A 54651-nucleotide genomic window follows, 5' to 3' on the forward strand; every position below is an offset into this window, starting at 1 on the left:
CGCGCTGTTCCGCGCGGAGCGAGAGCCGCACTGCCTGCACTGGTTCTGACGGTGGGGGCGGATCGGGCCGTTCGACGGGCGTCGGGTAGAAGCGAGGTAGGAGCCGACGAGCCGGTCGGCCATGTCGGCGGGGTAGCCGTTGAGCGTCTCCCACCGCAGCTCCGACGCGGGGGCGAGCCGGCGAATGGCCTGGCCCAGGTCGACGGTGATGTCCTGACCCAGCCCCGTGCGCATGCGCCACAGCTTCGCGGCGAGCACCGACTGCTGGGTCAGCGCGACAGCCGCCGCCCCGCCGATGCGGATCGAGCTGGGCAGCAGCGGGTCGCGTTTGAGGAAGGTGACGGCGCCGCCGCTGTCCTCGGACGTGAAACCCAGTGGCGCCAGCACTTCGCACAGCTCGGCGTGCGGGTCGAACGCGTCGTCGGACGCACGATTGCGCACCGCCCGGAGCATGGCGTCGCGCATCGCCGGCGGATCGGTCGTTTCCACAGTGGACGCTCCAGGGTCGGGACCGCGACGTCCGCGACACGGGCCACGAGCTCGCCTGCGCCAGGGCACCGCGGTGCGGCGGGCAGCGAAGCGCGTCGATCGTGGCGACGGCAGCGGGCCCGCCGGGCCGACTTCGGAGGATCCGTTATTCGTCCTGCGACGCCGGACGGTTCCCGCGCACGACCAGAACGGGGCACAGCGCGTAGGAGATGAGGCTCTGGCTGGTGGACCCGAGCGCCAGGCCGGCGAGCCCGCCGCGCCCGCGGCTGCCGACGACCAGCAGCTGCGCGCGATCGGCCCAGTCGAGCAGGCCGTCGGCCGGCTTCTCCTTCACGGCCAAGCGCTCGACCTGCACATCGGGGTACTTCGCCTGCCACCCGGCGAGCCGCTGCGCGAGCAGTTCCCGCTCGTGGGCCTCGATCGCGTCGGCGTCGGCGGACGAGCCGGACTCCTCGAACACCGACGCGAGGAAGCCTTCCTTCCAGCAGTGCACGGCGACGAGCGGAGTCCGGCGCCACGACGCCTCCTCGAAGGCGACGCCGATCGCGTCCTCCCCGATCGGCGTCGCGTCCACACCGACCACGACCGGGCCGTCCACCGGCGGCGCGTCCTCGGCGACGTGGGGACGCACGAACGCGACCGGGCACTCCGCGTGCGAAGCGAGCGAGACCGACACCGAGCCCAGCACGAACCGGCCGAGCCGGTGCAGCCCCGTCGACCCGAGGATCAGCATCCCGGCCGACGCGGACTCGGCGCGCAGGGCCGACGCCGGCTGTTCCGGCCGCAGCACAGCCTCGGCGGCCAGCTCCGGCGCCACCTCCGCGACGGCGGCCTGCGCCCGGCTGAGCACCCGCTCGCCGCGTTCGCCGACGACCCGTTGCGCGTCCTCGTAGGTCGGCGCGGCGTGCGGGTACGTCACGGGGATCTCGTCCACGGCGTGCACGAGCCGCAGGCCCACGCGGCGCTCGCGGGCCATCCTCGCGGCCCAGCGCGCCGCCATCAGCGACGACTCGCTCCCGTCGACCCCGACGACCAGATCGGTGGACGCGCTTGCCATGGGTTCCCCGCCTTCGTCGGTCTGCCGGCACCTCGGACTGTAATCGCAGCGGACCTGCACGCGAGACGGCCAACAGACCCCCGACCGGGTGACTTTCGTCCAGCGGTGCCCACCCCTTCGAGCCGGTATCCAGTTGATCTGCATACGGACGACCATGCGGTCCGGATGAGCACTCCCCCGGCACGTCCGCTCAGTCCTGTGCTTGACAACGGGCCTCGGCGGGTGCGATTTTCATCCGCATACTGCTGATTGTCGCCGCAGCAGCGAGATGCGTTGGCAGCACTCGATCTTCCGCAGCACCCGATCTCCGGCGAAGGACTTTCGACAACAACGGCGACAGCCGTGCGACGGCCGTGCGACGTTCATACCGGCCCAGCAGACAATCAACCCGGACGCCTGCGGGGCCGGATTCGTGCGCGCGGCCGTGATGAGTTGCGGCGATCAGTCCGGGCAGCCGTCGAGGGTGGGTACCGGGTACTTCGGGTCGTAGTAGCCGGGCGCGTCCTGATCGCCCGCGGGCGCCGGGCCGACGGGCGGGTTGGCGTAGCCGGGTGCAAGAAAGCCTGTCTTCGCAGCGGCGCAGCCGACGGAGGAGAACGCGCTGTGCTCGCCGTCGATCCAGAGCCCCTGACTGGTTTCGCTGAAGCTCGTGCCGCTGCGGAACACGTAGTTCTCGTCCACGCGCACGAAGCTGACGATCTGCGCCGGCCCGGTCAAGCCGCCGGGGTGGGGATCGTCGAAGGCGTAGGCGACCACGTATTTGGCGTCCACGGCCAGCTCCCCCGGCTTCGTCCCGGGGTGCGCGGTCAAGGTGCCGAACATCCGCGGGCCCGCGTCGAGCAGGCGGTATCCGTCGGCGATCTCGGTCACGTACGGCAGCAGGCCCTTGTCGTGCTCTGCCACCTTCGATGCGATCCACGGCCGCGCGTCCGGCGCCAGCTGCGCCAGGAAGGCCCTGGGGTCGCGCCCCGCCACGACGGCGGGTTCGAGCCGCGCGGCGAAGATCGCCCGCTTGACCTGCGCGTAGGCGTCCGCGGCCACTTCGGCCTTGACCGCCGCGGTCGCGGTGGTGGCGATCCCGCCGAACCCCTTGGCCCACTTCTCGGCGGGCGTCCGGTCGTACGGCCGCGCCAGATCGACGCGCGCGAGAACCGGCACCGCCGTCGGGTTGGGCGCCGCCTCCTCGGCCTCGGGCCGGCTCCCGACGAGCACGATCGCCGCCGCCGTCACTCCGAGGATGAGGAGGACGAGCGTCGCGCCCCACCACCGCCCCCGCGGCCGCCGCAGTGGTGCGCGCCGCTGCTTGCGCACCTTCCGGCGGTCCTTCCTCGCCCCCGCCCGCGCGCCGGCCTCCGCCCGCTTGCGCCACTCCGGATCCACCAGATCCGGGTGGGAGTCGAGCAGGTCTTCCTCTTCCACGTGCTTGCCCCCAGAAAACGTCGTCGCCTCCTCATCGACGATCCGCGGACATCGTTACGGCGCCCGGGGGCTTGCCGTGCGGTTCACCCGAGCGGCTCGCTCGGATCCCCCAGCACCACGAGGATCCGGGACGGCTCGTCGCCGTCGTCCCCGTAAATGGACACCCGCTCCACCGGCAACTGCAGCCGAAGCTGCCCGTTCGGCTCGTAGATCGCGAGCTACCGCCGAGCCGGCTCGATTTCGCCGCGGTGCAGGAACCCTGGCCCGTCGACCGCGAACGCCTCCTCGACACACCGCCGAGGAGGCGGCACCGGGTCAATGGCCGTCGCGGGCGGGTGGGGCGACGGTGGTGATCGTGGTGGCGCGGGTCAGGGCGTAGGCGGCGAAGAGCGCGGGCAGGCCGAGTACGGCTAGCAGGAGCCAGGTGCTGGTGGCGTTGGCGATGACGGCCCACTGGACCGTGACGAGGAGGCCGGCGTTGAGCAGGACGCGGCCGGTCAGGGAGACCAGGCGGGTGCGGGTCCAGGAGGCCTCGGCGGCGGCCCTGGCACGGCGGGCGCCGGACCACCAAGCCCAGGAGAGTACGAACAGAAGGGCGCCGGCAACGAGGATTTGGGTGGGCGTGAGGGTGTTCATGGTTCACCCCGATCGGATTCGCGTGGTGGGCGAAGAATGGTCGACAGAAGGGGCTGAAACGCGTCGGTGGTGCCGATGCGGTGGCCCGTTCCGGCTTGCCTGATCAGGATGGCCTTGAACGCACCGGGGTCGCAAAGTTTCCGACCAAGTCCGATCAGCGCTGCTCAGCGGCACGATCTCGGCTTGGACCCGGGTGTCGGGCATCATGGCACAACGGCGGGCGCCGCGCCCGGGGTGAGGAGGGGCCGGCTGTGACGAGTGCGCCGTTCGGGGAGCCGCCTGCGCCCGGGAAGCCCGGGTCGCTGCCTGAGTTCGCGGTCCGCTTGCAGGCTTTGCGGGAGTGGTCGAGTGTGCGGCTGCGCGCGTTGCCGGCTCTGGTCGAAAAGGAAATGGCGGCGCGTGGGGTGCCGGCCGAAGCGGTCAGATGTGCGTACGGGACCGCGCGGGAGATTTTCCGCGACGAGCCCAAGCGGTACAACGAGGCGTTGCTCATCGACGTCATCCGGGCGTTGCTCAGGAAGGCGCATCCGTCGGCGGAGGCGCTCGAACGGCAGGTGGTGCTGTGGCGCGAGAGTTATCACCACGCCCGGCGGCGATCGCGGGAGAAGGCGGTGTTTCCCGGGTTCTCGATCGGGCCGCTCAGCACGGGTGTTCAGCTGCTGGAAGGCAACGGGGAACGGGAGATCGCGGAAAGTGATGTCCACGTTCTCGTCACGCCCCGAGCGGTGTCGGTTCCGCCGATTGTCGAACACATGAGAATCAAGCTCGCCAAAGAATACGAAGGCCGCAACGAAACCTGGCGCCAGTACAACTCGCCCTCACCACGCTACGCAGTCCACGATTTCGTGGTGAACCGCCGCGGCCACGAAGAACTCCCCGAGGTCACGATCCACTTCACTTACTCCGACTACCTCACTTTCCTTGCCACCCAGCAACTCGACGAACCCCTCCCCGGCGGCGACACCCTCCGCAGCCTCTACCTCGACGGCCGCGACCCCCAGGACACCCCGGACTTCATGCGCTCCAGCTTCGGCCTCAACGTCGCCGTCGTCACGGCCGACGGGTGGCTCGTCGTCGCGCGGCGCAGCGGGCGGGTCGGCGTGGGGAAAGGCGAGTGGAACTCCTCGGCCAACGAAGGGCTGCAACGGGAACTCGACGGGCGACACGGGCCGCCCAATCTCTTTCGCGCCGCCGAGCGCGGGCTCAAGGAAGAGCTGCGCCTCAGGCCCGATCACTACGACCTCAAGCTCCTCGCGTTCGCCGTCGTCACCTCGAACTCCCAGTGGCGCTGCCTGTTCCTGGCGAACCTCCGCACGATGACCCGGCGGCAGTTCGAGAACAACCTCGGCCGAGGCGTCCAGGACGCCTGGGAGCACCGGGGATTCGAGTACGTGGAGTTCGAGCCGCAGACGACGATCGAGTACCTGCTCCGACCCGACCGCCGCGACTCGTGGGCTCCCGCGGCACCGGTGTTGTTCTACCTGTCGCTGGTGCACGTCCACGGCGAGGAAGCCACGGACCGCGTCGTGGAAACGCTCGAAGCACAACAAGAAACGGGCGAGGACCACTAGCAGGGGCCCTCACGCCGGCGTGAGCGAAGGCGGCAACGCGGCCGCACCCCAGGACTGGTTCGGCGTCGCGCTCATGTGGAGTACCAGTTCGCCGCCCCGAATCACCTCGTCGTGGGTGATCCAGGCGCGGTGCAACGGCTTTCCGTTCAGCGTCGCCGACGTGATGTAGACGTTCGACGGCGAGTTGCCGATCGCGCGCACGGTGAACGTCCGGCCGCGGCCTGTCGTGAAGCGCGCGCGGTCGAAGACGGGGCTGCCGAGGATGTACACGCAATGTGGAGTACCAGTTCGCCGCCCCGAATCACCTCGTCGTGGCGCGATTACGTCGCACCGGTCGCCCGCTCTCTCGCGGAGACCGACATCCAGCCCGACGTCGCGTGGCCGGGGGGCGACGGTGCTCTGGCGACCAGCCCCGAACCTTTCCACCGTCGGCTGGGCTTCCGGCCGACCGGGCAACTGCACGAGGGCGAGGTGGTCGGCCGGATCGAGCTCGAAGCCTGACCTTCGGCGCCGAACTCCCGGTGCTACCGGGCTTTCGTTGCGCCGCAGCCGAAGCGGGCTTCAGCTCTTCGCCGCGGCCGTCGAGCCACGGCGAACCAAGTCGACCGGCAGCACCACGCGTTTGGCCGGCGCCGTCGGAGAAGCGATGTGTTCCAGCAGCAAGCGGGCGGCTTCGCGGCCGATGTCGTAGTGCGGGATGCGCACGGTGGTCAGCGACGGGCGCTGGCGGTCGACGAACGGCATGTCGTTGAAGCCCGTCACCGACACGTCGCCGGGGACGGTGCGGCCGAGCTCGTCGAGGGCGGAGTAGCAGCCGAGGGCGATGAGGTCGTTGCCGGCCAGCACCGCCGTCAGCGAGGGGTGCGCGGCGAGCAGGCGCAGGGTCGCGGCGTGGCCCGCGGTTTCGGTGAACGCGTCGGCGAACTCGACCGCCTCGGCTGCCGCGGCGAGGCCGGCGGACGTGGCGGCGTCGAGGTAGCCGCGGTAGCGCTCCCAGCCCGTGGACAGGTCGCGCGGACCGGCGACGTGGCCGATGCGCGTGTGGCCGAGGCCGGCGAGGTGCCGCACGAGCAGGTGGATGCCCGCGGCGTTGTCGGCGGTGACCGAAGGGATGCCGCCGTTGTCGGTGCGGCGGTTGACCAGCACCGTGGGCACCGAGGACTTCAGCTCGTCGGAGCGGCGGCTGGTGGCCAGGATGAACCCGTCGATCTGGCGGCCGCGCATGGCGGAGACCAATTCGCGTTCGCGGTCCGGGTCGCCGTCGGTGTTGCCGACGAGCGCCATGTACCCGGCGTCCCGCAGACCGTCCTCGATGCCGCGGACGATCGGCGGGAACACCGGGTTGCGCAGGTCCGGGATGATGACCCCGGCGACCGACGACGTGCGGGTGCGCAGACTGCGCGCGGCGGAGTTGGGCGCGTAGCCCAGTGCCCGGGCGGCCTCGGCGACCCGGTTCGCCGTCCGCGCGTTGACCATCCCGCGCGTGGCGGGGTTGAGCGCCCGGCTCGCGGTCGCGGCGTGCACCCCCGCCCGCTCGGCGACGTCCTTGATCGTCGGCGGCCTGTTCATCGTGCCAGCATAGAGTGACCGGGCGTCACCAAGAGACCGCGACGTACTTGGACTCGGTGTACTCCAGCAGCCCTTCGTGCCCGCCCTCGCGGCCGAGCCCGCTCTGCTTCACGCCGCCGAACGGAGCGGCCGGCTCGGAGACCAGGCCGCGGTTGAGCCCGACCATGCCCGACTCCAGTGCCTCCGAAAGCCGCAGGCCGCGGGCGAGATCACCGGTGTACACGTAGGACACCAGGCCGTGCTCGGTGTCGTTGGCCAGCCGGACGACCTCGTCCTCGCTGTCGAACGTGACGATCGGCGCCACCGGGCCGAAGATCTCCTCCGCGAGCACGGGCGCGCCCGCCGGGACGTCGGCCAGGACGGTCGCCGGGTAGTAGAACCCCGTGCCCTCCGGCCGTTTCCCGCCGACCAGCACGCGGGCGCCGGCGCCGACCGTGCCGTCGACCAGTTCGGTCACCTTGTCCACGGCGGCCTCGTTCACGAGCGGGCCGAGCTCGACCCCGGTGTCAGTGCCGGCCCCGACGCGCAGCGCGCCCATCCGCTCGGCCAGCCGCCGGCCGAACTCGGCGGCCACGCCGCGCTGCACGAAGAACCGGTTGGCGGCCGTGCAGGCCTGGCCGCCGTTGCGCATCTTGGCGACCATCGCGCCGTCCACCGCCGCGTCGAGGTCGGCGTCGTCGAAGACCAGGAACGGCGCGTTGCCGCCCAGCTCCATCGACGTGCTCACCACGGTGTCGGCCGCCTCGTGCAGCAGCGCGCGGCCGACCTCCGTCGACCCGGTGAACGACAGCTTCCGCACGCGCGCGTCGTGGACCATGGCCCCGACGACCTTGCCGGACCGCGTGGACGGCACCACGTTCACCGTGCCCGCCGGCGCGCCGGCCTCTTCGAGGATCGCGGCGATCGCGAGCGCGGTGAGCGGGGTCTCCGACGCCGGCTTCAGGATCACGGTGCAGCCGGCGCCGAGCGCGGGCGCGATCTTGCGCGTGGCCATCGCGGCCGGGAAGTTCCATGGCGTCACCAGCACGCTCACGCCGATCGGCTGCCGCAACACCAGGATGCGGTTGGCGCCGCCCGGCGCGGTCTGCACGGTGCCCGCCACGCGCACGGTTTCCTCGGCGTACCACCGAAAGAACTCGGCGGCGTAGTTCACCTCGCCGCGCGCGTCGGGCAGCGCCTTGCCGTTCTCACGCACAATCAGCTCGGCGAGCTCCTCGGCGCGGTCGTGCATGAGCGTGAACGCGCGGTGCAGCACGTCGGCCCGGGCTCGGGGCGCGGTCGCGCCCCACGCGGGCAACGCCGCGGCGGCGGCCGCGACGGCGGCCAGGCCGTCCTCGACGCTGCCGTTCGCGACCGTGGTGATGGGCTCGGCCGTGGCCGGGTCGATCACGGTGATGCGGGACCCGTCGGACGAGGGCCGCCACTCACCGCCGATGAACAACTCTTCGGGGACCTTCACGGTGACTCCTCAGTACGGGTTGGCGACGAACAGGTCCTGCGCCGGGAACTTCGTCAGCACCTCGACGCCGGTCTCGGTGACCACGACTTCCTCTTCGATGCGCGCGGCGGAGAACCCGTCGGTGGCCGGGCAGTAGGTCTCGAGCGCGAACACCATCCCGGGGCGGATCTCGACCGGGTTGCCGAGGCTGTTGAGCCGGGAGATGATCGGCCGTTCGTGCAGGCCAAGCCCGAGGCCGTGGCCGAACTGCAGGCCGAACGCGGCCATCTCGCTCGCGAAGCCGAACTCGGTCGCGGCGGGCCACACGCGGGCGACGTCGTCGGTCCCGATCCCCGGCTTCACGGCTTCGATCGCCGCGTCCATCCATTCGCGCGCCTGCCGGTAGGCGCCGCGCTGCACATCGGTGGCACTGCCGACGCTGAACGTGCGGTAGTAACACGTCCGATAGCCGTTGTAGGACTGGATGATGTCGAGGAACGCCTGATCGCCGGGCCGGATGAGCCGGTCGGAGAAGTTGTGCGGGTGCGGGTTGCACCGCTCCCCCGACACCGCGTTGATCGCCTCGACCGGGTCGGAACCCATTTCGTAGAGCCGTTTGTTGGCCAGCGCGACGATTTCGTTCTCGCGCGCGCCGGGCTTGAGCGCCTCGACGATGTCCTGGTACACGCCGTCGACCATCGCCGCCGCCTGCGAGAGCAACGTGATCTCGTCGGACGACTTGATCTCCCGCGCGTCGAGCATCGCCTGCTGCGCGTCGACCACCGTGAGGCCTTGGCGCTGCATCTCGAACAGGAACGGCGGCTCCACGATGTCCACGCCCACCGGCGAATCCGCGACGCCGGCCTGCGTGAGCAGGTCCTTGATCTGCGTGACGGCGTCACGCATCAGGCCCGCCTCGGGCGAGATCGCGCCGCGCAGGCCGAGCATGCCGGCGCGGCAGTTCTCCGGCTCGAGCCACGGCGAGTACAGCTGGTGGTGCTTCGCGGCGGAACCGAAGTCCCACAGCATCGGCTCGCCGTCGCGGGTCAGCAGCGCGTAGCGGGTCATCTTGTCGCCGAGCGCGCCGCCGATCCACGTCTGCGTGGTGTAGCGGATGTTGTAGAAGTCGAACAGCAGGAACGCACCGCACTCGCCCGCGTCGAGCGAGGCCCGTGCCCGGGCGAGGCGGTAGTCGCGCAGCCGCGCGAAATCCACGCGCTCCTCGAAGTCGACGGCGTTGTGGCCCGGGGCCGGGATCGGCCGCCCGTCAGACATCGGTGGGCTCCAGACCGTCGGAGACCTCGGCGTTCTCGGACACCAGCGTGATACCGGACCGGCGCGCCTGCTCCTCGATCAGCACGGCGAAGTCCTGCTCCACCAGTCCGGCGCCGATCGCACCGGCCACGATCTGCGCGGTCGCCGAAGCCACCGGCATCGGCGCGTCCAGCTCGCGCGCGGCGGCGAGGCCGAGGTCAAAGTCCTTGCGCAGCAACGGCATCGTGAACGTCGGCGTGAAGTCCAGGTTGACCAGCGCCGGCGTCTTGTAGCGGGAGAAGACCGAACCCATGACGGAGTCGTTGAGGAAGGTCATGAACGCCTCGCGCGTCACGCCGCCCTTCTCCGCCAGCACCGTGATCTCGGCCAGCGACTGGATCACCACGCCGAGGAAGACGTTGTGGCAGATCTTCACCAGCCGCGCCACCTCGTCCTCGCCGACGTAGGTCACGCCGCGGCCGAGGGTGTCGAGCATCGGGCGCACCTCGTCGAACACCGCGCGCGGCCCCGAGACGGCGAGCGTCAGCTTGCCCGAGCTCACGACCTTCGGGTTGCCGCTCACGGGCGCCGCCAGCAGCTCGGTGCCGCGCTTGGCCGCCTCCACGCGCACGGTGGCCGAGGCCTCGGCGGAGACCGTGGAGGAGTCGATCACGACCTTCGGCGCCTTCGCCGGGTCCGTGAACAGGCCGCCCTCACCCGAGGTCACGGTCTGCAGGTCGGCCGAGGCAGAGACCATGGTGAACACCACGTCCCGCCCGGCGAGGTCCACCGGCTGGTCCGCGACGGTCGCGCCGGCAGCGACCAGCTCTTCGGCCTTGGCCCGCGTGCGGTTGTAGACGGCGACGTCGTAGCCGGCCGCGAGCAGCCGGCGCACGAGCGCCGCACCCATGCGGCCGGCACCGATCCAGCCGATCGTGGGTCGGTCGGTCAGGGTCACCATGGTAGATACCTCCGAGTGTTTGCAATCGTTTGCAATCATCATGCGACGCCAGTTAGAATCCGTCAAGTAGTGAAAAGAAAGCCGAGCTGCGAACGTCCGCAGCCGGCAGCGCCGAAACGGCTGTGAGACTACGAAAGGCGGCACCGGGGTGCGTTCGATCCAGCTGGGCACGTTCAGCCCGTCGGTCCTCCTGTCGGTCGCCGCCGCCACCGGCGCGCTCTCCGAGGCCGGGCTCGAGGTCACGGAGGTGCCGGCGAAGACGTCGGCCCACCAGTTCGAGGACCTGTTCGAAGGCCGCCTCGACGCCGCGTTCACCAACCCGGACAACGTGCTGGCCTACCGCTGCGCCCCCGGCAACCCGCTCGGCCGGACCGGCGACGTGCGCGTCCTCGGAGCGGTCGACCGCGGCCTCGGGCTGGGCCTGTTCACCGCAACCGGCCTCGCCGTACCCGAGCGTGGCAGCCGGCTCGGCGTCGACGTGCCCGGTTCGGGCTTCGCGTTCATCGCGTTCGAGCTCCTGGCGCGCGCCGGCCTGGTCCGCGACACCGACTACGAGGTCGTCAGCCTCGGCTCCACCCCGAAACGCGCGCGGGCCCTGGTCGAGGGCGCCGTGGACACCACCGTGCTCAACGCCGGCAACGACCTCGTCGCCGAAGCCCAGGGTGCCCGGCGCGTCGCGTCGGTCACCGAGATCGGCCCGTACGCCGGGACTGTCCTGTGCGCCACCGCCGACGGGATCGCCGCGCACCGCGACGCACTCGCCGCCCTGCTCACGGTCACCTCGGCCGTGGCACGGGAGCTCGCGGCGGGCCGGCACCAGGAAGTCGCACTGGCCGCGGTGACCGACCGCCTCGGCCTCACCGGCACGAGCGCCGAGCGCCACCTGGCGATCCTCATCGATCCCGCGGTGGGCCTGGTCCCCGACGCCCGCCTGACCCGCGCCGAGCTCGACACCGTCGTCTCCCTGCGCAACCGGCACTCCCGCGCCGGGACGCCGGTCACCGCGGAGGAGGCACTGCGGAGCGGCCTCGTCGACTCCTCACTGCTTCCCCGATCCGGCGAATGACTGCGATCGCGGTCGAGGACGAACTTCATCACGCCGCGCGTCTCGCCGACGATCTTCGACCGCGGCATGGCGGCGATGTCGACCACGGCCTTCTCCACGACCTTCACCGGCAGCCCGCGCTCCACGGCCTCGCGTTCGGTGAGGCCCACGCGCGAGAGCGCCGGGCTCATGAACACCGTGTACGGAATGTACTTCCGGTCCTTTGTGGACCGCTTGCCGCCACCGAGGAGCTGGTCGGCCACGATGCGGTAGTCGTCGAGCCAGATGTAGGTGAACTGCGGGCCGCCGTTGACGTCGCCGATCGCGAAGATGTGCGGCTGGCTGGTGCGCAGGTGCTCGTCGACCTCGACGGCACCGGTCGCGGTGGTGCGCACGCCGGCGCGGGCGAGGCTCAGGCCCTCGGTGGCGGGCGTGCGCCCGGTCGCGGCCAGCACGTCGTCGGCCGCGAGCGTGTGCGGCTCGCCGTCGATCTCGTAGGTGATCTCCACCCCGTTGTCGATGTCGCGTACGCCGGTCACGTGGGCGTCGGAGACGAACTCGACCCCGGCCCCGCGCAGGATGCCGGTGGCCGCCGCGGCGATGTCCTCGTCCTCGCGGGGCATGATCCGCGGCGCGGCGTCGAGCACCGTGACAGCGCTGCCGAACTGGGCGTAGGTCGAGGCGAACTCCACGCCCACGTACCCGCCGCCGAGGATCGCGAGGCGCTGGGGCAGGTGGTCGAGGTCGATCAGGTCGGTGCTGGTCAGCAGCCGGGTGCTCTCGCGCAGGCCCGGGATGGCCGGGACCGTCGGCACGGCGCCGGTGTTGATCACGATCGTCTCCGCCGTCACGCGCAGGACGTCCTCCCCCGCGGCGACCCGCATGGTCTTGGGGTCGAGAAACGTCGGCTTGCCGGTGATCACGGTGACGGTGTCGATCGTGTCGAGCATGGCGAAGTTCTTGCCCCGCATCGCAGTGGTGAGCGCGCGCGTGGCCTCGACCGCCCTGCGGTGGCGCTCGGGCGGGGTGCCGGTGCCGGGGTGCTCGGCGTGGTGGACGAGCGACTTGGTGGGCACGCAGCCGATGTTGATGCAGGTGCCGCCGTACATCGGCGCGGACTGCTCGATCATCGCGACGCGCTTGCCGAGGTTCCCCAGCGCCGCGGCCAGCGTCTTGCCGCCCTTGCCGAAGCCGATGACCACCAGGTCGAAGTGCATGTCGTCCATACGGTCCAGCATTCGCCTCCCGAAGAGGCTCGACTACGCATGAAAAGATCAATTTTCGCCGTGCCCCAGTCCTTGTAGAAGATCTCGGTGCCGTCGGCGGTGGTGATCGTCGGCATGGGTGGTCTCCGTTCGTTCGGCGGCCCGGCTTCCGGGCCCGCCCTGGTTGACGGGGACCATCGTCGCCGGACCGGGACCGGCACAGCGCCAGACAGATGACTGTGCCGGTGACGGTGACCGTCCGCTGAGGGCCGCGCCGGCGTACCGGCCCGGGAGCGAACGCGGGAGCCCGAACGCCGGGAACACGCTGTTCTCGAAGCGGCTCATCGCGCAGATCCGGTCACCTCTCAGAGTCAGGACGTAGAGGCCGGTGCCGTGGCGGACGCCGTCCGGGGTGCGCAGGTACGCGCCGAACGCGGGCTGGCCGTTGGCGCGCGTCGGCACAAGGTCGAAGCGGCGGCCCGCGCCGAACAGGCTCGCACAGAAGTGTGCCACGACGTCGCGGGCTTCGTACTCGAAAGGCAGCGGCGGCATCGACATGAACGCGTCGTCGGTCAGCAGCGTCACCAGCGCGTCGATGTCGGCGGCCTCGTACGCGCTGACGAACCTCGCCACGAGCGCGTCCTCGGCGGGCGAGCCGGCGGCGGGAGCGGGTTCGGTGACGGCCGGCCGCCGGCGAGGCAGGCCGGCGCGCGCTCGTTTCAGGGCGCTCTTGACCGAGTCGACGGTCGTGTCCAGCATGCCGGCCACCTCGGCGGCGGGGAACCCGAGCACGTCACGCAGGATCAGGACGGCCAGCTGGCGCGGCGGCAATGCCTGCAGGGCGGTCACGAAGGCCAGGGAGATCGACTCGGTCTGGTCGTAGCGGGCTTCCGGGCCGAGCGGCACGGCGATCGCGCCTTCGAGGAGGGCGTCGGGGTACGGCTCGAGCCACACGACCTCGCCGAGCCGCGTGGGTTCCGGCGGTTCGACGCCGGGGATGTCCCATTCCTTGGCCGGGCGGCGCTTGGCCGCGCGCAGGGCGCTGAGGCACCGGTTGGTGGCGATCCGGTAGAGCCAGGTGCGGATCGAGGCGCGGCCGTCGAACCCGCTCAGGCCCCGCCAGGCGGACAGCAGCGTGTCCTGCAGCGCGTCCTCGGCGTCCTGGAACGAGCCGAGCATCCGGTAACAGTGCACCTGCAGCTCGCGGCGGTGCGGTTCGGTCAGCGCCCGGAAAGCCTCGCCGTCGCCGCCCCGCGCCCGGCTGATCAGGTCGGTCCTCGCCCGTTCCATGGCCACCTCTCTCCGGTCGGCGTTCTCATCCTGTCTCGACGCCGGCCGGGGCGTGAAGGGGGCGGTGCGCCTCTTTTCCGGATCCCGCGGCGTCGGTATCCCCGACAGCCGAGAACAAGGGAGAACGGCCATGGGAAAGATCGTCATCAGTGAGAACGTCTCGCTCGACGGAGTCATCCAGGATCCGACCGGCGAAGACGGCCTCGGGCGCGGCAGCTGGTTCAAGTGCGTCGGGGACGCGGACCGGGAAGCGTGGGCGAAGGTCGAGTTCGAAGAGGCGGTGAGCGCCGCCGCCCTGCTGATGGGGCGACGCACCTACGCGTGGTTCGTCGCGCGGGGCTGGGGGTCCCGCGACGGCGCCTGGGCCGACCGGTTGCGCGAGCTGCCGAAGTACGTCGTCTCCTCCTCGGCCCTCGACGGTCCGGAGTGGACCAACTCCACGGTCCTGAAGGCCGAGGAAGTCCCGAATCTCAAACAGGAGGTGGACGGAGACGTCGTCGTCTACGGCAGCGGCCTGCTGGCGCACGCACTGGCCGGGCATGACCTCGTCGACGAGCTGCGCCTGATGACCTACCCGGTCGTGATCGGCGCGGGCGAACGGCTCTTCGGCGAGACGAGCGGGGTGAAACCGATGCGGCTCGTGGCCACGAGGACCGTCGGTGAAAGCCTCGTTCACCTCACCTACCGGCCGGCCTGACGTTTTTGTCGGTGGTAGCGAACAGAATGGGCGAAGCCACTTGAGCCGACCGGGAGGATCGTCATGGCTTCCACGCACCATCGCCTGGACTACACGGAGTTCGGCGTGACCGACCTCGACCGCGCGACGGCGTTCTACCGCGACGCGTTCGGCTGGGGCTTCAACGCCTACGGGCCCGGGTACGCCGGCATCCGGGCCGATCCGGGCGAGGCGTACCCGGAGGTCGGCGGCTTCCGCGTCGACGACGCGATCGCCCCGGGCGGGCCGCTGTGCATCCTGTATTCGGACGACCTGGGTGCGAGCGAAACATCCGTCGTCGCGGCGGGCGGCACGATCGTCGAACCGGCCTACGACTTCCCGGGCGGGCGGCGGTTCCACTTCCGGGATCCGGAAGGCAACGTGCTCGCCGTGTGGTCGGCTTCGTAGCTTCACGGCGCCGGATCGCCTTGCCCGTGCCGGGGCAAGGCGGGTCCGGTCACGCCCGCGCGGCGCTCAGCCCCACTGGTACTTGAGGAACTTCCCGTCGAGCGTCACGACCACGCGCTCGCCACCCGGGTCCTCGCGGCGGCCGACGTCGATCTTGAAGTTGATCGCGCTCATGATGCCGTCGCCGAACTGCTCGTGGATCAGTTCCTTGATGGTGGGGCCGTACACCTGCAGGACCTCGTAGAAGCGGTAGATGGTCGGGTCGGTCGGCACGGCCTCCTCGAGCGCGCCGCGCGTCGGCTGGAGCTGCAGCGCCTGCGCGACGTCCTCGCCCAGCTCCAGGATCGCGACGGCCTTCCCGGCTTTGTCCGCGGGAACCGGGTGCTGCCCGAGCAGCGCCGACGTCGTCCACGCCAAGGGGGCGTCGAGGGCGTCGGCGATTTCGGCCCAGGTGAGCCCCAGCCGGACCTTGGCCTCGAGCACCGCGTCAGCGGCCTGCTTCTTGGTGGTCATGCGATCGAGCGTAAGGGCCCGATCGCGCGGGAGCCATCAGTTCTTGTTTCGTGCTCACTGTCTTTTTCCATGAGCCCATAGGATCGGTGTATCAAGCCCGTAACCGAATTGCACCGTCCTCAGGCCGGTTCGCCCGGCACCAGGTCGGTGACGCGGTCCGGTTGCTGGTGACCGGCTTCGCGCACGACTGCGAACGTCGCGCCCTCGTCGTTTTCGCCGGCGAACGACGCCGCGTAGGCACGACCGTAAGCGAGGTCGACGATTCCGTCGCTCTCACCCCAGACGACGGCCACCGGCAGGCGCACCGATTCGAGCCGAGCGCGCAGTTCGGGGTCGGCTTCGCCGAGATGTCGGTGATCGGCTGCCCGTCGACGGTGTGCCGACCACGTTCAGGAGCACGACCCGCTGCGTGCCGGCCACTTGTTCGTCGACACCCATCTGCACGGCGATCCAGCCACCCAGCGAGTTGCCGACGACGAGGACGTCCTCGAGGTCGAGCTTCGCCGGCAGCTGCCGGAAAAGGTGCGCCAGAGCGGGTACGTCGTGAACGCCGTCGACCGGCGGTGTCTCGTCGAACCCGGGCAGGACCGGGGCGAGAACCCGCGCGCCCCGCCCGGCGAGCGCGGTGGTGAGGCCGGAGACGGAAGCCGGGCCGGCACCGCCGTGGAGCGGCAGGACCGGACACCCGGTACCGCGGTCCTCAACCCGGACCGTGCCGTCGCAGAGCCGGACCTCCCTGGTCTCCGAGGGGGGCCGGGGTCGTCGCCGGCGTAGGTGGTCGCGAGTCCGTGCGGGTACCGCGCCATGATCTCGACGGTCTCGTCGGCGGTCACCGGCCGTCCCGCCCGCGTGGCGAACTCGCGCAGGTCGCGGAAGTACCGAACGTACAGTCCGGGGTGAACGTGTTGGCACGACCGCGGGCTCGTCGCCCGGGTTCGCGAACGCATGCGGCGCGCCCGGCGGCACCAGCACGAGGCTGCCGGCCGGAGCGTCATGGGTCTGCTAACCCACGGTGAACTGGACCGTCCCGTGCACGACGTAAAACCCCTCGTCGTGATGCACGTGGCGGTGCTGCGGCGGTCCGTCGACGTGCGGGGCCACCACGATCTCGGCGAGCCCCAGCCGGTGGCCAGTGGTGCTGCCGTCCTCCAGGATCCGCAGCTGGATCGGCACCGTGAGGGCGACCTCGCCCTCGTCCGGCCCCACGATCTTGACGCGGGCCATGAACTCCCCTCGTGAGAGTCAACTTTCACGACGACGGCAGACCCTCACTTGAGCTTCGTGCAAGTCCCTCTCACGAAGCCGCGCGGCCGGTGCGAAGGTCGTCGCCTACCTGGCGCAAGGCGGCGACCACACCCTCGGCTTCCGCGCCGCGCATCGGCGGGAACACGGCGATCGTCCGGCGGCCCGGCCAGTTCGGGTCGTCGACGCCGACGGTGACCACGCCGGCCGGGATGGACAGGGCAGCGACCTCGGGCATCAGGCACACGCCCAGCCCGGCGGCGACCAGGCCGAGCCGCGCCGGCCAGCCGCGCACGGCGTGGCCGATCACGGGCTCGGTGAGCGTCGGCCAGGCACGGAACTGCGGGTCGTCACCGCCGCCCGGGCCGGCGATCCAGGCCTCGCCCGCGAGCTCGGCCACGGGGACCACGTCGACGCCGGCCAGCCGATGACCGGAAGGCACCGCGACACACAGACCGCCGGCCGACACGAGCTCGTGGTCGAGCCCGGCCAGGTCGTAGTCCGGCAGCCCGGCGCCCACGCCGAGCACGGCCACGTCCAGCCGCCGGGCGCGCAGGTGCCGCAGCAGCGTGGGCGTCGCCGCTTCGGTCAGCGCCACCTCCAGGCCCGGGTGCTCGCTGCGCAGCCGCGCGACGGCCCGGGGCACGAGCACGGCCGTCGCCGACGGGTACGCACCCAGCCGGACGCGGCCGGCGAGCCGGTCGTCCAGGCCCGCGAGGTCCTGTTCCAGCGCCCGCATCCCGGCCAGGATCCGCCCCGCGTGCTCGACCACGACGGCGCCGGCCGCGCTGACCCGCACGCCGCGTCCCTCGCGGACGAACAGCGCCTGCCCGGCCGCCGCCTCCATCGCGGCCACCTGGCGCGAGATCGCCGGCTGCGAGTACCCCAGCAGCCGCGCGGCGGCGGTGAACGATCCGCTCAACGCGATCTCCCGGACGACCCGCAATCCCGCCACGGTCAGCTCACTCATGCACAAACCGTATCGCTACGATCCAGAACTCTCATCGCCCGTATGGATTTTTCGCTCCGCACAACGGGTTCTCCCCAGCATGGACACCACACCGAACAGCAAGACCTGGTTCGTGACCGGAGCGTCGCGCGGGATGGGCCGCGAGCTCGTGGAGCAGGTGCTCGCACGCGGCGACCGCGTCGCGGCCACCCTTCGCCGCCCGGAGCAGCTCGACGACCTCGCCGCCCGCCACGGCGAACGCCTGTGGGTACGCGCGCTGGACGTCACGGACACCGCGCAACTGCGCGCTGTCGTCGACGAAGCGTTCGCCGCGTTCGGGCGCATCGACGTGGTCGTTTCCAACGCCGGCTACGGCGTGTTCGCCACCGCCGAGGACCTCACCGACGCGCAGATCGACCGCATGATCGCCACCAACCTCACCGGCTCGATCCAGCTCGCCCGCGCGGTCGTGCCGCACCTGCGCGCCCAGGGCGGCGGCCGGCTGCTGCAGCTGTCGAGCATGGGCGGACACCTCGCGTTCCCCGCGTTTTCGCTCTACCACACCACGAAATGGGCCATCGAAGGATTCTTCGAGGCGCTGGCCGAGGAGGTTGCGCCGTTCGGCATCGACACCACGCTGATCGAGCCAGGCATGGTCCGCACGGGCTTCTTCGACGCCGCCGACCGCGTGCCGGTCAGCGCCCCGTACCGCGGCGGGCCGGCCGACCAGGAGCCGATCCCCGTGTCGGAGATGACGAACAGTCAGGAGAACACGATCGCCGCCGTCGTGCGCGCGGCGGTTTCGGCGCACCCGCCGCGCCGCCTCGTGCTGGGTTCGGACGCCTGGCAGCTCATGACCACCGCGCTGCGGCAGCGGCTGGCCGACGTCGAATCCCAGCACGCCAACGCCGCCACGGCCGACGCCGTGCCCGCGCGCCGCTGACCCGGCTCCTGCAAGTCCGCTCTCGTCATGAGAGCGGACTTGCTACCGCGGCCGGATGCTGAACCCGGACGCCGGCGGCCGCGTGAACCCGAAGCGGCGCACCCGCACCGCGATCCTCGCCGCCGCCACCGACCTGGTCCGCGCCGGCCACGCGGTGACCATGCCGGACGTCGCGAAAGCCGCCCAGGTCTCCGAGGCCACCGCCTACCGCTACTTCCCGGACCTGGCCAGCCTGATGCGGGAAACCGTCGCGGAGACCCTGTTGGACCCGGCCGAGGCCCTGGCGCCGGTCGCCGACTCAGCCGACCCGTCGTCCGGATCGCCACCGCGACCGAGCACCTCCTGCGCCACGTGCTGACCCACGAAGGCGCCGTGCGCGCCATCATCGCGGCCACCGTCACGCGCCCGGCCGACGCCACCGCCCGCCCGGGTCTGCGCTTCGCCTCATCGACCACGCGCTCGCCCCGCCGGCGCAGTTGAAGGACCTTTCCCCCGCGGCCCTGGCCCAGCTCAAACGCGACCTCGCCGTCGTGATCAGCGCCGAGGCGCTGTTCGGCCTGACCCACCTCCACGGCCTCGCGGCGGACGGCGCCGTGCGCAGCGTCGTCCACACCGCGACCACGCTCACTCGGCCCCGGTCAGGGTCTTCGGCAGCCGCACGGCCGCGACGGTGCCCGCGGCGGCGGTGAGCGTGATCAAGCCGAACACGACGCCGAACGCCAGCGTGGGCCGGGCGGCCAACCCGGCGAGGATCGCACCCGTCGCCGCGACGCCCGCGACCGCGCCCACCTGCCGCACCGTGTTGAACAGCCCCGAAGCCGCGCCCGCCGCCGACGGGGCGACCGACGCCATCGCGGTGACCGACAGCGGCGCCCAGGCCAGGGCGTTGGCCGCGCCGAGCACTGCGGCTCCGGCCGCGACCCACCACGGGTTCAGGTGCAGCACGACCACCAGGCCCACGATGAGCAAGCTCGCTGTCAGCAGCACCATGCCCGCCACCGCCGGCCGGCGCGGACCGATGCGATCGACCCAGCGGCCCGTCCACGGGGACAGGACCATCGCCACGACGGCGTCCGGCGCGAGGACCGCCGCGCCCTCGATGGGGCCGAACCCGCGCACGTCCTGCACGTAGAGCATGGTCGGCAGGGCCATCGCGAGCACCGTCGCGCCGAGCGCCGCCATCGCCAGGCTGGCCGCGGAATACCCGGGCAAGCGGTAAAGCTCCAGCGGCGCAAGGGCTTCCTCGCCTTGGCCGCGTTCGCGGCGCCAGAAGAAGACCAGCAGAACGGCGGACAAGGCCAGCGCGAGCAGGGACAGCGAAGCCCACGACAGCAGCGCCCACACGAGCAGGCTCAGCCCCGCCGTGCTCGCCACCGCGCCCGGGGCGTCGAACCGCGTGGCGCGCCCGGGACTGCCGGGAATCAGGCGCAGGCCGAGCAGCAGCGCGACACCGCAGAGCGGCACGTTGACCCAGAAGATCCAGCGCCAGTCGAGCATCGCGGTCAGCAGGCCGCCCGCAACGGGCCCGAGCAGGGTGCCCGCCGCCGCGACCGAACCCCACACGCCGAGGGCGCGCCCGCGTTCGTCCTCGGCGAAGAGCCGCCGGATCAACGTGAGCGGCTGCGGCGCCATCGCCGCCGCGGCCAGTCCTTGCAGGATCCGGAACGCGATCAGCCAGCCGACCGAAGGCGACAGTGAGCACAAGGCCGACGCGACCCCGAAGCCCGCCATCCCGAACAGGTACACGCGCTTGGTGTCGAAGCGGTCACCGAGCCGCCCGAACACCAGCAGCGGCACCGAAAACGCGAGCAAGTAGCCGGCCGTCACCCAGAACAACCCGGCCACGCCGGGCTTCAGCTCGGCCTGGATCGCCGGGCTCGCCACCGCCACGATGGTCGTGTCGAGCAGGATCACGAAGAACCCCGCGAGCAAAGCCGTGAGGCCGCCCCATTTGCCGGTCATGCCACCGTTCCCGTGTCTCCCCCGAGAGCGCGAGAGTCGCAGGCGAGTGGATCACCGGTCAAGTCCGGCAGCGGCAGCGGGCCACCTGAGCCTCGGCCAGGCGGTGGCTCGGCCTGCGGAACAGCCCTCGTCCCGGGTGTGGCCGGCGACCAGCTCGATCCCGCGGCCCGCGCCTGCGGCCAGCGCCTCGAACGGGATGCGGGGCAGCACCTCGCCGTCGACGACCGGCGAGAACGCAACCGCGGCGTGCGCGGCGGCGCCCCAGCGTCCGGTGCGGGCCCGCATCTCGCCGCTCACCGAGTCGGCAGCGGCGACGAGCCCGGCCGCCGACACACCGCGCAGGTCCTCGACTGTCGGCTCGCGCCCCGTGCGGGCGGCGATCTCGGTCATGACGTCAGCGGCCGGCGGCGGGGTGAAGAACGTCCCGGATCCACTTGGACGATGGCCCGCCGGAACAACCCCGCCGCGCCGGGCATCGCGAGCAACGCCGCGACCGAGCCACCGCCCGCCGACTGGCCGGACACCGTGACGCGCCGGATCGCCCCCGAATGCGGCGATGTTCGCCCGCACCCACTCCAGCGCGGCGATCTGGTCGAGCAGGCCGCGGTTGTCCGGCGCGCCCCGCAGGTGCCCGAACCCTTCGACGCCGACGCGGTAGTTGAGCGTCACCAGGACAACGCCCGCTTCGCGAGCCGGGCGCGCGCCGTCGTACGCCGGATCGGTCGCGTGCCCGAACTGGAACGCGCCGCCGTGGATCCAGACCAGCACCGGCACCGCAGCGCCCGCCTCGGGGCGCGGCGACCAGACGTTGAGCGTCACCAGTCTTCGCCGGGCACCGCGTTCGACGGCGGGCCGAGCAGCAGCGACTGCGGTGGCGCCGGTCCGAACGCGAGTGCCTCGCGCACGCCGTCCCACGCCCGCACCGGCCGCAGCGCGGCGAACCGCAGGTCCCCCACCGGCGGCTGCGCGAAGGGGATGCCGCGGAAGACGGAAAGGCCCGTCCTCGACGCGGCCCCGCACCGGTCCGGTTTCCGTGCGGATCTCGGGGGCGGTCATCGCGGCGTCCTTCCCGCGGCCGCTCGGGCAGTCGGCGGTCACGTCGAGGTGGCCGAGCGTACGGGGGACGAGCGGGCGGGACCTCATCGATTTCCGTTACGCGCGAGCGCGCCGCCTCATCTGCGCCGGGCCAGGTCGGCCGGGCTGCCGCTCGGCATGCCGACGCCGGATTCCGCGTAAGCGCGCAGGCTTTCGGTGAAGTGGTTCCAGCCGCGGGTGCACATGTCGAGGCAATCGAGCTGCGCGGTGAGGCCGTGGTGGCGGAAGTGAAGCTCCGTCGCGCCGTCGACCGGGACGATGGTGAAGGTCGGCCGCGTGCCGACCCAGTCCGGGAGGAAGTCGCACGAGGTCACGGTCCAGCGCACCACGCTCGGCCGCGTGGCTTCGTCGACCCGCATCACGCACGGGTCCGGATGGGAGAAGAAGAACCGAAGCTCGCCACCGGCGTCGCCGGATCCCGTGACGCGGGTCCACCACGCGCCGAGGCCGGCGACAGTCGTGAGCGCGTCGAACAGGGTGTCGGGAGCCGCGTTGACCGAGACGGTCTTCTGGTAGTCCGGGGTCATGAGGGGGGTTCCTTCCCTTCGGCCGAACGCAGAGCCTGGATCGACTCGGCGATCGTCTTGATCCGCCGCAGCCGGGCGTCCCACGCCGCGCCGACGGAGGTCAGCTGCGCGACGGCGCGGGCGAACTGCGCTTCGTTGACGACGTACCGGACCTCACGCCCGTCCTTGCGGGCCACGACCAGCTCCGCGCGCTCCAGCACGACGAGGTGCTTGGCGACCGCCTGACGCGTCACCGGCAGGTGCCCGCTCAGCCCCGTCGCCGTGCCGAACCCGTCGGCCAGCAGCAGGTCCAGCAGGCGCCGCCGGGTGGGGTCGCCGAGGGCGGCCCACAGCTCGTCGTCGATCACGAGCGCACCAGGCCGGCCGCGTATGCCGCCAGGTTGGGCAGGTGTTCGTCCCAGCCCGCGGCGTGGTCGCGGTAGTACGCCTGGAGCCGCGCCGCCTCCCACCCGATCTCGCGGAAGCCGGCCTCGGTGAGTTTCAGCAGCGTGCCACCGTCCGTGGGCACCAGCTCGAACGTGACGAGGAACGAGTTCTCCGGCGTCGCCGTTTCCCTCTCCGGCTGCACCCAGCGGAACACGAACCGCCGCGGCGGCTCCGCCTCGACGACGGACACCGGCACGACGACCGTCCCGCTCCCGTCCCGGCGCGGCCGGATCAGGGTTCCCGCGGTCCCCTCGAACTCCGCGTCGAACCCCCACCACGCCGCGATGTGCTCAGGCCGCGTGATCACCTCGTAGACGACTTCGGGCGGCGCCGCCACCCGGATCTCGCGCTCGATGGTGCCGTACTCCATGGCCGTCCTTCCGATTCGCAACCGATGGTTGCAGGTTAGGGCACGCCGCTTCGCCGCGCAACCATCGGTTGCAGGTACGGTGACCCAGTAGCCTGGTCCGATGCCCGTCGAACCCCGCGCCCGCGACCGGCTGCACCGGCTGGAGTCGATCACCGACGCCGCCCTCGGCCGGCTCGAGCTGGAGCCGCTGCTGCGCACACTGCTGGAGCGCGTCCGCGAGCTGTTCGACGTCGAAACCGCAACCGTGCTGCGCTACGACGAGGCCGCCGGACAGCTCACCGCGATAGCGTCGGCGGGCATCGAGGAAGAGGTCTTCCAGGGCGTGCGAGTGCCGGTCGGAGCCGGGTTCGCCGGGCGGGTCGCGGCGCGGCGTGAGCCAGTGCTGATCGACCACGTCGACGAGTCGACCGTGATCAACGCGCTGCTGTGGGAACGCGGTCTCAAAGTGCTCCTCGGCGTGCCGATGCTCGCCCGCGACGAGCTCGTGGGCGTGCTGCACATCGGGTCCACAGTGGAACGTGTGTTCGGCGCGGACGACATCGAGCTCCTGCGGATCGCCGCGGCCCGCCTCGCGTTGACGATGGTGGCCGAGGCCGCGAGCGAAGACCGCGCGGCCGCGACGGCGCTGCAGCGAAGTCTCCTGCCGGCGCGCATCGCCTCGGTGCCGGGCCTGGACTTCGCCTCCCGCTACGTGCCCGGCGCGGACTTCGCCGTCGGCGGCGACTGGTACGACGTGTTCCCGCTCCCCGGAGACCGCCTCGGCATCGTCATGGGCGACGTCGCCGGCCACGGCCTCGGCGCCGCCGTGGTGATGGGCCGGCTGCGCAGTGCCCTGCGCGCCTACGCGCTCGACGCCGCGAGTCCGGCGGAGGCGCTGGGCAAGCTGAGCCGTAAGATGAACCACTTCGAGGAAGGCATCATGGCGACCGTCGCGTACGCCGTCGTGCCGCCGGACCGCGAAACCCTCGTACTGTCCCTCGCCGGGCACCCGCCGCCCGTGCTGGCCACGCCCGGCTCCCCCGCGCGCCTGCTGGACGTCCCGCCGGACCTGCCCGTGGGCCTGGGCCTGCCACCCGCCGACCGACGCGACACCGTGGTCGCACTGCCGCCGGAGTGCACGCTCGGCTTCTACACCGACGGCCTCGTCGAACGCCGCGACGCCGACCTCGACGACGGCTTCCGCAAACTGACCGCCGCCATGACCACGGGCGACCCGGAAGCCGTGTGCGCCCGCGTGATGGCCGCGCTCGTCGGCGCGAACCCGGCCCAGGACGACGTCGCGCTGCTGGTGGTGACGAAACGGCCGGCGCGTCCGTAATCGCCTGGCGGGAGCCCACCGGGGAGTTCCCCGATGCGAAGCACCCCGCGCCGGCGCCACGCTGGGCCGCGACGTGTCGCCCAGCCCGGGAGGTCCGGCAGAAATGGTGTCGTGGAGCCGCGTGAGCGAGGCGGACGTGGTGCGCGCCGCGCAGGAGTACGACCGGCTCGGGGCCGAGGCGTTCTTCGCGGCGCACGGGTTCGGCCCGTCGCGCACCTACGAACTGGTGCGGGACGGCAAGCGGTACCCGCACAAGGCCCTGCTCGGTACGGCGTACGAGCTCGCCACCGGCGAGCGCCTCGCCCCGGGCGACTTCGAAGGCGGCAAAGCGGGCGCGGTCGCGGTGCTGCGGAAGCTCGGCTTCACGATCGAACAGCGCCGGTCGTAGGCGCCGGTCCCGAATCTCCGTAACGGCCGTCGAACCGGGACCCGCGGCCCTGTTCGGTGAACCGCAAGCCGACAACCCGCCCGTCCTCCACGATCCACCGCAAATCGTACGAAGCGCGGTAGCTCGGCGGCCAGAAAGACCCGAACCGCCCCTCCCCCTCGACGGTCCACTCGCCGCGGGTGGTGGCGCCGGCCTCGACGTAGGTGGTGGTGCCGTCGGCGGAGAAGATCTGGGTCGAGCCGTCGTCGAAACGCAGGCGACCGGCCGTCAGAGCGGCCGCCATGTGCGCGGCGGGGACGCGCTCGCCGTCGAGTGCTCCGAGGTCGTCGAGTCCTGCAGCCATGGGGGCTCCTTCCCGTGAGGTGCGGCGAAAGTAGCAAGTGCCGCGGCCGGCGAAACGGGTCACAACAATTCCGTAAGAACCGCCGTAACGTCCCGATAATGGTGACCGCGCGTGATGCTCCCTAGGGTGTGAGGTCCACCGACCACCGACCCTGGAGCGCCTGTGAGTCCCCGATTCGACGGCTTGCGCGCCGTGTTCTTCAACAGCACGCTGAAGCGCTCGCCGGAGCCAAGCAACACCGAAGGTCTCATCCGGGTGAGTGCGGAGCTCATGCGGCGCGAGGGCGTCGAGGTCGAGGTGATCCGGACGATCGACCACGACATCGCCGTCGGCGTGTACCCCGACATGACCGAGCGCGGCTGGGACCGCGACGAATGGCCCGCCCTGTACGAGAAGGTGCTGGCCGCCGACATCGTGGTCCTGTGTGGACCGATCTGGCTCGGCGACAACTCGTCGGAGATGAAGAAGGTGATCGAACGGCTCTACGCGTGTTCGCACCTGCTCAACGACGCCGGCCAGTACGCTTACTACGGACGCGTCGGTGGCTGCCTGATCACCGGCAACGAGGACGGGGTGAAGCACTGCGCCATGAACGTGCTCTACAGCCTCCAGCACCTCGGTTACACGATCCCGCCGCAGGCCGACGCCGGCTGGCTCGGGCCGATCGGCCCCGGTCCGTCCTACCTGGACCCGGGGTCCGGCGGGCCGGAGAACGACTTCACGAACCGCAACACCACGTTCATGACGTGGAACCTCATGCACCTGGCGAAAATGCTGAAGGACACGGGCGGAATCCCCGCGTACGGAAACCAGCGAGCGGCCTGGGACGAGGGCGAGCGGTTCGATTTCACCCATCCCAACCCCGAGTACCGCTGAGAGGACACCGATGACCACTGTCGGGAAGATGCTCGTGCAAAGCCTGGCCGACCACGGCGTGTCCGCGATGTGGGGTGTGGTCGGCGACGCGCTGAACCCGATCACCGACGCGCTGCGCCAGGAGCCCCGCATCCGGTGGATCGGCGTGCGGCACGAGGAGGCGGGCGCGTTCGCCGCGGGCGCCCAGTCGCAGCTCACCGGCCGGATCGGCGTGTGCATGGGCACCGTCGGGCCGGGCTCGCTGCACCTGCTCAACGGCCTCTACGACGCGAAGAAGTCCCACACCCCCGTGCTCGCGGTCTGCGGCCAGGTGCCCAGTGCCGAGATGGGCAGCGACTACCACCAGGAAGTGGACAACGACGCCGTGTTTCGCGACGTGTCGGTGTTCTCCCGCACGATCACCGACCCGGCCCAGTTCCCGTACCTGCTGGAGCTGGCGGTGAACGCGGCGTACGCGCGCAACGGGGTGGCTGTGCTGACCCTGCCGGGCGACGTCGCGGCCCGCGAGCTGCCGCACGGCACGCAGGAGCCGCGGTTCGTGAGCCAGCACCCGCCCGTGACTCCGGAGGCCGGGGCGCTCGGCGAGGTGGCGGCCGTGCTCAACGGCGCGGACACCGTGACCATGCTGGTCGGCTCCGGCGCCCGCCCGGCCCGCGACGAGGTGCTGGCGACCGCGGAAACCCTTGCCGCGCCGATGGTCCTGACGCTCAAGGGCAAGGAAGCGCTCGAACGGGACAACGACTACCAGGTCGGGCAAACCGGCCTGATCGGCAACCCCGCGGCGCAGCACGCGCTGAGCCACGGGGACGTGCTGCTGATGGTCGGCACCGACTTCCCGTACCGAGACTGGTACCCGAAGGGCAAGACCGTGGTGCAGATCGACCACGAGGGGATGCGTATCGGCCGCCGCGTACACGTCGACCACGCGCTCGTCGGCGACGCCCGCACCACGCTGGCCGCGCTGCTGCCGCTGCTCGAGGCGAAGCCCTCGCGCGCGCACCTCACCGCGTCCCGCGAGCGGTACACGAGCTGGCGCGACCGCCAGCGCCACCTCGCCGACCCCGGCTACGACTCCACCGTCGTCGGCCGCGTGCGCAAGCAGTTCGACAACCGCGAGCGCGCGATCCGCCCCGAGGTGCTCGCTGCGGCGATCGACCGCCACGCCGCCGACGACGCGGTGTTCACCTCCGACACCGGCATGTCCACGGTGTGGCTCGCCCGCTTCGTGACCCTGCACGGAAACCGGCAGCTGCTCGGGTCGTACAACCTGGGCTCCATGGCCAACGCCCTGCCCCACGCCCTCGGCGCCGCCCAGCTCGACCCGGCCCGCCAGACCATCGCGTTCTGCGGTGACGGCGGCCTCACCATGCTCATGGGCGAACTGCTCACGGTCGCGGCCTACGACCTGCCGGTGAAGATCTTCGTGTTCGACAACTCCCGCCTCGGCATGGTCAAGCTGGAGCAGGAACAAGGCGGCATCCCGGACTTCGGCACCGTGCTCAAGAACCCGGACCTCGCCGGCGTCGCCCGGGCCTGCGGCATCCACGCCGTGCGCGTCGAGCACCCCGACCAGGTCGACGCAAGCGTCCGCGACGCGCTCGCCCACCCCGGCCCGGTGCTGCTCGACGTCGTCACCAATGCCGAAGAGATCGTGATCCCGCCGAAGCCCACCGTCGGCCAGGCGTGGGGCTTCGCCATCGCCAAGATCGAGGAGACCCTGATCTCGGCGCACGACGTCGACGAAAAGGCGTAACCGCCTCCGCAGCCCAAGGGGCCCGGCCGTTCCGCGGCCGGGCCTCTTCTGTTTTGTGCCAGTCACACGACCGGGTGACACACGCATTGCTGCTCGGCACGGCCACCACGCTCATCGCCCTCATGACGGGCACCGGCGCCGGGTTGTTCGGCGCCACGCCGAAGCTCACCCGCGGGGCCGATCGGCCTGCCGCTGTTCGTCGGCGGCGGTGTTCGCGATCGGCATGCAGCTGGGCGGCGCGTGCGCGTCGGGCACGCTGTTCGCCGTCGGCGCGGGCCAGTCGACGATCGTGCTCACGCTCGGCGGGTTCATCGCGGGCTCGGTGCTCGACAGCTGGGCCTACCCCGTGTTCACCGGCTGGCCGCAGGTCTCCGGGTTCCTGCTCGCCGACCACATCGGCTGGGCCGGTTCGTGGGCGATCACGCTGGGCGCGCTCGCCGTGGTCGTGGTGGTGACCCGGCTCGTGCAGGCGCGGCGCACGCCGCCCCCGGTCGAACCCGTTCCGACCGCGCACGGCTTCGCGCGCGTGCTGCGGGGTTCGTGGCCGCTGCTCGCCGGCGCCCTCGTGCTCGGCGTGCTCGCTGCGGCGGTCGTCCTCGTGTCGGGCTCGACGTGGGGTGTCACGTTCGCGTTCACGCTGTGGGGCGCGAAGCTGTTGCAGCTCATCGGCCTGCACCCCGAGACGTGGGAGTTCTGGCAGACGAGCACCAACGCCAAGGCGCTCGCCGACCCGGTCTGGACGGACAAGACCAGCCTCACCGACCTCGGCACCATCCTCGGTGCGGCCGTCGCGGCCTCGGCCGCCGGCACGTGGAAGATCCGTGCGGAGATCCCGTGGCGCACCGCGGTGGCGGCCGTGCTCGGCGGCATCCTGATGGGCATTGGCGTGCGGCTCGCCGGCGGGTGCAACATCGGCGCGTACCTCGCCGGCATCTCCACCGGCAGCCTGCACGGCTGGCTGTGGGGCCTGTTCGCGCTCGGCGGCACCTGGGTCGGCCTGCGGCTGCGGCCGTTGTTCCGGCTGGTCAACCCGCGGCTGAGCGACAGCATCTGCCGACCAGGTGGTGGGACACCTTGTCGAGGCAGGAGCTGCCTTCCTATAGTGCGTCAGACGTCTGACGTCTTTTGGGAGGCTCACGGTGACGAAGGATCTGCGGTCGTTTCTCGCGGAGGTGGTCTCGACCGGTGCGGGCGAGGTCAAGCACGTGTCGAAGCAGGTGGACCCGCGGTTCGGTGTCACCGCCTACGGAGCGTGGTACGACAAGCGCGGCGACTACCCCGCGTTGCTGTTCAGCGACGTCGCCGGCAGCGAGCTGCGGTGCCTGACCAACCTCGTCGCGACGCACGAGCGGATGGCCTTGGCCCTCGGGGTCGAGGCCGAGACGCTCGTGCGTTCGTCGGTCGCGGGCCAGGGCCGCGCTGCGCACCCGCCGGTGGAGTTCGAGGGCGCGGCGCCGGTGCAGGAGGTGGTGTGGCGCGGTGCGGACGCCGACCTCACCCGCCTGCCGATCCCCACCCACAACGAGCTGGACGGCGGCCCGTTCCTCACCGCCGCCGTCGGCGTGACGCGCGACCCGGAGTCGGGCGCGATCAACGCCGGCATCTACCGCCACCACATCTACGGCCCGCGGCGGCTGGGGGTGTGGTTCTTCGGCTCCCACGACGGCGGCACCATCCACCGCCGCTACGCCGAACGCGGCGAGCCCACGCCGATCGCGCTGGTGATCGGGCACCACCCGGCGTTCCTCATGGGCGCGGTGTCTCGGGTCCCGGGCATCGGCGGCGAGTACGACGCCGCCGGCGCCTACCTGGGCGAATCGGTCGCGACCGTCCCCACCGTGACGTCCGGCATCCCCGTGCCCGCGCACGCCGAGATCGTCATCGAGGGCCACATCCTGCCCGACGAACTCGAGGAGGAAGGCCCGTTCGCCGAGTGGCCCGGCCACTACGTCGGCGGCGGCCGCAAGCCCGTCATCGAGGTCGACGCCATCACCATGCGCCGCGACGCGATCTTCCAGGACATCCAGGCCTCCGGCCGCGAACACCGGCTCATGGGCGCGCTGCCGCGCATCGCCAGCATCCACGAGGCCGTGCAGCAGAAGGTGCCGGGCCTGCGCGCGGTCAACATCCCGCTGCACGCCCGCATGCACTGCTACCTGTCGATCCGCAAGAACTCCGACACTGACCCGACGCGCGCCGCCTTCGCCGCCCTCAACACCGAGCCGGAGAACCTGCGCGCCATCGTCATCGTCGACGACGACATCGACGTCTACGACGAACGCGAAGTCGCCTGGGCCATCGGCACCCGCTTCGACGCGTCGCAGGACCTGCAGATCATCCCCCGGTGGAACGGTCCCGGCGGCCTGCTGCCCACCAACTGGTCCTACGACGAAGCGGGCGGGCGCACCCCGCAACGCTCCTCCGCCGTGATCGTCGACGCCACCAAACCCGCCCCGCCGGTCGTCTTCCCGGCCCGCGCGCGGGTGCCGGAAGAGGCGATGCAGGCGGTGGACGTGGACGCCGTCGAGACGATCACGGCCGTGAGCGACCTGCCCGGGTGGGCCTGACGGCTGGGCGTGACGGGTAGGCAACGCGCCGCAGTTCGCCGGTCACGCCGGAGCTGAGCCGGGGCCGCAGTTCGCCGAACGAGGCCGCCGGCTCGGGCCACCGCCGCGCCGAGGGACGAACTGGCATCACGGCCATGACCGACCTGCCGGCCGGGTGTGCCGGCTGTCCGCTTAGGACGGACAGCCGTCACACCCGGGCGACGCGCCGCAAGTCCGCGGTCACCGCGGTGCCGAGCCGGGGTTCCAGCTCGGCCAGCAGCTCGCCGATCCGGGTCGCCAGCTCGGGCGAAGGCCGGGTGAACGCGCTGTCACCGGCCTGGCGCCAGTCGTCCAGGTCGCGGCGGGCCTCGGCGGCGAGGGGGTCGGCCGGGAGGCTGAGCAGCCACAGGTCGGCGGCGAGCCGGGACCACCGGCTCGACCCGCGCAGCAGGGTGAGCGCCCCGCGGCGGACGTGCAGCGGGCGGGCGGTCTCCGCCAGGTCGAGCAGGAGCGGACGGTCCGCGGGGCCGAGGCGGCCGTCGAGCAGCGCGGCGGTTTCGCGGACCACGCTCGGCGAGGGGTCGGCGAGCAGCTCGCGGGCGTACTGGGCCGCCCGCGTGTCTGAGGGGGTCGCCAGCAGCCGGCGCAGGCCACGGACGGCGGCGACGCGCACCCGGGGCCGGTCGTCGGCGAGCTGCGCCCGCAGCAAGTCGACGTCGTCGGTCGTGCCCGTCTCGCCGAGGCCGGCCACGGTCGCTCGCGTGACGGCACCCGACCGCAGCGCTTCCCGGTAGTACGCGGCCGGGTCGCCGCCTGACCGCAGCACCAAGGCTTGCGCCATGGACCGCAGCAGCGACGAGCTCTCCGCCAGCCGTTCCCGGGCCGTCTCGACGCCCCGCAGCTGCAACGCCCGCGCCCGCACCTTGGGTGCGCCGCCGTCGAGCAGGGGCGGCACGAAGCGGGCGTCGCCGCGGTCGAGTAGGAGGAGGCCGACGCGCGTGCGGATCACGTCGTCGTGGTCGCGCATTGCGATCGAAGCCAGCCGCTCGTCGGACAGCAGCCCGGCGCGCAGGGCCGATTCGTGCACCATCCGGCGGGTCCGCAGGTCCGGGGTGGCCAGCGCGACGTCGAGGAGTTCGGGCGTGCGCAGCATCGGCTGGAGCAGGTGCTCGTCCACCCAGTCGTCCACCGCCCGCCGGCTCAATGCGACGACCAGCGGCAGCAGGGCGGCCCGGTCCGCCCGCGCGAACCGGGCGAGCACCGCCGCGCGCGCGATCGCCCGCACCTGGGGCACCCAGTCGACGCAGCGCACCAGCAGCAAGGGCAACGCTTCCGGGTCCCTGCTTCTCCGCAGCTGGCGTACGCCCGGCTCCCGGATGTACCCGACGGCGTGGCAGACCGCCTCGACGAGCTGGACCCGGCTCAGCGGACGCCACGGCAAGGCCCGCCTGCGGGCCTCGCCGTAGTACCAGGACCAGCGTCGCTCGGACTCGTCGAACGCCAGCCACTCACGCGAGTCGCCGGCGGCAAGCGCGTCCAGTTCTTCTTCCGTGGCCATCGTCCCCCCTCTCCGGCGACATCGTGCCACCCGAGGGCGAGATCGCGCCGGTTTCTGGAGTGAGCGGTGCGATCGGCCGCCAGGCCGATCCGACCGCTCACTCCAGAAGCCGGCTCAAAGGCGATCTCGCACGCCCCGGCGGAGCCGGGGCAATCATTACAGTCCGCCGAGGCGTTCGGTGATGGCGGTGCTCAGGCGAAGGATCGCCGACGTCGAGTGCTTCAGTCGCTCCTCGTCCACAGTGGACTTGACCATGCTCACCGACAGCGCACCGACGAGCTGCCCGCCGCGCCCGGCGACGGCGGCGCCGACGCACATCATGCCCGGCGCGGTCTCCTCGTCGTCGATGGCGTACCCGTGTGCGCGGGTACTCTCGATCTCCGCCATGAGCTGCGGCATCCGCGAAATGCTGTGTGGGGTCAAGGTTTCGAAGCGGCCGTCGGCGTAGCGGCCGGCGATCTCGTCGTCGGCCAGCGACGCGAGCAGCGACTTGCCGCTCGCCGTGCAGTGGGCGGGCAGGCGCAGGCCGATCTCGTAGGACATCGCGAGCGTCCGCAATCCCGGCCGTGTCTCGACGTAGACGACGTGGCGTCCGTCCAGCAGCGACAGCACGATCGTGTCCTCGGGCAGCAGGCCCAGCTCCTGGTCGACGCGCCGGAACTCCAGCACGAACCCGGACTTCGCGAGGTAGGCCCGCCCGAGCGGGACGACCTTCCAGCCGAGCCGGTAGTGCCCGCCCGGAGTACGCGTGAGCAGGCCGGTGGTGACCAGCGTCGTGCACACGGCGAGGCAGCTGCTCTTGGGCGCGCCGATGGCCCGCGCGAGCTCGCTGAGCGGCAGCCCGTCGGGGGCGGCCGCGAGCGCGTCGAGCACGTATGCGGCGCGGGCGACCGAAGGAACCGGCAGGCCCGCCGAGGAAGGGGAACTGGTCATCGCGGGAGATTCTGTCATCGGCGCCAACGGCGGGCGAGCACGATCGCCGCGACGACGGCGGCCACGGCCGGGACCACGCGCTTCGCGACCGGAATGGCGATGGCCCGCAGGACGACGGTGTCCGCGTTACGAGTGGCCCGGGTCCGTTCGGCCGAAGCGCTGCCGGTCGGCACGGCGTCCGTGGCCGAATTCGGCGACGGCGAAGCGCTCCCGCTTGGCACGGCGCCCCTGGCCCGGGACCGCGAGGCTTCACCCGAGGTCGCGGTGTCCGCTGCCGGGGCCACTTCGTCGTCCGGCCACTCCTCCCCCGCCAGATCGACAAACTCGACCGCGGACGACACGGTCACCACCGGCTCGACACCGGGCCGCACCGCTGCCGAGGCCACAGCCGGGCCCGAACGCTGCCCCGCCACCTCTTCGGCCAGCGCGCGGGCGAACTCGTCGACCAGCCGCCCCGTGACCTCACCCAGCACGCCACGCCCGAACTGCGCCAGCCGTCCCGTGAGGGCAAGCTCCGTGGCCAGGTCGACCCGCGTGCCTTCCGGGGCCGGCGCCAGCCGCAGCGTCACCGTCGCCGAGGCCGAACCCCGTCCCCGCACCTCCCGCCCCGAGGCCGCCACGACCACGACGCCCGCCGCCTCGTCGCGTTCGCGGAACTGCGCCAAGCCGGAGTACTCGGCGGCGATCGGCCCGACCTTCACGCGCAAGCCGCCGCGGACGTCGTCGCCGTCGACCTCCTCCAGGTGCACGCCGGGCATGCACGGCGCGAGCCGTTCCGGATCGGTGAGCACGGCCCACGCCTGCGCGGGCGGCAGGCCGACGGTGAAGCTGTTCTCCAGTCGCACGAACGTCCCCTAGGCCGGGAACCGCATGTCGACACGGGAACCCGCCGAAGGCGCCCACCGGCTCGTGACGACCTTGCGGCGCGTGAAGAACCGGATGCCGTCCTCGCCGTACTGGCCCGAGTCGCCGAAGAGTGAGTGCTTCCAGCCGCCGAACGGGAAGTACGGGGTCGGCACGGGAATGGGCACGTTGAGCCCGACCATGCCGGCCTGCACGGTGTGCTGGAACTTCCGCGCGGCCACGCCGTCGCGGGTGAACAGGGAGACGCCGTTGCCGTACTCGCCGCCGTTGATCAGCCCGACGGCCTCCTCCAGCGAGTCGACGCGCAGCATCGACAGCACCGGGCCGAAGATCTCGTCGGTGTACACGGTCATGTCCGGGCGCACGTGGTCGAGCAGCGTCGGCGCGAGGAAGAACCCGTTCTCCCGCCCCGGAACACGCACGTCGCGGCCGTCGACCACGAGGTCCGCGCCCGCGTCGGCGCCGGCCTGCACGTATCCGGTCACGCGGCGCAGGTGGTCTGCAGTGACGAGCGGGCCCATGTCGGTGCCCTCGTCGTGACCGTCCGCGGTGGACAGCCGGCCGATCCGTTCCACCAGGCGATCGCGCAGCGCGTCGCCGACCCCGCCGACGGCCACCGCGACCGAGATCGCCATGCACCTCTCCCCCGCCGAACCGTAGGCGGCGGAGACGAGGGCGTCGGCGGCCGCGTCGAGGTCGGCGTCCGGCAGCACCACAAGGTGGTTCTTCGCGCCGCCGAGGGCCTGCACCCGCTTGCCGTGCTTGGCCGCGGTCTCGTAGACGTGCCGGGCCACCGGCGTCGACCCGACGAAGCTCACCGCGGCGACGTCCGGGTGAGCCAGCAGCGCGTCGACGGCCGGGGCGCCGCCGTGCACGACGTTGAGCACGCCGGCGGGCAGCCCGGCCTCGAGCGCCAGCTCGGCCAGCCGGTTCGACGCCGAGGGGTCCTTCTCGCTCGGCTTGAGCACGAAGGCGTTCCCGCACGCGACGGCGATCGGGAACATCCACATCGGAACCATCACGGGGAAGTTGAACGGCGTGATACCGGCGACGACCCCGAGCGGCTGGCGGATCGAGTACGTGTCGACGCCGCGGGAGACGTTCTCGCTGAAGTCGCCCTTGAGCAAGTGCGGGATCCCGGCCGCGAACTTCGCGACATCCAGGCCCGCGTTGACCTCCGCCCGCGCGTCGGCGAGCGTCTTGCCGTGTTCGCCGGTCACGAGCTCGGCCAGCTCGTCACGCGAGCGCTCGACCAGCCGGATGAACTCCAGCAAAACCTGCTGGCGCACGCCGAGGGATTCCTCGGCCCAAGCGGCCTGCGCGTCGAGCGCGACCTTCACGGCCTGGTCCACGGCACCGGCGTCGCCGAGCGCGACCCGGCCCGCGACACTGCCCCGGGCGGGGTCGTGCACGTCGGCCCACGCGGGCGGTTCGTCCTGGACGAAGGCGCCGCCGACGAAGTGCTGGATGGTGTTCACGAGTGTCCTTTCTCGACAGTCGAGCCGAGGTGCGGGAGAGCCGGTACGGGTGGGGTGTCGGGTGGTTCGGGCCAGTGGTGGCCGTCAGCTTCGTCGAGGGCCCGGACGACGCGTTCGGGGGTGATCGGCTCGTGCCACACCCGCGCGCCCAGCGGGGCCAGCGCGTCGTTCACGGCGTTGTGCACGGCCGCGGGCGCGCCGGCGGCCCCGGCCTCGCCGGCGCCTTTCACCCCCAGCATGGTGATCGGGCTCGGCGTCTCGAGGTGGGTGATGCGCACGTCCGGCAGCTCCGGGCCGGTCGGCATGAGGTAGTCGAGCAGGGTCGAGGTGAGCAGCTGGCCGTTCTCGTCGTAGTACAGCCGCTCGAACAACGCCCCGCCGATGCCCTGCGCGACGCCGCCGCGGATCTGCCCGTCCACGATGTCGGGGTTGATGAGCACCCCGCAGTCCTCGACGCACGCGTAGTCGACGATGTGCACGAGCCCGCTGTCCTCTTCGATCTCGACGACCGCGGCGTGGGCGCCGTTGTTGAAGGTGACGTTGGGGCCGCTGTACTCCCCCACCACCGACAGCCCGATCCGCAGCTCCGGCGGAAGGCGATGAGTGCGGAAGTGCGCGACCTCGGCGAGCTCTTCCACTCCCAAGTGGACGTTCGACGCGCCCGCGACCTGGACCACGCCGTTGCCGATCTCGAGGTCGGCCGGGTCGACCTCGAGCAGGTGCCCGGCGATCGCGAGCAGCCGTTCCTTCACCTCGCGGGCGGCCGAAGCCGCGGCACCACTACTGACCACGGCCGAACGGCTGGCCCACACCCCCGTGCCGTGCGGCACCACCGCCGTGTCGCCGCTGACCACGCTGATCCGGTCGAACGACACCCCGAGGTGGTCGGCCACGACCTGGGCGGCCGTCGTCTGCAGGCCCTGCCCTTGACCGGGCGTGCCGAGGAGCACGGTGACCGAGCCGTCGGCCTCCACGCGGACCTCGACCTGGTCGTGCGCGGTGATCGGGGCGCCGCGCTTGCCGTAGAACATCACGCCGGGCGCGGTGACCTCGACGAAACAGGCGAGCCCGACACCGAGCAGCCGCCCACGTTCGCGCGCTTCGGCCTTGCGCTTGTCGAGGTCCGGCCCGGAGGGGAGCATGGCGAGCAGCTTCTCCAGCGACTCCTGGTGCGAGCCGCTGTCGTAGACCTGACCGGTCACGGAGGTGTAAGGCAATTCCTCGGGCGCGATCAGGTTGCGGCGACGCAGTTCCGCCGGGTCGAGCCCGAGCCGGCGCGCGGTCTCGTCGAGCAGCGTCTCCATCGCGAGGATGGCGACGGGGTGCCCGACGCCGCGGTACACCGCGAGCGGCGCCTTGTTCGTGATGGCGACGCGCAAGTGTCCCGAGTAGACGGGGATCCGGTAGGGACCGGGCATGATCGTGGCGACCTGGATGCCTTCGGTGACCATGCTGCGCGGATAGACGGAGTAGGCGCCGCCGTCGCTCACAACCTCCGACCGCAGGCCAAGAATGCGGCCGTCGGCCGCGACGGCCAGCGCGGCGGACACCCGCTCGTCGCGCGCCTGCGTGTCCGACTGCAGCGATTCGACGCGGTCCTGGATCCACTTCACCGGGCGGCGCAGCAGGATGCTGGCCGCGCACGTGGCGACCTCGTCGGAGTACACGTGCGCCTTCATGCCGAACGCGCCGCCGACCTCGTCGGTGAGCACGCGGATGTTGCTCTCGCGCAGGCTGAGCAGCTCGGCGAACACCGACTGCAGCATGTGCGGCGCCTGCGTGGACAGCCGCACGGTGAGCGACTTCGCCGACGGGTCGAACTCGGCGACGACGCCGCGGGGCTCCAGCGCGACGGCCGTGTGGCGCGCGGTGCTGATGCCGGTCTCCACGATCACGGCGGCCTCGGCGAAGGCCGCGTCGACGTCACCGGTGCCGAAGGTGCCTTCGAAGGCGAGGTTGGACGGCAGCTCGTCGTGCACTTTCGCCGCCGACGCGTCGAGGGCGGCGATGGAGTCGACGACCGGGTCGAGCTCCTCGTAGTCGAGGGTGACCAGCTCCAGCGCGTCCTCCGCGACGGCGCGGCTTTCGGCCACGACCATCACCACGGGCTCGCCGACGTAGTGGATCTTGCCGGTGGCCAGGGGCCGCTGGTCGCCGCCGACCAGGCCCGGCCAGTCGAGCAGGCCCTTCCACGAGCGGCACATCGGGTTGAAGTCGTCCGCCGTGAAGACGGCGGCCACGCCTGGTGCCTGCCTTGCGGCCTCGACGTCGATCGCCGTGATCAGCGCGTGCGCGACCGGGGCGCGGACGAACGCGGCGTGCAGGCAGCGGGCCGGGGTGACGTCGTCGGCGTAGCGGCCGCGGCCGAGCAGGATCTTCGGGTCCTCCACGCGCTTGACGCGGCGGCCGACCCAGCCTTCGGTGATGCTCACGCCCGCGCCTCCCGCACCTGCTCGGCGTATTCGGCGATCGCGGCCACGATCGGCGCGTACCCGGTGCAGCGGCACAGGTTGCCGGACAGCCGCTCGCGGATCTCGTCGCGGGAGAGGTCCGGGTTCTCCTCGACGGCGGTGACGGCGGCCATCAGGAAACCCGGTGTGCAGAAGCCACACTGCAGCGCCTGGTGCTCCCAGAACTTCTGCTGCAGCGGGTGCAGCACGTCCTCGGCGCCGGCCGTCTCGCCCAGGCCTTCGACGGTGTCCACTGTGGATCTGTGTGCCTGCACGGCCAGGGTGAGGCAGCTGCGCACGGCTGTGCCGTCGAGCCGGACGGTGCAGGCGCCGCAGACGCCGTGCTCGCAGCCGACATGCGTGCCGGTGAGACCCAGGTCGTGGCGCAGGAAATCGGCGAGCGTGGTCCGCGGCGTGGTGCGCGCCGACTCGGGTTTCCCGTTCACCGTGAGGGAAACCTGCGTCGGCTCGTGGGCGTCAAGCACGGGCACTCTCCACTTCGGACTGGCTGCGGGCGGCGGCTTCGGCGAGCGAGCGGGCGACGAGCCGGGTGCCCGCACGGCGGCGGTAGGTCACGGAACCGTGGATGTCGCCGACGACGTCGATCTCGTCGAACGCCCGCGCCGCGGCTTCGGCGACCACGGCGTCGTCGAGGACCTCGCCGGTCAGGATCTCCTCGGCGGTGCCGGCGCGGCGTGGGGTGCCGGCGATTCCGAACAGCGCGATCCGCGCGCCGGTGCAGCGCCCGGCGGAATCGGTGTCCAGCACGGAGATCACGCCGACGAGAGCGAAGTCGCCGCTGCGGCGGGTGATCTCGCGGATCGACCAGCCGGCCGTCGCGGGCACGATCGGCAGCTCGGCTCCGGCGACGACCTCACCGTCGTCCAGCGCGGTCAGGTAGGGGCCGAGGAAGAAGTCGCGCGCGGCGATCCTGCGCCGCCGCCCGGCGCCGGCGACGCGCACGGACCCGCCGAGCGCGAGCAGCAACGCGGGCAGCTCGGCCGCGGGGTCGGCGTGAGCGAGCGAGCCGCAGACCGTGCCGCGGTTGCGGATCTCGGGGTGCCCGACCTGCGCGAGGCTTTCGGCGACCAGCGGGTGGCGGCGGCGCGTCTCGGGGTCGGTCTCGAGCGCGCGCGTGGTGACCGCGGCCGACACGACGAGGCCGTCGGTGTCGCGGAAGGCGTGGCCCTGCAGGTCTTTCGCCGTGGTGATGTCGACGAGCACCGAAGGGTTCGACATGCGCAGCGCCATCACCGGAAGGAGGCTTTGCCCACCGCCGAGCACCCGCGCGTCGGGGCCGTGCTCGGCCAGCACCGCCACCGCGTCGCCCAGCGATTCGGCCCGGTGGTAGCCGAAAGCAGGCAGTTTCACCGATTCGCCCCTCTTGGTCGTCCTGGCCAGTGTTCGAAATGCTGAACACCGTTCGATTTGCAGAACGAGTCTCTGAAGAGCCGGGGCGGATGTCAAGTCGAGCGCGGCCGGCGGCGCTCCCCGCGATCCGAGTCGCCGAACCCGGATCAGGCGGAATCGGGCACCGTCGCCCGTCCCGGCTACGACCGTGCCCTGCGGGATCTGGTCGCGGCGTCGGGCGACCCCGGCTGAGGACCTACGGTTTGCGGCCTGACGCCGAGATCATCGGGGAAGTCGCCAGGTCGAGGCGCCCCGAGGTGACGTTGGCGAGGTGGCGGTCGATGTCGGCGGCCGTGGCCAGGCCGGCGGTGAGCAGGCTGTCGCGGATCTGGCGGACCGTCGCGGCTTCCAGGGCGGTGCAGGCCGGGGAGGCGATCGGGAAGTACGCGTCGGCGGTGACGTCGGTGAGGCCGGCTTCGCGCAGGACGCGCGGGAGGGTGCGGCCGTAGGCGAGGTCGGCGCCGCGCGAGGCGAGCAGCTCGCGGAAGGCGCGGCGGAGGCGGTTGGCCAGCGCCTCGTCCGGCCCCTGTTCGTCGAGGCAGATCAGGGGTTGCAGGGCCGGGTCGGCGTCTTCGAGCAGCAGGCGGCCGCCGGGGCGCAGGGCGGCGACCAGGGTGCGCAGGGCGCGTTCGCGGTCGGGCACGTGGACCAGGACCAGGCGGGCGTGGACGAGGTCGAAGCCGCCGGGCGGGGGTGCGTCGAGGCCGATGTCGTGGCGGCGGATCTCCACGACGTCGCTCGCGGTGGTGGCGGCCCAGGAGGTGTCGAGGTCGGTGGCCAGCACGTGGCCGCCGGGGCCGACGCGGTCGGCGAGCCAGCTCACCACCGAGGGGCCGCCGGCGCCGACTTCCCAGCACCGCCAGCCCGGGGCGACGCCGAGATCGTCGAAGTGCCGGAAGGTCGACGCGTCGAAGAGCGAGCTGAGCGCGTCGAAGCGCGAGCCCGCTTCCGGTTGGGCGTTGTCGAGAAGGTAGCCCTCGTCCGGGGAGGTCATGGCGGTGATTGTGCAACACGCGACAGGCCGTCGACCCGCTCCGCCGTGCCACCGAACACAAAAGAGCGTTCGGCCGCCGTCAGGTGCGCGGTGAGGACGTCGGCGGCGGAATGGACCTGGCCGTAGGTGCCCGCGAGCAAGCACACCGGCCAGTTCGGAGCCGAACACCAGCCGCGACGGGCCGAACGAGGCCAGTGCGACGTCGGCGTAGGGACGCAAGTCCGCGACTGTCCACTGTGGCCACGAGGCTTCCGTGACCAGACCCGAGAGTTTGGCCACGACGTTGGGCTCACTCGCCAGCGAACGCAAGCGAGAAGCCCACGGCTCCACCTCCCCCGACGCGATCGGCGGCTTGCCCAGGTGGTCGAGCACGAAGGTCAGCTCCGGCAAGGCCCGCACGGTCTCGAGCGCCGCGGCGAACTGGACCGGCCGGATCAGCAGGTCGAACGTCAGGCCCGCGGCGGCGACGGCGCGTAGGCCGGCGCGGACGTCCGGCCGGCACAGCCACCGCGGGTCAAGCGTCAGCACCGCGACCCGGCCCGTGACCACACGGTCCACTTCGGACATCTTGCGCCGGACCCGCTGCCGTGTCTAGGTTCCCCCTCGGCCCCGGAACGGGCCGCAGAATCCCCACGAGGATCGAGGTCAGCCGTGCTCATCGTTCGTTTTCTTTACCCGGGCGGAACCCACCCGGCCGTCGGCGTCCGCACCGCGGACACCGTCCTCGAGCTGCCGGTGACGTCCATCGGCGAGCTGCTCACCCTGCCGCTGCCCGAGCTGCGGGACCTGTGCGCCGGCGCGAACGGCCCGGCGCACGACGCCGCCGGCGTCCGGTTCCTGCCGCCCGTCGACCGGCGCACCGAGGTCTGGGCGGCGGGCGTGACCTACCAGCGCTCGCGCGAAGCGCGGATCACCGAAAGCGAGCGCGCCGCCGACGTCTACGACCTCGTGTACGAGGCCCCGCGGCCCGAGCTGTTCTTCAAGTCCGCCGCCTGGCGCGTGACCGGCGACGGCGAGTCCGTGGCCATCCGCACCGACTCCGGCATCGACGTGCCGGAGCCGGAGCTCGGGCTCGTCGTCAACTCCCGCGCCGAGGTCGTCGGGTACACAGTCGTCAACGACATGAGCTCGCGCAGCATCGAAGGCGTCAACCCGCTCTACCTCCCCCAGGCCAAGATCTACCTGGGCGGCTGCGCCGTCGGCCCCGGAATCCGGCCCGCCTGGGAGGTGACCGACGCGACGAACCTCCCGATCGAGTTGGAGATCCACCGCGCCGGCGCCCTCGTGTGGTCCGGCGCCACCAGCACCTCGTTGCTGCGCCGCACGTTCGACGAGCTGGTGGGGTACCTCTTCCGCGCCGACGTGTTCCCCGACGGCGTGGTGCTCGCCACCGGCACCGCGCTGGTGCCGGACCTGCCGTTCACTCTCGCCGCCGGCGACCGGGTCGCGATCACCGTCGGCGAGGTCGGCACCCTGACGAGCACCGTGGTGTCCGGAAAGGACGAGGTGGCGAAGCTGCTCGAAGCCCGGTGAGCCGAGTGGGGGCCGGGATCGCCCGGCCCCCAGCGGGGTCACTTCGTGCGCGACACCGTGGCCGGCGGCCGCGGGTACGGGAGCGCCGCGGTCACGCCGATCTTGTCGTGCTGCATTAGCGAGGTGTCGAACCCGTCCGCCCAGTTGGCGTTGGTCACCGTGTTGCACTGGTAGCTCTGGTACTTGTCGTCGGTGACCTATCGTGATCGCGAACGAGTTCGTCGACGTCGTGGTCCGCAAAGTGCAGGCACGCAACGGGATGCGCCTGGACATCTGGTCTCCGCGCCGGGGTTCGCGGGTGCAGCTGGACGCGGTGGCGCTCGACTGCCTCAGCTTCCAGGAACCGGAGCTGATCTCCGCGCTGCTGGAACGGCGGCCCGCGCCGTGAGCCTGCGCGGGCTGAGCATCCTCGTCAGCGGTGGCGGCTCCGGCATCGGCCGGGCCGCCACCCTGGCCTACCTGCGCGAAGGCGCCACCGTCACCGTGGTTGAGCGCTCGGCCGAGCACGCCGCCGCACTGCGGGCCGACGCCGGGTCGCTGCCGCTGACCGTGGTCGAAGGCGACGCGACGTCACCCGAGGTGCTCGCGTCGGCGGTGCGCACCGCTGGCCGCGTCGACCAGCTGACGTGCTGCGTCGGCGTGTTCGACCACTACGCGTCGGTTCGCGAGCTGCCGGTCGCGGATCTCGTCGCCGCGGCCGAGGAGACGTGGCGGACCAACGTGCTGGGCGCGTGGCCGTGAACGCGGCCTGGACCGCGCTGCGCGACGCGCGCGGGTCCGTGACGCTGACGTTGTCGAAGTCCGCGTTCCACCCCGTCGGCGGCGGAGTGCTCTACGGCAGCTCGAAGTGGGCGCTGCGCGGGGTCGTGCAGCACCTGTCGGTGGACCTGGCACCGGCCGTGCGCGTCAACGGCGTCGCGCCGGGCGGCACCTCGGGCACGCGCTTCTCGGGCCTCACCGCACTCGGTGGCGCGGAGTCCACTGTGGAGCGCCGCGCGGGCCGTTCCGAACGCATCGCGGCCGGCACGCTGCTCAAGACCACCGCCGCGCCGGAAGACCACGCGGGGGCGTTCGTGTTACCTCGCCGACCCGGTCGCCGCACGCGTGGTGACCGGCGTGGTGATCAACACCGACGGCGGGCGAGCGCCCTGTTGACAAGATTGTCGACGAGATTGTGACCGTCGTGCACACCTGGTTCCCGGACCTCCCGGCCCACCACCGAGACAGGTGCGGCATCACGCCCGCGCTGTCAGAGTGGATCATGTCCGGATGAGAGGGGCTGAACGGCATGAGCGACCACCGAGGCGCGGTGAACCGGTGGTGGCGCGCCAAATCGGGCGTTTTGCCGCCGCGCCGGACCCGGCGACCGGCGCCGTTCGTCGTCGGCCTCCGCCGCACGTCCCCGGCGTGGTCGACCCGCCTCGACGAGGTGCTCGAGTTCAACGCGAGCCACTGAGCCCTTCGGGGCAACGACTCCCGCGCGCCCGCCCGGGGAGGGAACGGGCGCGCGGGTCCCGGGCAGCCGCGCCGACGGCCGCGTTCAGCACTTGTCGGCGTAGAGGGTGATCACCGTGCCGGCGGAGACCCCGGTGCCGGGCTTGGGGTCCTGACCCGTCTGGCACCAGTCGCGGTCCAGGATCATGGCGCGGTGCCGGCCGGAGGAGTCCACTTCGCGCAAGTTGTAGAGACCGGCAGCCTGCATCTTGTCCTGGGCGTCCTGGTGGTTCATGCCGGACACGTCGGGGACGGTGATCTTGGCGGACGTCGTGGTCTCGGAAGTCGCCGATTCGGAGGTCTTCGTCCCGGACGCCGCGGTTTCGGACGTCGTGGTCGAAGTGCCGCGGGTGCCGGGCTGGGCGCCGCAGGCCGTGGCGAGCAGAACGACGGCCCCCGCGAGGGCGGCTTTCCCGAGCTGGTTCACGATCCGTGGCCTTCCTCGTGGGTGCGCCTGCTGACCCAGCGTCACACATCCTCACCCGGCGCACCCGCCGAAACCGGCGGAGTCCTCCGCACCGCGTCCAGCACCACCTGCACCGCCGCGCGCTGCGGTGAGCCCCGGCGGACGGCGGCGGTGATCGTCCGCGTCACCGGCGATGCGAGCTCGCGCGTCGTCACGCGGTAGCGGGGATCGACGGCCAGGCCGGGGAGCAGAGTGATCGACAAGCCGGCCTCGACGTGCTGCAGGGCCAGCATGTAGTTGCTGAAGCGGCACACCGCGCGCGGTTCGAAGCCCGACTGCCGGCACAGGCGCAGCGTCAGGTTGGCCATGTAGGACTGCGGCAGGTCCAGCGACCACGCTTCGTCCGCGAAGGCCGCCAGGTCGACGGCGCCGCGGCGGGTCGCGGGGTGGTCCGGGGGCATGACCAGCACGATCGGGTCGGTCGCGAGCGGCACGAGGTCCACGTCGGGGTCCAGCGGCTGCTCGACGAAGTCCGTGGTCGTGATGATGAGGTCGGCGTCGCCCACGCGCAGGGCGGGCATGCTCTCGTGGGGTTCCAGCTGCAGCACCTCGACCTGCAGGTCCGGGTGCGCCGCGGCCAACCGGGTCACGGCGGGCACGGCGAGGGTGTGGACGGCGCTCTGGAACGCGCCCAGCCGCACCAGACCGGCGGGTTCGTCGCCGAGGCCGCGCAGCTCCGCCTCGACCGTGTCCATGTGATCGAGGATCGCCCGGGCGCGGCGCGCGAGAATCAGCCCGGCCGGGGTGAGGCGGACGTGCCGGCCGGTGCGTTCCAGCAGCTTGGTGCGGGTCTCGGTCTCCAGCACGGCGAGCTGCTGCGACACGCTCGACGCGCTCAGGTTCGACGCGCTCGCCACCGCGCGGATGGTGCCCAGGGTGTCGAGCCGGCTCAGCAAGCGCAGGCGCCACGGGTTCAGCACTGCTTTAGTGTGCACGGTCGTTGTGCGGCTCAGCCGAACAGAACGTCCGGAATTGTGAGCTGGACGTGTCGCTCGGCGCGGACTTACCGTCGGGGACATGGCTGCTCCGACCACTGTCCCGTTGTCCGCCGACACGTTCTGGACCGACGCCGAAGCCCACCTCGTGCGCTACGGCGGCGCGTTCACCCGCGAGATCATCGAACGCGCCGTCGGGAGCTTCCTCTACACCGCCGACGGCCGCAAGATCCTCGACTTCACCTCCGGACAGATGAGCGCGATCCTCGGCCACTCGCACCCCGAGATAGTCGAGACCGTGCGCCGCCAGATCGGCACGCTCGACCACCTGTTCAGCGGCATGCTGAGCCGCCCCGTCGTCGACCTGGCCCGGCGGCTGGCCGAGACGCTGCCGGCGCCGCTCGAGAAGGCACTGCTGCTGACCACCGGCGCCGAGTCCAACGCGGCCGCGATCCGCATGGCCAAACTCGTCACGGGCCGGCACGAGATCGTGTCGTTCGCGCGTTCGTGGCACGGCATGACACAGGCCGCCGCGTCCGCGACCTACAGCGCCGGTCGCAAGGGCTACGGCCCCGCGACGCCCGGCAACTTCGCCATACCCGCACCCAACACCTACCGCCCCGACTTCACGCACACCGACGGCACGCTCGATTGGCGCCGGCAGCTCGACTTCTCGTTCGACCTGGTCGACGCACAGTCCGTCGGGAGTCTCGCCGCCTGCCTCGTGGAACCGATCCTCAGCTCCGGCGGGATCATCGAGCCGCCGCCGGGGTATTTCGCCGCGCTGCGCGAAAAGTGCCGCGAACGCGGGATGCTGCTGATCCTCGACGAGGCGCAGACCGGCCTGTGCCGCACCGGAACGTGGTACGCCTTCGAGCGCGACGGTGTGGTGCCCGACATCCTGACGGTGTCCAAGACGCTCGGCGCCGGCCTGCCGCTCGCGGCCGTGCTGACCAGCGCGGAGATCGAGCAGGAGGCCCACGAGCGCGGGTTCCTGTTCTTCACCACGCACGTCTCGGACCCGCTGCCGGCGGCCGTCGGCAACACCGTGCTCGACGTGCTGATGCGCGACCGGCTCGACGAACGCGCCCGCACGCTCGGCGCGTTCCTCCGAAGCGGGCTCGAGGAGATCGCCGAGCGCCACGAGGTCGTCGGCGACATCCGCGGCCGTGGGCTGCTGGCGGGGCTGGAGCTCGTGGTGGATCGCGCCACCAAGGAAAGCTCCGACGCGCTGGGCGCGCTTGTCACGCGGCGCTGCCTGGAACTGGGGCTGCACATGAACATCGTGCAGCTGCCGGGCATGGGCGGCGTCTTCCGGATCGCGCCGCCGCTGACGGCGACCGAGGAGGAGCTCTCGCTCGGACTGTCCATTCTGGACGAATCCATCGGCGACGCGCGGAAGGCGTTGTAGGGCCGCGTGAGTGCCGATTCGCCGCCGGCACTCACGCCGTCCGCCTTACGACCGCTGCTCCGGCGGCACGTACTCGAACGTCGGCCCCGCCGTCGTTTTCCCGTCGCCTGAGGGCATCTTCATGAGCGCCTGCGCCTGCGCCTTCAGCCGGAACATCACGCCGACGGTCGCGCCCAGCCCGCCCGGGTTGCCCGTGAACGCGTCTTCCACCAGGTAGAGCAACATGCAGTAGGTGTTGTCGAACTCCACCTGCGCCCGGCGGATCGGGCTGTCCTCGGGGAAGTCGGCCGTGCTGGGGTTGCGGCGCATGGGCAGCACACCGTCGAGGTCGACCTTGATCTCCTCGCCCGTCGGACCGCTGCGCGGGGTGTCGCCCCCGGCGTAGCGGCGACCGTTCTTGAGCTCCTGGAAGCGGTAGAAGTGGGCGACCTCGTCGCGTTCAGGGTGGAAGACGTCGCGGTCGCCGTCCCACACCTGCGTGCGCGCGGCACCTTCGCCCTGCTCCACGATCTCCGAGAGCGCGGCCAGCGCGGAACCCAGGCCGTGCACCGTAATCACGCTGCCGCCCCCGCTGCGGAGATGCATCTCGCCGATCTGGCGCTTCCGGTCGCCGGAGAACACGGCCTCCTCCCCCAGCTCCTCGCGCAGTTCTTTCAGCCCCGCCCGCACGGCGGCGTAGAACTGCCCGATCGTCCGGTACCCCTCGGCCTGCGGCGGCGCGTCGGCCGACTCGGGCTGGTCGTCGAGCGTCTGGCCGAGCAGCGACCGGCCGTTGGCCCGCAGCACCGGCTGCGCGCCCGCGAACTCGATCAGCCGCGCGCCAGCCTCGGCCGACGCGACGTCGAGATGTGGGTGAAGAACCGGCCGGCCCGTTCCGTGAAACTTACCGTGGACGGCAACACTCTCGAAATCACGCGCCTCTCCCGGTCGAACGAAGATCACCTCGTCGGGAGTTCCTGTCGCGGCGTCGAAGGCCGTGACGGCGGCCTCAGTGTGACGCCGGCAGGAACGCCACGCCGTGCACCCGTTCCACGGCCCCCGTCCACAAGGGATCCGCCGGGTGGGCCGGAAACCCCAGCCGGGGACCGATCTTCGCCCACGCCCGGGGATGTGCGCGCCGGTACTCGCGCAGGACCTCGTCCAGCTCGTCGCCGTCGAGGAAGCGCCGGCGCGGCTGCCGCCACAGGTAGGCGCCGCACCTCACCTCGATCGCCGGCGCGGCGCGGAGGTTGCGGTACCACTGCGGCACCCCGCCCCACGCTGCGATCACCACCAGCTCCGGCACGTCCGGCCGGTGCCGCACCACCTCGACCACCACCTCGCGGGGCGCGCCCGACTTGCGCCCGCGGTGGACGAGGTAGAGCAGCCGGTGCCCGAAGATCCTCCCGAAGCCCCGGCGGTGCCACGGGATCGGCGCGCGAAGGAACCACCTCAGCAGCCCCGTCGGCGGGCGGTCGGTCACGGGCATCGCCGGCTCCTCTCGGCCGACCTGGTGCCGACCGTGGTCACCATCGTGGCACCGGCCGCACACCGCGGCGCAGCGAGACGGCGAGCACGAGGATTCCGATCGTCACGGCCAGCCAGGGCAGTCCCCGCAAGGCGAACGCCCGCAGGGTGTCCGGGCCGGCCATGCGCAGCAGGTACACGTCGACCTCCGGCAGGACCGTCGCCGCGAACAGCTCCACGATGGCCAGCGCGCTGCCGACGATCAAGCACATCCTCGCGGCCGGCCGGCTCCGCAGGGCCCCGACCGCGCCGGCCAGCAGGAACCCCGTCACGCCCAGATTGAGCACGACGGTCGCCCCGCCCGAGACGATCTCCTCGTGGACGATGGCGATGATCCCGCACATCGCCCCGATGAACGCCGCGATGCCGCAGACGATCGCCAGGACCGCGGCTGCCACCGCGGTCCCGTCGGCCGGAATTTGGTGGGCCGGAGTGTGGTGGGCCGGAGTGTGGTGGGCCGGCCCGGCCGGAAACTGCTGCCCGGGATACTGCGGATACGTCATGTACTCCCCTTCGCACTGTTCGGGCATCGTGCCAGGCGACGGCCCCGGCCGCGCGAAAACGCCTTGAGTCCCGCCGATCGGGGTCGGCCGGCACCGGCCCAGCCGCACAGTGCCAGGCCTTCTTCAGCTGGTCGAGGGTGAGCCCTCCGGCCGCCGGGATGGTGATGTCCTCGAGGCCCGGAAAGGCACTGAAAGGCTCTTCGCGCTCGACCGCGGCCGGAGGGGCCCCAGGCAAGCAGCTCGCCGTGATCGTCGAACACTTCGGCGACCCAGCTCATGCCCAGCTTGGAAAGCCCTATGCGGCGCGGGGTTCGATCCGCGTCCCGCGCGGGACGGTGACCGACAGGAGGTCGCCGGGGGCGTCGAGTTCGAGGCGGTGCCACCGTCCACACGCGACGATCGCCGCGGTGCCCGGGGTGAGCGTGGCCGGGGTGTCGTCGTCGCGGAGGTGCAGGAAGGAGGTGAACAGTTCGATCGGGGTCATGGGTTTCCTTTCAGGAATCAGTCGGCGAGGCCGCGGCGGAGGGCGGCGGCGAGTTCGGCGATCTGGCGCTGCGACACCTCGGCGGACAGGATCGCCTGCGAGCCGTGGAAGGTGACGGGCCAATGAAAAAACTTGCGGAACCGGTGAACCGCACGGGATCCGGCAGCCGTGTCCTCGTCGAGTCGCCCGGACGAACCGGGTGACAAGGACAACGGGGAGTGTTCTCATGTTCCGCAAGCAGGCGATGTTCCTGGCCGCTTTCGTCGCGGCGGGTGCCGCGGTGCTGTCCGCGTGCGGCGCGGGCAGCGACAGCGCGACGACCGCGCCGGCGGGGGCCGACAACCTGCGTGCCGCCGCGGCCGCGCCGGCTGCCGCGCTGACCGCGACCAGCGCGATCCTCTTCGACGACGCCGCGTTCTCCGACAACGGCGCCTCCCAGGGCATCTCCGGCAAGGGCTGCCAGACGCTGGCCCGCCCGAAGGTCACCTCGTCGCTGACCACGACCGGCACGCTGAAGCTCTGGAGCGGCGCGAACTGCACCGGCAAGTCGATCGCGGTCACCGGCAACGTGAGCAACCTCGCGAAGCTCGGCTTCGACAACAAGACCGTGTCGGTGAAGCTGGCCGGCGACGACAACGGCGGCAACAACAACGGGGGCGGCAACGGCGGGAACAACGGGGGCGCCGACAACGCCAACCTCACCTCCACTTTCGCCCTCCTCGACAGCGGCAAGAACTTCTCCGAGCCCGACGGCTCCCAGGTCGCCAGTGACAAGGGCTGCAACGAGGTCCGCGACCCCGACCTCGTCCGCTCCATCGACGCCGACGGCACGTACAAGATCTGGACCGGCGCCGGCTGCACCGGCAAGTCGATGCTGATCACGGGCGACGCGCCCGACCTCGAGAAGATCGGCTTCGACCGCCAGGTCGCCTCGATCCGCCTCGCCGGCTGACGCGGCGAGCACACCGCCACAAGCACAGACAGCGACAGACAACAGCGTCACCAAGGGATCCCGGAACCCCGGGGTCCCTTCGGCGTTTCCCCGAAACGTCAGGAAAGCACCGCGTCGTACTGCGCACGCGAGAAGCGAAACGGCCCCAGCCCGGCGTAGCGCTCGCGGAACACCTCGGGGTCGTAGTCCGTCTGCCAGCCGAAGTCGCGCCACACGACCTCGTCGGCGGTCCGTTCGAGGACCACCGTCACGCCGCCGCAGCCGAGATCACCGCATTCCGGGCAGACGAAGAGCGGCACGCGACCGTCGGGCAGCGCGTCGGCGCCGAGATCGGCGGGCGCGACCGCGATGACGTCGTCGCCGAGAGAACGCAGCGACTCACCGAGCCGGGCGCCGTCGATCTCGAAGTCGAGGTACTCGCGGCGCGTCCGAATGCCACCGGTGGGGAATACCTCACCCGGGCGTACCGAGCGGACCAGACGGAGCACGTTCACGCGCCGAGGTAACCACACCGTGGAACGACGAGCCACCGAGTTCGCGCGTTCGTCCAGCGTTCACACCGTGATCATCCGCGGGAGGGCGCGTGTTCGGCCCGGGTCGGAACTGTCGGGTGGCCCTGTTCCCCGACCTCAGGACGGATTCCGTGACCGATTCACGCGTTCGCCGGTGGCACCGCAGCCTCCGTCGTCCCCTCCTCGCCGTCGCCGGCCCCGTGCTGGTCCTCGGTGCGCTCACCGCGCCCGCGGCCAGTGCGGCGCCCGCCGACGATGTCCGGATCAACGAGGTGGTGACGACCGGCGACGTCAACGACTCGATCGAGCTCTACAACAAGGGCACCGCGACCGTCGACGTCTCGGGGTGGATCCTCAAGGACGACGACAACGGCTCGAAGTACAAGATCGCCTCGGGCACGACGCTGGCGCCGGGCGCGTTCCGCGCGTTCGACGTGCACGACGAGTTCGGCCTCGGCTCCGAGGACGAGGCACGCCTGTACCTCGCGAACGGCAGCACGCTCGTCGACAGCTTCAGCTGGGGCGACCACTCCGACCCGTCGTGGTCGCGCTGCCCCGACGGCACGGGCTCGTTCCGCCAGGCGTCCGCGCTGACGCTGGGCGGGCCGAACGCCTGCGGCGGCTCGGGCCAGGGCACGTCGCCGGTCGCCTGGCCGGGCAGCGGTTCGGTGTCCACGGCCGACGCGTCCAACGTCTTCGGCGAAGACCTTTCCGGTCTGTACCAAGAGGGCAGCGTGCTGTGGGCGGCCCAGAACTCCGGGAAGCTGTGGCGCTTGGTGTCCAACGGCTCGGGCGGGTGGAAACCGGACACCGGGTCCGGCTGGTCCTCGGGCAAGAAGCTGCACTTCCCGAACGGCTCCGGGACACCCGACGACGAGGGGGTCACGGTCACCGGCTCGGGCTCTTCGGGCGGCGTGTTCGTGGCCACCGAGCGCGACGACGACAAGTCCGGCACCAGCCGCCTTTCGGTGCTGCGCTACGACGTCAGCGGCTCGGCGACCTCGCTGAACGCGGCGAAGGAGTGGAACCTGACGTCGGACCTGCCGTCCGTCGACTCCAACTCGGGCTTCGAGGGCGTCACCTGGGTGCCGGACGCCTCGCTCACCGCGGCGGGCTTCAAGGACTCCTCCACGGGTGCGGCCTACTCCCCCAGCCACTACGGCTCCCACACCGGCGGCGTCTTCTTCGTCGGCGTCGAGGGCACGGGCATGATCTACGGCTACGTCCTGCGGGATTCCGGCGCGTTCACCCGCGTGGCGTCCTTCAGCAGCGGCATGGACGGCGTGATGGAGCTCCAGTGGGAACCGCAGGCCTCCCGCCTGTGGGCCGTCTGCGACGACACGTGCGACGGGCAGCACCGCACGTTCCAGGTGTCGTCGGGCTCCTTCACGACGACGGCGGTGTACCAGCGCCCGAGCGGGATGTCGAACTACAACAACGAGGGCTTCTCCGTCGCCCCCGCGAGCGAGTGCTCGGGCGGCGCGAAGCCGGTGTACTGGTCCGACGACAGCAATGACGGCGGGCACGCGTTGCGCAAGGGCAGCATCAGCTGCTGAGGTTTGTGCTTGATCGGTGGTCCCGGCCGTGGGTTGGCCGGGATCACCGTCGTGTTCAGACCGGCTTCCGGGCCGCGAGCCGTTCCACGGTTCCGAGTTTGAGTCGCTCGGCCCGGGTGATCTCGAAGCCGGCCTCGGCGACGAGCGGCAGGGGACGGCGGGTCTGGTGGTCGCCGATCTGGCGGAGGGTGACGCGTTCCAGGAGGCGCTGGGCCCAGCGCAGCGGGCGGTGGTGGCTGCCGATGTGGTCGAGCAGCAACAGCACGCCGCCGGGGCGCAGGACGCGGTGCATCTCGGCGATAGCCGCGCGGTCGTCCGGGAAGCCGCAGAGACCGAGGGTGCAGACGACAGTGTCGAAGCCCTCGTCGGGGAACGGGAGTGCTTCGGCGTTCCCCTGCCGCAGCGTGACGGGCCGGCCGAGGCCGTCGGCACGGCGCTTCGCCAGCTCCAGCATGGCGGGGCTGAGGTCGAGACCGGTCACGCGGGCGTCGGGCGGGTAGCGGCCGAGGTTCAGTCCGGTGCCGACGGCGACCTCCAGTACCTCGCCGCGTGCCTGCGCGCAAACCCATTCGCGGCCGCCGCCGAACTGGACGCGTTCGAGGAAGCCGATGCTGCGGTCGTACCGCGGGGCGTACTTGTCCCATTGGGCCCGGAGCCAGGCGGGGTCGGTCATCGGCTCAGGTCCGCGACGGGCAGGCCCATGGCCGCGGCAGATTGGCTCAGTACGGCGTCACCCGCACGATGTCGACCATCGACAGGCGGCACCGAGCGGGGTGGCCACGAAGATTGCACGGTCCGGGTCAATAGCGCCGGCAGATGTCGTCGGACGGGGTGAGGCACCAGCCGTCGGGGGTGTGGGCGCGGTTGCAGGGGGTGTCGCCGAGGCACCAGCCGTCAGTGGTCACCGTGCACGGGCCGGGGCCGAGGCACCAACCAGACGGGACGGCCGCGGAGGCGGTGGCGGGGACGGCGAGGGCCACCAGGGCGAGCGAGCCGGCCAGCAAGCCGACAGTCAGGAATCTACGCATACCGCCGACTCTGCCCGATTCGGGCAGCCCACACCAGCGGTGACGGGAACGACTCGGCGCCGAAGTCCCGGCGTTCACGGCAGCCACCACCACATACGTCCGATTCGTCCGGAAGCATCCGACTCAGCCTCCGCGAACGGCAGCGCCGAAGTGTCCCACGTTTGCGATACTCCTCCTCTGCCCGGTGAAGGGAGACGGCTGGTGGTGACACGGGAGCATGAAATCACGGCGCGGCGGTGGCTGCAGCCGGAGGCCGGGACCGGAACGGGCAGTGACCAGGCGTTCTTCCGGAGGCGGCGCGACCTGGTCACCGTGGCCGAGCGGGCCGTGCGCTCGTTGCGCGGGCAGGTGGTCCAGTACCTCGACGTCGCGGACAACGTGGTGCGCCGGGTGACCGTGGACGTCACCGACGGCGACGAGCGGCTGGCGCGGCTGGACGTGGTCGATACCACCGCGCCGTTCGGGCTGACCGTGCGCGAACTGCAGGTGGCCACGGGCGTCGCCGGTGGGCTGGCGAACCAGGAGATCGCCAAGGCGCTCCAGTGCGCACGGCGGACCGTGGCGACGCACCTCGAGCACATCTTCACCAAGACCGGCACGAACTCCCGCGTCACCGTGGCGACGCTGCTGGCCGAGCACGACGCGTACGCGGCACCGTTGCCCGCGGTGGAGCTGGTGCTGCCGGCGACGCTGCTGTCCCTCCTGCGAACAAGCCTCCCGGCAAGACCACGCACCACCAAACCCCGCCCCGCGCTCATCGGCGCGGTCTACGCGGCGGGCGCCGGACCCGAGGTCGTGGCGATGCGCCGCGGCGACAAGCTGGCCGTCACCGAATTGAACGCGCGGGGCGGCATCGCGGGGCGGCAGGTGGAGCACGTCGCGCTCGGGGCGACGCCGGAAGGCCTGCTGGACGCCGTCGAGGAGCTGACGGCGCGCGGCGTGGACGCCGTCGTGTTCGGCAACTTTCCGCTGAGCTACGCGCGCAAAGCCATCGCGACGGCCGCCGCGGCCGGGGCTCCCGTGTTGCACAGCATGACCGGGCCCGCGTTGTCCGACGACGTGCACGCCGATCCGCGCGGCCTCGGCGCCGTGTTCCAGGTCTGTTCCACCGAATCCGCATACGTGCCAGGGCTTCTGCGCACGCTCCCCCACCTCGGCCACGGGCGGCGCCGCCGGCTGGCCGTGCTGCCGCGTGAAAGCACGTTCGACGTGTCGATCCCGGAGCAGGTCGAGCGCCACGCGGCCGCGGCAGGCTGGGAGCTGGTGTTCGCCGAGCCGGTGCCCGACCACACCCGCGATTTCAGCGCGGTCGTGCGACAGCTGGCACACGCGAAAGCCGACGCCGTCTCGTTGTCGAGCTTCCCGGAGCCGACGCTGCGTGCGTTCCTCACCGCCGCCGAACCCCTGCGGGACCGCACGCTGGTCCACGTCGCCTGGTCGCCCGCCTCCCCCGGCTTCACAGACCGGTTCCGCTCGCTGTCCGACGGGCTGCTGTGGTCGACGGTCATCGGCAACGTCGACAGCCCCGCCTGCCACGCTTTCGAACAGCGCTACCGCGCGGCCTACGGCGGCGAACCCGGCCTGGGCGCCGCGGCGGTGCACTTCGACATGGTCAACGTGCTGGCCCAGGTGTGGAGCCAGGTCAGCCGGCCGTGGGACTTCGCCGCGGTGCGGCGGCAGCTGCGGTCGGTGGCGTCGTTCGGCGTCACCGGCGCGCACCAGTTCCTCGGCCGCGGCCAGCGCGGCCTCAGCTACCCCGACGACACCGGCGACCCGACCCGCGGCCACCCCCACCTCGTCTACCGCATCGAAGGCGGCACCCACCGCCGCCTCGCCCCGGCGCTGCTCAGCTGAGCCACGAAGGAGCGGTCACCGACCCGATGCCGTCCCCGCCGTCCACGGGCACCGAACGCCCGTTGACCCACGACGCGTCCTCGCCCAGCAGCCACGCGACGGCCGCCGCGATCTCGCCGGGACGGCCCAGCCGCCCGCTCACACTGGCCGCCTCGACGCCCTCGACGTAGGAGCGCGGCACGGGATTCACCCGCGAGCCGACGTCGATGAACCCGGGCGCGACGGCGTTGCAGCGGATGCCGTCGCGCCCGTGTTCCAGCGCGAAAGCCCGCACCAGCGCGTCCAAAGCGGCCTTCGACGCGGCGTACACGGCGGTGCCCGGCCGCGCCCGCGTCGCCGCGCCACTGCTGACGAACACCATCGCCCCGGGCCGGCCCGCGGCCACGCAGCCCCGCACGAACTGGGCACCCGCCGCGAACGCC

General features: G+C 71.8%; 63 protein-coding genes and 3 pseudogenes (2 of these 66 only partly in view). 24 read left to right on the plus strand and 42 right to left on the minus strand.

Features of this window, described 5'->3' with window-relative positions:
* Positions 1-49, plus strand: partial view of a GNAT family N-acetyltransferase gene (locus AB0M56_RS39415; RefSeq protein ID WP_364185873.1) — the 3' end only. 1160 nt of this gene lie to the left of the window's left edge; 49 of the gene's 1209 nt are visible here — the last part of the coding sequence; its start codon lies beyond the left edge, outside the window; it ends in the stop codon at positions 47-49.
* A gap of 585 nt (positions 50-634) precedes the next feature.
* Here the strand turns inward: AB0M56_RS39415 and AB0M56_RS39420 are convergent.
* From AB0M56_RS39420 to AB0M56_RS39430, 3 genes are all read right to left on the minus strand, one after another.
* Entirely contained in the window at positions 635-1546 is a 912-nt protein-coding gene (locus tag AB0M56_RS39420) for a universal stress protein (RefSeq protein ID WP_364185875.1), read from the minus strand.
* A gap of 441 nt (positions 1547-1987) precedes the next feature.
* Positions 1988-2965 (minus strand): hypothetical protein, encoded by a 978-nt coding sequence (locus tag AB0M56_RS39425; protein WP_364185877.1) that lies wholly within the window; start codon positions 2963-2965, stop codon positions 1988-1990.
* A gap of 315 nt (positions 2966-3280) precedes the next feature.
* Complete coding sequence (locus AB0M56_RS39430) at positions 3281-3601, minus strand: hypothetical protein (protein WP_364185879.1); 321 nt, start codon at positions 3599-3601, stop codon at positions 3281-3283.
* Between the two features lie 251 nt (positions 3602-3852).
* Between AB0M56_RS39430 and AB0M56_RS39435 the strand changes: the two genes are divergently transcribed.
* Positions 3853-5172 carry a hypothetical protein gene (locus tag AB0M56_RS39435; protein WP_364185880.1) on the plus strand — a complete coding sequence of 440 codons (1320 nt, stop codon included), beginning with the start codon at positions 3853-3855 and terminating at the stop codon, positions 5170-5172.
* A 9-nt stretch (positions 5173-5181) separates the two neighbouring features.
* Here the strand turns inward: AB0M56_RS39435 and AB0M56_RS39440 are convergent, their stop codons facing one another.
* A complete protein-coding gene (locus AB0M56_RS39440) occupies positions 5182-5442 on the minus strand; it encodes a glycoside hydrolase domain-containing protein (RefSeq protein ID WP_364185882.1) in 261 nt (86 codons plus the stop codon).
* Positions 5443-5445: 3 nt separating this feature from the next.
* Between AB0M56_RS39440 and AB0M56_RS39445 the strand changes: the two genes are divergently transcribed.
* Positions 5446-5673, plus strand: coding sequence for a hypothetical protein (locus AB0M56_RS39445; RefSeq protein WP_364185884.1), 228 nt, complete (start codon positions 5446-5448; stop codon positions 5671-5673).
* Positions 5674-5733: 60 nt separating this feature from the next.
* On the opposite strand, the gene AB0M56_RS39450 is transcribed toward AB0M56_RS39445, so the two are convergent.
* Genes AB0M56_RS39450 through AB0M56_RS39465 form a run of 4 tightly spaced genes read right to left on the minus strand, consistent with a single transcriptional unit; the run spans position 5734 to position 10436 of the window.
* Complete coding sequence (locus AB0M56_RS39450; protein WP_364185886.1) at positions 5734-6741, minus strand: LacI family DNA-binding transcriptional regulator; 1008 nt, start codon at positions 6739-6741, stop codon at positions 5734-5736.
* Positions 6742-6766: 25 nt separating this feature from the next.
* Positions 6767-8200, minus strand: a complete 1434-nt coding sequence (locus tag AB0M56_RS39455) for an NAD-dependent succinate-semialdehyde dehydrogenase (protein WP_364185887.1) — start codon at positions 8198-8200, stop codon at positions 6767-6769.
* A 9-nt stretch (positions 8201-8209) separates the two neighbouring features.
* Positions 8210-9454, minus strand: coding sequence for a M24 family metallopeptidase (locus AB0M56_RS39460; RefSeq protein WP_364185889.1), 1245 nt, complete (start codon positions 9452-9454; stop codon positions 8210-8212).
* A complete protein-coding gene (locus AB0M56_RS39465; protein WP_364185891.1) occupies positions 9447-10436 on the minus strand; it encodes an NAD(P)-dependent oxidoreductase in 990 nt (329 codons plus the stop codon). The genes AB0M56_RS39460 and AB0M56_RS39465 overlap by 8 nt, the downstream gene beginning before the upstream one ends.
* A gap of 205 nt (positions 10437-10641) precedes the next feature.
* On the opposite strand from AB0M56_RS39465, the gene AB0M56_RS39470 reads away from it, so the two are divergent.
* Positions 10642-11460 carry an ABC transporter substrate-binding protein gene (locus AB0M56_RS39470; protein ID WP_364185993.1) on the plus strand — a complete coding sequence of 273 codons (819 nt, stop codon included), beginning with the start codon at positions 10642-10644 and terminating at the stop codon, positions 11458-11460.
* A gap of 17 nt (positions 11461-11477) precedes the next feature.
* Here the strand turns inward: AB0M56_RS39470 and AB0M56_RS39475 are convergent.
* Both AB0M56_RS39475 and AB0M56_RS39480 read right to left on the minus strand, forming a co-directional pair.
* Positions 11478-12677: pseudogene (locus AB0M56_RS39475) on the minus strand (FAD-dependent oxidoreductase); the annotation flags it as partial.
* A gap of 36 nt (positions 12678-12713) precedes the next feature.
* Positions 12714-13934, minus strand: a complete 1221-nt coding sequence (locus AB0M56_RS39480; RefSeq protein ID WP_364185893.1) for a sigma-70 family RNA polymerase sigma factor — start codon at positions 13932-13934, stop codon at positions 12714-12716.
* A gap of 130 nt (positions 13935-14064) precedes the next feature.
* Here AB0M56_RS39480 and AB0M56_RS39485 point away from each other — a divergent pair, with 130 nt between their 5' ends.
* Positions 14065-14631 (plus strand): dihydrofolate reductase family protein, encoded by a 567-nt coding sequence (locus AB0M56_RS39485; protein WP_364185895.1) that lies wholly within the window; start codon positions 14065-14067, stop codon positions 14629-14631.
* Between the two features lie 63 nt (positions 14632-14694).
* Positions 14695-15057, plus strand: a complete 363-nt coding sequence (locus tag AB0M56_RS39490) for a VOC family protein (RefSeq protein WP_364185897.1) — start codon at positions 14695-14697, stop codon at positions 15055-15057.
* A gap of 66 nt (positions 15058-15123) precedes the next feature.
* On the opposite strand, the gene cynS is transcribed toward AB0M56_RS39490, so the two are convergent.
* The 5 genes from cynS to AB0M56_RS39515 form a co-directional block, all read right to left on the minus strand.
* A complete protein-coding gene (cynS, locus tag AB0M56_RS39495; protein WP_364185899.1) occupies positions 15124-15570 on the minus strand; it encodes a cyanase in 447 nt (148 codons plus the stop codon).
* Positions 15571-15689: 119 nt separating this feature from the next.
* On the minus strand, positions 15690-15875 hold the full coding sequence (locus tag AB0M56_RS39500; protein WP_364185901.1) for a hypothetical protein: 186 nt from the start codon (positions 15873-15875) through the stop codon (positions 15690-15692).
* Positions 15844-16542: an alpha/beta fold hydrolase gene (locus AB0M56_RS39505; protein WP_364185903.1), complete on the minus strand. Its 699-nt coding sequence runs from the start codon at positions 16540-16542 to the stop codon at positions 15844-15846. Before AB0M56_RS39505 ends, AB0M56_RS39500 begins: the two co-directional genes overlap by 32 nt.
* Before the next feature lie 30 nt (positions 16543-16572).
* Positions 16573-16794 (minus strand): hypothetical protein, encoded by a 222-nt coding sequence (locus AB0M56_RS39510; RefSeq protein ID WP_364185905.1) that lies wholly within the window; start codon positions 16792-16794, stop codon positions 16573-16575.
* A 70-nt stretch (positions 16795-16864) separates the two neighbouring features.
* A complete protein-coding gene (locus AB0M56_RS39515; RefSeq protein ID WP_364185907.1) occupies positions 16865-17782 on the minus strand; it encodes a LysR substrate-binding domain-containing protein in 918 nt (305 codons plus the stop codon).
* A 79-nt stretch (positions 17783-17861) separates the two neighbouring features.
* Between AB0M56_RS39515 and AB0M56_RS39520 the strand changes: the two genes are divergently transcribed.
* From AB0M56_RS39520 to AB0M56_RS39530, 3 genes are read left to right on the plus strand one after another with little or no spacing between them, the layout of a single operon-like run.
* Positions 17862-18704, plus strand: a complete 843-nt coding sequence (locus tag AB0M56_RS39520) for an SDR family oxidoreductase (protein ID WP_364185909.1) — start codon at positions 17862-17864, stop codon at positions 18702-18704.
* A gap of 55 nt (positions 18705-18759) precedes the next feature.
* Positions 18760-19062 carry a TetR/AcrR family transcriptional regulator gene (locus tag AB0M56_RS39525; RefSeq protein WP_364185911.1) on the plus strand — a complete coding sequence of 101 codons (303 nt, stop codon included), beginning with the start codon at positions 18760-18762 and terminating at the stop codon, positions 19060-19062.
* Positions 19056-19184 (plus strand): hypothetical protein, encoded by a 129-nt coding sequence (locus tag AB0M56_RS39530; protein ID WP_364185912.1) that lies wholly within the window; start codon positions 19056-19058, stop codon positions 19182-19184. The genes AB0M56_RS39525 and AB0M56_RS39530 overlap by 7 nt, the downstream gene beginning before the upstream one ends.
* Positions 19185-19328: 144 nt before the next feature.
* Here AB0M56_RS39530 and AB0M56_RS39535 read toward each other — a convergent pair whose 3' ends face one another.
* The 7 genes and pseudogenes from AB0M56_RS39535 to AB0M56_RS39565 all read right to left on the minus strand — a co-directional run bounded on the left by AB0M56_RS39535 (position 19329) and on the right by AB0M56_RS39565 (position 23084).
* The gene (locus AB0M56_RS39535; RefSeq protein WP_364185913.1) at positions 19329-20666 is read right to left on the minus strand and encodes an MFS transporter; all 1338 of its coding nucleotides are present in this window, start codon (positions 20664-20666) and stop codon (positions 19329-19331) included.
* Positions 20667-20717: 51 nt separating this feature from the next.
* Positions 20718-21056 carry a hypothetical protein gene (locus tag AB0M56_RS39540; RefSeq protein WP_364185914.1) on the minus strand — a complete coding sequence of 113 codons (339 nt, stop codon included), beginning with the start codon at positions 21054-21056 and terminating at the stop codon, positions 20718-20720.
* A pseudogene (locus AB0M56_RS39545) lies at positions 21053-21485 on the minus strand (carboxylesterase family protein). Before AB0M56_RS39545 ends, AB0M56_RS39540 begins: the two are co-directional and overlap by 4 nt.
* Positions 21482-21622, minus strand: a complete 141-nt coding sequence (locus tag AB0M56_RS39550) for a hypothetical protein (protein WP_364185915.1) — start codon at positions 21620-21622, stop codon at positions 21482-21484. The pseudogene AB0M56_RS39545 and the gene AB0M56_RS39550 overlap by 4 nt, the downstream one beginning before the upstream one ends.
* A 216-nt stretch (positions 21623-21838) precedes the next feature.
* Positions 21839-22288, minus strand: coding sequence for an SRPBCC domain-containing protein (locus AB0M56_RS39555; RefSeq protein ID WP_364185916.1), 450 nt, complete (start codon positions 22286-22288; stop codon positions 21839-21841).
* Positions 22285-22635: a helix-turn-helix domain-containing protein gene (locus AB0M56_RS39560; RefSeq protein WP_364185918.1), complete on the minus strand. Its 351-nt coding sequence runs from the start codon at positions 22633-22635 to the stop codon at positions 22285-22287. The genes AB0M56_RS39555 and AB0M56_RS39560 overlap by 4 nt, the downstream gene beginning before the upstream one ends.
* Positions 22632-23084 (minus strand): SRPBCC domain-containing protein, encoded by a 453-nt coding sequence (locus tag AB0M56_RS39565; RefSeq protein WP_364185919.1) that lies wholly within the window; start codon positions 23082-23084, stop codon positions 22632-22634. The genes AB0M56_RS39560 and AB0M56_RS39565 overlap by 4 nt, the downstream gene beginning before the upstream one ends.
* Positions 23085-23184: 100 nt before the next feature.
* Between AB0M56_RS39565 and AB0M56_RS39570 the strand changes: the two genes are divergently transcribed.
* Both AB0M56_RS39570 and AB0M56_RS39575 read left to right on the plus strand, forming a co-directional pair.
* Positions 23185-24402: a GAF domain-containing SpoIIE family protein phosphatase gene (locus AB0M56_RS39570; protein WP_364185920.1), complete on the plus strand. Its 1218-nt coding sequence runs from the start codon at positions 23185-23187 to the stop codon at positions 24400-24402.
* Positions 24403-24523: 121 nt separating this feature from the next.
* Entirely contained in the window at positions 24524-24790 is a 267-nt protein-coding gene (locus tag AB0M56_RS39575; RefSeq protein WP_364185922.1) for a hypothetical protein, read from the plus strand.
* Here the strand turns inward: AB0M56_RS39575 and AB0M56_RS39580 are convergent.
* Positions 24765-25133, minus strand: a complete 369-nt coding sequence (locus tag AB0M56_RS39580) for a hypothetical protein (protein ID WP_364185924.1) — start codon at positions 25131-25133, stop codon at positions 24765-24767. The genes AB0M56_RS39575 and AB0M56_RS39580 overlap by 26 nt on opposite strands.
* Positions 25134-25295: 162 nt before the next feature.
* Here AB0M56_RS39580 and AB0M56_RS39585 point away from each other — a divergent pair, with 162 nt between their 5' ends.
* The 4 genes and pseudogenes from AB0M56_RS39585 (at position 25296) to AB0M56_RS39600 (ending at position 30329) form a co-directional block, all read left to right on the plus strand.
* Complete coding sequence (locus AB0M56_RS39585; RefSeq protein ID WP_364185925.1) at positions 25296-26009, plus strand: flavodoxin family protein; 714 nt, start codon at positions 25296-25298, stop codon at positions 26007-26009.
* 10 nt (positions 26010-26019) lie between these two features.
* Positions 26020-27762 carry a thiamine pyrophosphate-dependent enzyme gene (locus AB0M56_RS39590; protein WP_364185927.1) on the plus strand — a complete coding sequence of 581 codons (1743 nt, stop codon included), beginning with the start codon at positions 26020-26022 and terminating at the stop codon, positions 27760-27762.
* Positions 27763-27842: 80 nt separating this feature from the next.
* Positions 27843-28816 (plus strand): annotated as a pseudogene (locus tag AB0M56_RS39595) (YeeE/YedE family protein); the annotation flags it as partial.
* A gap of 85 nt (positions 28817-28901) precedes the next feature.
* Entirely contained in the window at positions 28902-30329 is a 1428-nt protein-coding gene (locus AB0M56_RS39600) for a UbiD family decarboxylase (protein WP_364185929.1), read from the plus strand.
* A 187-nt stretch (positions 30330-30516) separates the two neighbouring features.
* On the opposite strand, the gene AB0M56_RS39605 is transcribed toward AB0M56_RS39600, so the two are convergent.
* From AB0M56_RS39605 to AB0M56_RS39640, 8 genes are all read right to left on the minus strand, one after another.
* The gene (locus tag AB0M56_RS39605; RefSeq protein ID WP_364185930.1) at positions 30517-31866 is read right to left on the minus strand and encodes a HEAT repeat domain-containing protein; all 1350 of its coding nucleotides are present in this window, start codon (positions 31864-31866) and stop codon (positions 30517-30519) included.
* Positions 31867-32022: 156 nt separating this feature from the next.
* Entirely contained in the window at positions 32023-32799 is a 777-nt protein-coding gene (locus tag AB0M56_RS39610; protein WP_364185932.1) for an IclR family transcriptional regulator, read from the minus strand.
* Positions 32800-32813: 14 nt separating this feature from the next.
* A complete protein-coding gene (locus AB0M56_RS39615) occupies positions 32814-33644 on the minus strand; it encodes an SRPBCC family protein (protein ID WP_364185934.1) in 831 nt (276 codons plus the stop codon).
* Positions 33645-33653: 9 nt separating this feature from the next.
* Positions 33654-35132, minus strand: a complete 1479-nt coding sequence (locus AB0M56_RS39620) for a CoA-acylating methylmalonate-semialdehyde dehydrogenase (RefSeq protein WP_364185995.1) — start codon at positions 35130-35132, stop codon at positions 33654-33656.
* A gap of 5 nt (positions 35133-35137) precedes the next feature.
* Positions 35138-37573: a xanthine dehydrogenase family protein molybdopterin-binding subunit gene (locus AB0M56_RS39625; RefSeq protein WP_364185936.1), complete on the minus strand. Its 2436-nt coding sequence runs from the start codon at positions 37571-37573 to the stop codon at positions 35138-35140.
* Complete coding sequence (locus AB0M56_RS39630; protein ID WP_364185937.1) at positions 37570-38076, minus strand: (2Fe-2S)-binding protein; 507 nt, start codon at positions 38074-38076, stop codon at positions 37570-37572. The genes AB0M56_RS39625 and AB0M56_RS39630 overlap by 4 nt, the downstream gene beginning before the upstream one ends.
* Positions 38069-38962: an FAD binding domain-containing protein gene (locus AB0M56_RS39635; RefSeq protein ID WP_364185939.1), complete on the minus strand. Its 894-nt coding sequence runs from the start codon at positions 38960-38962 to the stop codon at positions 38069-38071. Before AB0M56_RS39635 ends, AB0M56_RS39630 begins: the two co-directional genes overlap by 8 nt.
* A gap of 235 nt (positions 38963-39197) precedes the next feature.
* Positions 39198-40553: an amidohydrolase family protein gene (locus AB0M56_RS39640; RefSeq protein ID WP_364185940.1), complete on the minus strand. Its 1356-nt coding sequence runs from the start codon at positions 40551-40553 to the stop codon at positions 39198-39200.
* Between the two features lie 93 nt (positions 40554-40646).
* Here AB0M56_RS39640 and AB0M56_RS39645 point away from each other — a divergent pair, with 93 nt between their 5' ends.
* The 5 genes from AB0M56_RS39645 to AB0M56_RS39665 all read left to right on the plus strand — a co-directional run bounded on the left by AB0M56_RS39645 (position 40647) and on the right by AB0M56_RS39665 (position 42984).
* Positions 40647-41528, plus strand: coding sequence for a fumarylacetoacetate hydrolase family protein (locus AB0M56_RS39645; RefSeq protein ID WP_364185942.1), 882 nt, complete (start codon positions 40647-40649; stop codon positions 41526-41528).
* 202 nt (positions 41529-41730) lie between these two features.
* Positions 41731-41916: a hypothetical protein gene (locus AB0M56_RS39650; RefSeq protein WP_364185943.1), complete on the plus strand. Its 186-nt coding sequence runs from the start codon at positions 41731-41733 to the stop codon at positions 41914-41916.
* On the plus strand, positions 41913-42269 hold the full coding sequence (locus tag AB0M56_RS39655; RefSeq protein ID WP_364185944.1) for an SDR family NAD(P)-dependent oxidoreductase: 357 nt from the start codon (positions 41913-41915) through the stop codon (positions 42267-42269). Before AB0M56_RS39650 ends, AB0M56_RS39655 begins: the two co-directional genes overlap by 4 nt.
* Positions 42260-42706, plus strand: a complete 447-nt coding sequence (locus AB0M56_RS39660; protein WP_364185946.1) for an SDR family NAD(P)-dependent oxidoreductase — start codon at positions 42260-42262, stop codon at positions 42704-42706. The genes AB0M56_RS39655 and AB0M56_RS39660 overlap by 10 nt, the downstream gene beginning before the upstream one ends.
* A gap of 110 nt (positions 42707-42816) precedes the next feature.
* Entirely contained in the window at positions 42817-42984 is a 168-nt protein-coding gene (locus tag AB0M56_RS39665) for a hypothetical protein (protein ID WP_364185948.1), read from the plus strand.
* Positions 42985-43068: 84 nt separating this feature from the next.
* Here AB0M56_RS39665 and AB0M56_RS39670 read toward each other — a convergent pair whose 3' ends face one another.
* Positions 43069-43449: a PASTA domain-containing protein gene (locus AB0M56_RS39670; protein WP_364185950.1), complete on the minus strand. Its 381-nt coding sequence runs from the start codon at positions 43447-43449 to the stop codon at positions 43069-43071.
* Positions 43450-43490: 41 nt separating this feature from the next.
* Positions 43491-44408: a LysR substrate-binding domain-containing protein gene (locus AB0M56_RS39675; protein WP_354874709.1), complete on the minus strand. Its 918-nt coding sequence runs from the start codon at positions 44406-44408 to the stop codon at positions 43491-43493.
* 97 nt (positions 44409-44505) lie between these two features.
* On the opposite strand from AB0M56_RS39675, the gene AB0M56_RS39680 reads away from it, so the two are divergent.
* Positions 44506-45834, plus strand: coding sequence for an aspartate aminotransferase family protein (locus AB0M56_RS39680; RefSeq protein WP_364185952.1), 1329 nt, complete (start codon positions 44506-44508; stop codon positions 45832-45834).
* 45 nt (positions 45835-45879) lie between these two features.
* Here the strand turns inward: AB0M56_RS39680 and AB0M56_RS39685 are convergent, their stop codons facing one another.
* The 5 genes from AB0M56_RS39685 to AB0M56_RS39705 all read right to left on the minus strand — a co-directional run bounded on the left by AB0M56_RS39685 (position 45880) and on the right by AB0M56_RS39705 (position 48539).
* A complete protein-coding gene (locus AB0M56_RS39685; protein ID WP_364185954.1) occupies positions 45880-46776 on the minus strand; it encodes a ferritin-like domain-containing protein in 897 nt (298 codons plus the stop codon).
* 46 nt (positions 46777-46822) lie between these two features.
* Positions 46823-47302, minus strand: coding sequence for a nitroreductase family deazaflavin-dependent oxidoreductase (locus AB0M56_RS39690; protein ID WP_364185955.1), 480 nt, complete (start codon positions 47300-47302; stop codon positions 46823-46825).
* Positions 47303-47339: 37 nt separating this feature from the next.
* Complete coding sequence (locus tag AB0M56_RS39695; protein ID WP_364185956.1) at positions 47340-47843, minus strand: hypothetical protein; 504 nt, start codon at positions 47841-47843, stop codon at positions 47340-47342.
* 295 nt (positions 47844-48138) lie between these two features.
* On the minus strand, positions 48139-48327 hold the full coding sequence (locus AB0M56_RS39700) for a hypothetical protein (protein WP_364185957.1): 189 nt from the start codon (positions 48325-48327) through the stop codon (positions 48139-48141).
* A gap of 17 nt (positions 48328-48344) precedes the next feature.
* A complete protein-coding gene (locus AB0M56_RS39705) occupies positions 48345-48539 on the minus strand; it encodes a hypothetical protein (RefSeq protein ID WP_364185958.1) in 195 nt (64 codons plus the stop codon).
* A gap of 14 nt (positions 48540-48553) precedes the next feature.
* On the opposite strand from AB0M56_RS39705, the gene AB0M56_RS39710 reads away from it, so the two are divergent.
* A complete protein-coding gene (locus AB0M56_RS39710; protein WP_364185960.1) occupies positions 48554-49279 on the plus strand; it encodes a hypothetical protein in 726 nt (241 codons plus the stop codon).
* Positions 49280-49377: 98 nt separating this feature from the next.
* Here AB0M56_RS39710 and AB0M56_RS39715 read toward each other — a convergent pair whose 3' ends face one another.
* Positions 49378-49773, minus strand: a complete 396-nt coding sequence (locus AB0M56_RS39715) for a hypothetical protein (protein ID WP_364185962.1) — start codon at positions 49771-49773, stop codon at positions 49378-49380.
* 149 nt (positions 49774-49922) lie between these two features.
* On the opposite strand from AB0M56_RS39715, the gene AB0M56_RS39720 reads away from it, so the two are divergent.
* Positions 49923-51347: a lamin tail domain-containing protein gene (locus tag AB0M56_RS39720; RefSeq protein WP_364185963.1), complete on the plus strand. Its 1425-nt coding sequence runs from the start codon at positions 49923-49925 to the stop codon at positions 51345-51347.
* A gap of 55 nt (positions 51348-51402) precedes the next feature.
* On the opposite strand, the gene AB0M56_RS39725 is transcribed toward AB0M56_RS39720, so the two are convergent.
* Both AB0M56_RS39725 and AB0M56_RS39730 read right to left on the minus strand, forming a co-directional pair.
* A complete protein-coding gene (locus AB0M56_RS39725) occupies positions 51403-52020 on the minus strand; it encodes a methyltransferase domain-containing protein (RefSeq protein WP_364185965.1) in 618 nt (205 codons plus the stop codon).
* A 127-nt stretch (positions 52021-52147) separates the two neighbouring features.
* On the minus strand, positions 52148-52375 hold the full coding sequence (locus tag AB0M56_RS39730) for a hypothetical protein (protein ID WP_364185966.1): 228 nt from the start codon (positions 52373-52375) through the stop codon (positions 52148-52150).
* Positions 52376-52579: 204 nt separating this feature from the next.
* Here AB0M56_RS39730 and AB0M56_RS39735 point away from each other — a divergent pair, with 204 nt between their 5' ends.
* Entirely contained in the window at positions 52580-54229 is a 1650-nt protein-coding gene (locus AB0M56_RS39735) for an ABC transporter substrate-binding protein (protein ID WP_364185968.1), read from the plus strand.
* Here the strand turns inward: AB0M56_RS39735 and AB0M56_RS39740 are convergent.
* A protein-coding gene (locus AB0M56_RS39740) for an SDR family oxidoreductase (protein ID WP_364185970.1) crosses the window boundary here: on the minus strand, positions 54222-54651 show its 3' portion. The gene runs 272 nt beyond the window's last position; only the last 430 of its 702 coding nucleotides appear in the window; its start codon lies beyond the right edge, outside the window; the stop codon is at positions 54222-54224. The genes AB0M56_RS39735 and AB0M56_RS39740 overlap by 8 nt on opposite strands.

This window comes from Amycolatopsis sp. NPDC051372 (assembly GCF_040682095.1).
In the GTDB taxonomy this organism is placed as follows: Bacteria; Actinomycetota; Actinomycetes; order Mycobacteriales; family Pseudonocardiaceae; genus Amycolatopsis.

Bases quoted from the DNA above. Each gene is read 5' to 3' on its own strand.
- AB0M56_RS39465 (WP_364185891.1), bottom strand. From the start codon at position 10,436: ATGATGATTGCAAACGATTGCAAACACTCGGAGGTATCTACCATGGTG.
- cynS (WP_364185899.1), bottom strand. From the start codon at position 15,570: ATGACCACCAAGAAGCAGGCCGCTGACGCGGTGCTCGAGGCCAAGGTC.
- AB0M56_RS39610 (WP_364185932.1), bottom strand. From the start codon at position 32,799: ATGACCAGTTCCCCTTCCTCGGCGGGCCTGCCGGTTCCTTCGGTCGCC.
- AB0M56_RS39590 (WP_364185927.1), top strand. From the start codon at position 26,020: ATGACCACTGTCGGGAAGATGCTCGTGCAAAGCCTGGCCGACCACGGC.
- AB0M56_RS39605 (WP_364185930.1), bottom strand. From the start codon at position 31,866: ATGGCCACGGAAGAAGAACTGGACGCGCTTGCCGCCGGCGACTCGCGT.
- AB0M56_RS39680 (WP_364185952.1), top strand. From the start codon at position 44,506: ATGGCTGCTCCGACCACTGTCCCGTTGTCCGCCGACACGTTCTGGACC.
- AB0M56_RS39510 (WP_364185905.1), bottom strand. From the start codon at position 16,794: ATGGCCCGCGTCAAGATCGTGGGGCCGGACGAGGGCGAGGTCGCCCTC.
- AB0M56_RS39565 (WP_364185919.1), bottom strand. From the start codon at position 23,084: ATGGAGTACGGCACCATCGAGCGCGAGATCCGGGTGGCGGCGCCGCCC.
- AB0M56_RS39665 (WP_364185948.1), top strand. From the start codon at position 42,817: ATGAGCGACCACCGAGGCGCGGTGAACCGGTGGTGGCGCGCCAAATCG.
- AB0M56_RS39690 (WP_364185955.1), bottom strand. From the start codon at position 47,302: ATGCCCGTGACCGACCGCCCGCCGACGGGGCTGCTGAGGTGGTTCCTT.
- AB0M56_RS39420 (WP_364185875.1), bottom strand. From the start codon at position 1,546: ATGGCAAGCGCGTCCACCGATCTGGTCGTCGGGGTCGACGGGAGCGAG.
- AB0M56_RS39515 (WP_364185907.1), bottom strand. From the start codon at position 17,782: ATGAGTGAGCTGACCGTGGCGGGATTGCGGGTCGTCCGGGAGATCGCG.
- AB0M56_RS39480 (WP_364185893.1), bottom strand. From the start codon at position 13,934: ATGGAACGGGCGAGGACCGACCTGATCAGCCGGGCGCGGGGCGGCGAC.
- AB0M56_RS39450 (WP_364185886.1), bottom strand. From the start codon at position 6,741: ATGAACAGGCCGCCGACGATCAAGGACGTCGCCGAGCGGGCGGGGGTG.
- AB0M56_RS39485 (WP_364185895.1), top strand. From the start codon at position 14,065: ATGGGAAAGATCGTCATCAGTGAGAACGTCTCGCTCGACGGAGTCATC.
- AB0M56_RS39540 (WP_364185914.1), bottom strand. From the start codon at position 21,056: ATGACCGAGATCGCCGCCCGCACGGGGCGCGAGCCGACAGTCGAGGAC.
- AB0M56_RS39700 (WP_364185957.1), bottom strand. From the start codon at position 48,327: ATGACCCCGATCGAACTGTTCACCTCCTTCCTGCACCTCCGCGACGAC.
- AB0M56_RS39525 (WP_364185911.1), top strand. From the start codon at position 18,760: ATGCTGAACCCGGACGCCGGCGGCCGCGTGAACCCGAAGCGGCGCACC.
- AB0M56_RS39730 (WP_364185966.1), bottom strand. From the start codon at position 52,375: ATGCGTAGATTCCTGACTGTCGGCTTGCTGGCCGGCTCGCTCGCCCTG.
- AB0M56_RS39430 (WP_364185879.1), bottom strand. From the start codon at position 3,601: ATGAACACCCTCACGCCCACCCAAATCCTCGTTGCCGGCGCCCTTCTG.
- AB0M56_RS39445 (WP_364185884.1), top strand. From the start codon at position 5,446: ATGTGGAGTACCAGTTCGCCGCCCCGAATCACCTCGTCGTGGCGCGAT.
- AB0M56_RS39580 (WP_364185924.1), bottom strand. From the start codon at position 25,133: ATGGCTGCAGGACTCGACGACCTCGGAGCACTCGACGGCGAGCGCGTC.
- AB0M56_RS39535 (WP_364185913.1), bottom strand. From the start codon at position 20,666: ATGACCGGCAAATGGGGCGGCCTCACGGCTTTGCTCGCGGGGTTCTTC.
- AB0M56_RS39555 (WP_364185916.1), bottom strand. From the start codon at position 22,288: ATGACCCCGGACTACCAGAAGACCGTCTCGGTCAACGCGGCTCCCGAC.
- AB0M56_RS39710 (WP_364185960.1), top strand. From the start codon at position 48,554: ATGTTCCGCAAGCAGGCGATGTTCCTGGCCGCTTTCGTCGCGGCGGGT.
- AB0M56_RS39570 (WP_364185920.1), top strand. From the start codon at position 23,185: ATGCCCGTCGAACCCCGCGCCCGCGACCGGCTGCACCGGCTGGAGTCG.
- AB0M56_RS39695 (WP_364185956.1), bottom strand. From the start codon at position 47,843: ATGACGTATCCGCAGTATCCCGGGCAGCAGTTTCCGGCCGGGCCGGCC.
- AB0M56_RS39490 (WP_364185897.1), top strand. From the start codon at position 14,695: ATGGCTTCCACGCACCATCGCCTGGACTACACGGAGTTCGGCGTGACC.
- AB0M56_RS39520 (WP_364185909.1), top strand. From the start codon at position 17,862: ATGGACACCACACCGAACAGCAAGACCTGGTTCGTGACCGGAGCGTCG.
- AB0M56_RS39460 (WP_364185889.1), bottom strand. From the start codon at position 9,454: ATGTCTGACGGGCGGCCGATCCCGGCCCCGGGCCACAACGCCGTCGAC.
- AB0M56_RS39725 (WP_364185965.1), bottom strand. From the start codon at position 52,020: ATGACCGACCCCGCCTGGCTCCGGGCCCAATGGGACAAGTACGCCCCG.